This window comes from Aquabacterium sp. (assembly GCF_049274795.1).
GTDB lineage: Bacteria > Pseudomonadota > Gammaproteobacteria > Burkholderiales > Burkholderiaceae_C > Aquabacterium.
In genome coordinates this window covers 1-43,928 of sequence record NZ_JBASTH010000069.1, presented here as the reverse complement: position 1 = coordinate 43,928, position 43,928 = coordinate 1, and the positions used below count along the sequence as shown (strand labels likewise).

Sequence of the window (43,928 nt, the reverse complement as noted above, 5' to 3'; positions counted from 1 at the left end):
ACAAGACCAAAGCAGCTTCTGCAAAGTGGGCCAGCAGTGTCCAATGCTGTGAACCTGGACTGAAGGAGCTAGCCATGGTCACTGCGCACACGACGGATCAAGCTGTCCATCAACGCACACTGAAGGGTCAAAGGGCTGCTGCGATGCAGTCGCCCGAACTGGACGTTGAACACGCCAGACTGCTGCGGCTCTTCAATGGGTTCACACCCACCGAGTTCCTTGTGGAAAGAGCTGGGGAGTTCTCCCCTCAGGCGCAGCTAATCGCCGATGAGTTGGAGCGCAGTGGCTTGATTCAGCGGGTTCACTGACGGGCGATAACAGAGCCCCAGGATGGCCTGCATGGCTCACCAGTACAGCTTCTTGCGGTAGCAGCATCGGTGTGCCTACGCTGCTCGCTTCTGTTCTCGGGGCTTCGTAGTCAGAACGCCAGCCACAACAGGCGGCGGCGCCCAGCCCTCAGGCGGAAACACGCGCGGCAGCGTTAGTCCTTCATGGTGGACTGCTTCAGCCACGTCCAGGAGGTCGGCGGGTTCGGGATGGCTATAGGTCGTATCCGCATCCCCGCCTGTTTGTTTGTGGCCAGTGTAGGCATTGATGTTGAAGGGGTAGACCTTCTTGCGCTTCAGCATCGTCTCGATGGTGTGGCGGAACGAGTGGAAGGTGTTCTCTGGTCCCCACTTGTGGGCGGCCTTGAGCTTGGAGAACCAAGTAGCGAAGGGCCCGCCCGCATTGTTCAGCGCGGACACAGGCGCCATCGGGAATAGCCGTTGATGGCCTGCCTGCTGCATCCTCTCGGCGTACTCGGACAAGCCCAGGCGGACCAGCTCTTGATGCATGGGAATGACACGCTTGGACGGGCTGTTCTTTACGGACTGCCAGTCGTGCTCATCCATGATCGAGATGCACCACAGGTTCCCATCCTTGCGGATGTCGGAGACCAGGAGTTGAGCCAGTTCGGTAACCCGGGCACCTGTGTATGCCCCGAGGATGGGAATCCAGTACGCGGCGTCAAGGCCCGCTGTCCGCACGTTGGGCAGTTCGTAGGCCTGGAACAGCGGGGCAGCGAACAGCGCGTTCAGCTTGTCGGCCTTGATGGGCTTGCGCACGTTGACGCGCTCCCTTGAGCCTTCAATCTTGATGCTGGCCCATGGGTTGACCGTGATCCGCTGCTGCTCCTGCATCTCGAAGCGGATGAGGCGGGACACGTAGCCCAGTCGGTCGGCTGCAGTCTTCGGTGATTGGCCTTGAGCCAGTAGCCAGTCACGGAACTTCAAGCCGTCCAGGCGCGTTAGCTTCAATAGGGGAGGGTCCCCGCAGACCGTTTCAAACTGGCCCACGATGCGCTCGGCGGTGTCGATGGTCTTGGGGGTGGGGCGCTTGCCCTTGACCTTCCAAAGCTCCAGCACGTCCCGCAGCTTGAGGAGGTGCGCGGGCTTCTCGGCGGGGCTCAGGTTAGCGCCAGCGCTTTGCGTGATTGAGTCGGGTAGCTCGGGCTTGGCCGGGGTCTCTACCACTTCGCCCTGGTCACGCTTCTTGCGGCCTGCCAGTGTCTTTGCCATGGCCTGTCCCCAGGCATACAAGGCCCGGCGCTGTTCTGCTTCATCCTCGGGCAAGTCCAGGCCGTGAACGCTTAGGTTCTCCTCTATGCGTTCCTTGAGGCCCGCGAGGTTCCTGCCTGCCACTGCATCGGCAACCACGGTGCCAAAGGGCTGACCCATGCCGAACTCAGGGGACTCCTCCAGGTCACGCCACCATGGCAGACCCTCTATCCGCAGCTCCTCGTCTTCGTCCAGCATGCGGTGGGCGACTGCGGAGGCTACGGCCTTGACTTCGTCCAGGGTGGCGGTGCGGTAGGTCCTTGCGGTCTCGGGGGAGGGCGCTGGTGGACTCAGGGCTCGGCCTTGGCGGTGCCGCTCCTCCAGAAACTTGGCCTGCCAGTGCGCTCCAAGCTGGGCGACGCGGACATCGGCTTGCGCTCGGTTGATGTCCCCGAGGGCTTCCGTGTGTTCCTTCTTCCCGAAGGTCTGCTGAAGGTCGTCAGGGATGCGGAGGCGGAAGTAATGCCGTCCGTTCTTGATGACCAGATAGGGGGTTCTCTTTGGCACCGTAGACACGTCCCGATTGTCCCACAGGCCCGATTGAGAGGAGCCCATGTGGGAAGGATTGTGGGAAGGTCAATGGGAGAGAACCCATTAGGCATCGGTATCTAGGGCCGACGCCTGGGGAATTCCTGGTCGGGGTGAGAGGATTCGAACCTCCGGCCTCTACGTCCCGAACGTAGCGCTCTACCAGGCTAAGCTACACCCCGTTCTGTGCTGCTGGCTCAGGTCGAGCGCCGCACCGAATGAATCGACAATTGTAGCAGGGAATCCTTGTAGATCGACTCTGGCAGACAGGCGATCAGTGCCTGTGCCTGTGCGGCTTGGGCTTCGGCGGCCTCGCGCGTGGCGTCCAGCGCGCCGGTGGCCCGCACCACCTCCACGATCTCGGGCATGCGCTCGACCTCGCCGTGCTCGATGGCGTGGCGGATCATTTCGCGCTGTTCGGGCGTGCCGCGCTGCATGGCCAGCAGCAGGGGCAGGGTGGGCTTGCCTTCGCGCAGGTCGTCGCCGATGTTTTTGCCCAGCTCGGCGGTCGTGCCTTCGTAGTCCAGCAGATCGTCGATCAACTGGAAGGCGCTGCCCACCGCACGGCCAAATGCCGCGCAGGCGTTTTCGATGTCGGCCGGGGCATCGGACACCACGGCGCCCAGGCGCGCGCTGGCTTCGAACAGCTTGCCGGTCTTGTACTCGATCACGCGCATGTAGTCGTCCACCGTGATGTCGGGGGCGTGCATGTTCATGAGTTGCAGCACCTCGCCCTCGGCGATGATGTTGGTGGCATCGGCCAGCACTTCCATCACCTTGTAGCGGCCGGTCGACACCATCATCTGGAAGGAGCGCGAGTACAGGAAATCGCCCACCAGCACGCTGGCGGCGTTGCCGAACATCGCGTTGGCCGTCTTGCGTCCGCGCCGCAGCGACGATTCATCGACCACGTCGTCGTGCAGCAGCGTGGAGGTGTGGATGAACTCCACCACTGCTGCGAGTTCGTGGCGCTGGTTGCTATCGCAACCCAGCGCGCGGGCCACCAGCAGCAGCAGCAGCGGGCGCACGCGCTTGCCGCCAGCGTTGACGATGTAGTGCGAGATTTGGTTGACCAGAGCGACCTGCGAGCTCAACCGGCGGTGGATGACCGCGTCCACCTCGGCCATTTCTGGGGCCATCAGGCTGCGGTAGTCGACGGTGGTGGCGGTGGCGGATGAAGACACTCAGCGATCCCAGGGAAAGAGGGCAGAAAGAGGGCAATGACGCGGCGGATTATAGAAAGCCTTGGTGACCAGGGGGCTGTTCCCGACGCCAGGGCTGGTTGACACAGCGCATGGGGCAGCCGACATCAGTATCGGGGGACAATGGCCCTCCGCGCTCAAGACCGGATCTTTTGCCCATGAACGACCACGCCGCAGACCAGACGAGCCCCTCATCTTCCCCCCGCGTGGCCGGGCCGCTGCTGCGCCTGGCCGTGATCGGTGCGGGGCCTGCCGGCCTGGCGCTGGCCTTGCAGGCGGCGCGCCTGCTGCCGGAGGCGGCCATCACCGTGTTCGATGCCCGCCCGGCGGAGCGGGACGTGTCGGGTGACCCTCGCACGCTGGCGCTGTCTTTGGGCAGCGTGCAGTTCCTGTCGCAACTGGGGCTGTGGGGCCGCATCGAGGCCACCGGCAAGGTGGCCCCCATCCATGAGGTGCACGTGTCGCAGCAGCAGCCCACGGTGCTGTGGCCGGGGCGCGAGCAGCCCCGCGTGGGCATCACCTCGCGGGAGCAGGGCGTGGCGCAACTGGGCGCGGTATTGAGCTACGGCACCCTGGTGGCCCCCTTGCAAGCTGCGTGGGAAGCCGCCGTGGCAGCCCACCCCGCGCGCCTGACCATGCGTTTCGGCACCCCTGTGAAGGGGCTCAAGCCCGTGGAGGGCGGTGTGGAGGTGGATGCCGACATCGCCGACGTGTTCGACCTGGCCGTGGTGGCCGAGGGCGGGGTCTTCGCCGACCAGCCCTCGCTGAATTGGCCCGAAGGATTGAGCCGCGACTACGAGCAGACCGCCTGGGTGGGGCAGGTGTTGCTGGATCCGCAATCGCCCGCCGGTGTGGCCTATGAGCGCTTCACGCCCTCCGGGCCGGCGGCCTTGCTGCCCCTGCCGGATGGCGCGGTGAGCGCGGATGGCCCCTCGGGGCGCCGCGCTGCCCTGGTGTGGTGCGTGCAGCGTGCGGATGATCCGGTGCAGGCGCTGGACCCGGCGCAGCGCCTGGCCCTGCTCAACACGATCTTTCCGGAGAAGGTGGGACGCATCCGCCAGGTTTCGCCGCTCAAAGCCTTCCCGCTGGGGCTCAACGCCCATCGGCGCCTGGTGAGCGATGGCGTGGTCGCCCGCATCGGCAATGCGGCCCAGACGCTGCACCCCGTGGCCGGGCAGGGCCTGAACCTGGGCCTGCGTGATGTGCATTCCTTGCTGGAGGCCTTGCGCGATACCTTGCCTGCTCTCGCATCAGCCTCGCTGGTGGAGCGGCGGGCCCTGGTCAAGCGTGCGCTGGGCCGTTTTGAGCGCCGCCGCCAGCCTGATCGCCTGGCGCTGATCGCAGGCACGGATTTCCTGGCGCGCAGCTTCACCTACTCGGCGCCGGTGCTGGCCACCCTGCGCGGGCTGGGCTTGGGGCTGATGCAGATGGCGACACCGGCCCGCAATGGGCTGGCCCGTCTGATGATGTTCGGGCACCGCTGAAGTTGGCGCACCGGGCGGTGCGCTGGGGCTCAGTTCAGTGCGCCAGCGCGGTCAGCGTGCCTTGGGCACCGTAGGGGTGAGAGGGGGAGGGTATGTCCGCCAGGTGGGCTTGCACGCCATACAGGGCCCAGGCCGTCATCGCGGCAAACAGGGTGTTCTGGAGCAGCTTGCGCATCACGGTCTCCTCTTTCGCCGTTTGTGTGGTCCATCGTAGGCAAGTGCCTGGATTGCATGGTCTGAAAAACCCTCTGTCGTGGCGATTTCTCAACGGTTCAGGGCATGAACTGTTGGTTCTGGTTCGGGGCGGCCTCGATTTCCAGGCTGGCGTCGCAACCGCTGCCCGCCGAGATCCAGCGCGCGGCCCAGCGGTGCCAGGCCTTGCGCCACAGCCCCGCGCCCCGCTGGCCGGCCAGCATCAACCCGCAGCGGTAGCGGTGGTCTGCCTCCACCCACACCAGGGCTTTGCAAGCGCCGTGCCGCTTGCGGCTCACCAGCATGCCCACCGGGCAGGGCTCGACCAGGCAGCACACCCCGCAGCCATTGCAGGGCTGGCCGGCGGCCGGCTTGGCCGGTGCCTCGTGGTGAATGTGGATGACCTGGTGCATGAGCGCTTGCGGTTTGAGACAATGATGGGCATGAACACCGCCACCCAATCCCCTGAAAACACGGCCGAAGGCGTCGAGTCCGTGATGAACCGCCTGGGCCAGGCCGCGCGCGCGGCCGCCACCGTGATGGCGGCATCGTCCACGGCGGCTCGCAACGATGCCCTGCTGGCGCTGGCGGCGCGCATCCGATCCGAGGCTGACACGCTCAAGGCGCGCAACGCCATCGACATCCAGGCGACCGAGGCCAATGGCCTGTCGGCCCCCATGGTGGACCGTCTGCGCCTGACTGACAAGGTCATCGAGACCATGGCCCAAAGCTGCGAGCAGGTGGCGGCTTTGCCGGATCCCGTCGGCGAGATGATCAACCTGCGCCGCCGCCCAACCGGCATCACCGTGGGCCAGATGCGCGTGCCCATCGGCGTGTTCGGCATGATCTTTGAGAGCCGCCCCAACGTCACCATCGAGGCGGCCTCGCTGGCCATCAAGAGCGGCAACGGCTGCATCTTGCGCGGCGGCTCCGAGGCCATCGAATCGAACAAGGCACTGTGGGCGCTGGTGCAGGCTGCCCTGGCGGATGTGGGCCTGCCCAGCGACGGCGTGCAACTGGTGCCCACCACCGACCGCGCCGCCGTCGGCCGCCTGATCGCCATGCCCGAGTACGTGGACGTGATCATCCCGCGCGGCGGCAAGGGCCTGATCGAGCGCATCAGCAACGAGGCTCGCGTGCCCGTGATCAAGCACCTCGATGGCAACTGCCACACCTATGTCGATGCCGAGGTCGATCTGGCGCTGGCCGTGAAGGTGGCGGACAACGCCAAGACGCAGAAGTACAGCCCCTGCAACGCCACCGAATCGCTGCTGGTGCACGTGGCCCAGGCGGCTGCCTTCCTGCCGCTGATCGGCAAAGTGTTCGCAGGCAAAGGCGTGGAGATGCGCGCCGATGCCCGCGCCAAGGCCATCCTGGCCGATGTGCCGGGCGCCCAGGTAGTCGAGGCCACCGAGCAGGATTGGTACGAGGAGTACCTGGCCCCCGTGATCGCCGTGAAGGTGGTCGATTCGCTGGACGAGGCCATCGCGCACATCAACAAGTACGGCTCGCACCACACGGATTCGATCCTGACCACCAACCACCCCAACGGCATGCGCTTCATCCGCGAGGTGGATTCGGCCAGCGTGATGATCAACGCGTCCACGCGTTTCGCCGATGGCTTCGAGTACGGCCTGGGCGCCGAGATCGGCATCAGCACGGACAAGTTCCATGCGCGTGGCCCGGTGGGCCTGGAGGGCCTGACCTCGCTGAAGTTCGTGGTGCTGGGCCAGGGCGAGGTTCGCGGCTGACTCCCTTCGGCTGAGCTCTCATGCTTGATCTCACGGCCGGCAACGTCGGCCTGGCAATACGCCCGCAGGGCGCAGTTGCCCTCACGGCGCCTGATGGGTGCCATGGTGGCGGCGCTGCTGGGGGCCGCACTGGCCATGTTTATCCCGAACGGGCACGTAGTCTGGGCGCTGGCGCTGCCCATGGCCGTGGCCAATGTGCTGGGCAGCACGCTGGGCACCCGGCTGGCCCTGCCATGGCTCGGGTTTCGTGCGGGTGGTGTTCTTGGTCGTGGTGGGGGCCTTGATCCTCAAGACCGCGTGGGATGCCTGGGGCGCTTAGCCCCCAGGCTGGACAGGGCTCAGGGCGCTGCAGGCCCCTTGTAGGGCATCCACCCGATGCCATTGGCGTGCAGGCTCTGCACGTAGAGCTTGCCGTGCAGCTCGGTGGCCGCCGTGGTCTCGGGGTAGCCGCCGGCCGGATCCTGCAGATCGTCCACGATGCGGCCTTCTTCATCGAAGGCGACGATGTGGCCATAGGCCTTGGGCACGGGCCACAGAAAGCGCGGCAGCCGCAGCGTGAACGAGCGGATCCAGGGCTTGTCGGCTGCCATGTCCACGATGAGGCTGCGCGGCTTGGTCAGGCCGGTCCAGATGCGGCCGTTCTCGCCACGCGTGAGGTTGTCAGGGAAGCCCGGCAGGTTGTCGATCAGCACCTTGGCCGCACTCTGGTCCAGCGCGTTCTTGAGCGTGGGCACGTTGGTCATGCCGTCTGACGAGCGGGCCACCGACAGGCGCGCCAGGTCGATCTTGAGGATGCGGTAGCTGCCTGTCTCGGCCAGGAACAGCGATTTGCCATCCTTGGAGAAGGCCAGACCGTTGGGGAAGCACAGGCCGCTGAGCGCCACCCGGGCACGGGTGGACACCGGGTCATAGACCAGCAGGCGGCCGGTGCAGCTGTGCTCCAGGATGTCCAGTACGCTGGCCTCCAGGGTGCCGCCATCGGCCTTGGCGCTGAAGCGCCGCGAGGCGTCCGTCACCCACACGGCGCCACGGATGTCCACGGCCACCCCGTCGGCATAGCGGACGGGGTCATTGGGCATGGGCATGTCGATCGTGCTCAGCAGCGTCTTGACGGGGGGCTTGGCCTCGCCGCCCAGGGTGATCGACTGCAGGCCGTTGACGGCATCCGCGATGTAGAGCGTCTGCCCGTCGAGCGAGACATCCAGGCCCAGGGGGCGCCCGCCGGTGTTGGCCAGCACGGTGGCCTGCCCCTCGGGCGACATGCGCACGATGTCGCCGTTCTTGGTGGCGGTGTAGATCTGGCCGTTGTAGGCCAGGATGTGTTCAGGCCCTTCCTGGCCCGGCCCCAGCGGCCATTGCTGCAGGCCCGCCAGGCGGGTGTTGCTGGCATGGGCGCCGGTGTGGCCCTGGTCGGCCGGGGTGCTCCAGGGCACCGGCTGGACCGAAATAGGCCAGAAGAACAGGTAGGCCAGCACGGCCACCAGCGGTGTCAGCCAGGTCAGCACGAAGCGGCCGAGCAGGCGGGACACGCCCCGTTGCCGCCGCCGAGGGTTGTTCATAGGATTTTTATATTGCATCTATTTTTCTAATTGCATTGCTCAATAGATGCTGAAACTCCACAATGAGAACCATTCTCCCTGCGGCAACCCAGAACAAGGAGTCGGATCATGGCCAAAACAGCAACCTTCGGCGTCATGCACGTGATCACGGCGTTCTCTGTCACCTATGCCTTGACGGGCAGTGTCAGCATCGCGGGCATCGTGACCTTTGTCGAACCGCTGGTCAACACGGTGATGCACTACTTCTTCGACAAGTACTGGGATCACCCCAGGGTGAAAACCCTGCGCGGCATGGTGGCTGATTTGGTGGCGCGTCGCGCGCCGGTGGTTGCCGAGTCGGCCAGCCAGGTGGCCTGAGCGCCTTCCCAGGCGCGGCCACCGGCAGCGACGGGGCGCAGGCCCCGTCGTTCATGCGCTTACTTCTCGACGAAGGCGCGTTCGATCACGTAGTCGCCCGGCTCGCCCTGCGAGGGGGAGATGTGGAAGCCGCGTGCGTCCAGGATCTTGCACAGGTCCGTCAGCATGGACGGGCTGCCGCACATCATGGCGCGGTCGGTGGCGGGGTTCAGCGGGGGCAGGCCGATGTCTTCAGCCATCTTGCCGTTCTCGATCAGATCGGTCAGGCGGCCCTGGTTGCGGAACTCTTCGCGGGTGACCAGCGGGTAGTAGATCAGCTTGTCGCGCACCAGCTCGCCCAGCAGCTCGTGGTCGGGCAGATCCTGGCTGATGAAGTCGTGATAGGCCAGCTCGCTCTTGTAGCGCACGCCGTGCACCATCACCACCTTGTCGAACTTCTCGTAGGTGTACGGATCCTGGATGATGCTCATGAAGGGCGCCAGGCCGGTGCCCGTGCCGAACAGGTACAGGTTGACGGCGGGCTTGAGGTCGTCGACCACCAGCGTGCCCACGGCCTTGCGGCTGACCAGGATCTTGTCGCCCACCTGCAGGTGCTGCAGGCGCGAGGTGAGGGGGCCGTCCTGCACCTTGATGCTCAGGAACTCGAGGTTCTCTTCGTAGTTGGCGCTGGCCACGGAGTAGGCGCGCATCAGCGGCTTGCCGTTGACCTCCAGGCCGATCATCACGAAGTGGCCGCTGGCGAAGCGCAGGGCAGGGTCGCGCGTCGTCTTGAAACTGAACAGTGTGTCGTTCCAGTGGTGCACGTGGGTGACGGTTTCGTGATTGAACGCGGCCATGTTGGCGGTACCTCAGCTAATCCTGACGAAAACCCTAGATTCTCGCTCAGAACGCGAACTATTCAAAATGCTCAAGCTGCCGACCCCGTGTTTTCGGGGCTTTGCCCGGCATAAGGTATGTTGAAATTCGAATAAGGGCCGCATCTGCTGCCGGCCCATGATGTTTGTCCATGACCTCCCCTGTTGCTCCCTCCGCCGGCCCCTCGTCTGCGTCGCCCGCCGCCGATGCCGCGCAACTGACTGATCTTGACCCGCGCACCGCCCTGGTGGTGTTTTCCGGTGGGCAGGATTCCACCGCTTGCCTGGCCTGGGCGCTCGAGCGCTACACGCATGTGGAGACGGTTGGCTTCGACTATGGCCAGCGCCACCGCGTCGAGCTGCATTGCCGCGGCCGTGTGCGCTCCGAGATCTCGCGCGAGTTTCCCCACTGGGCGCCGCGCCTGGGCAGTGATCATCTACTTGACCTGCGCCTGCTGGGTCAGTTGTCCGACACGGCCCTGACCGAGGCCCGCGCCATCTCCATGCAGGCCAACGGCCTGCCCAACACCTTCGTGCCTGGGCGTAACCTGCTGTTCCTGAACTTCGCTGCTGCGCTGGCCTACCGCCGGGGCGCTTCGGTGCTGGTGGGCGGCATGTGCGAGACCGACTACTCCGGCTACCCGGATTGCCGCGACAACACGCTCAAGGCCTTGCAGGTCGCCATCAGCCTGGGCATGGACACGCCCATGACCATCGAGACGCCGCTGATGTGGCTGACCAAGGCGCAGACCTGGGCCCTGTCCGATGAGCTGGGCGGCGAGGCCTTGACCTGGATCGTCAAGGAGCACACCCACACCTGCTACCTGGGTGACCGTAGCGTGCGGCATGCCTGGGGTTATGGCTGCGGCCAGTGCCCCGCCTGCGTGTTGCGGCGCGAAGGCTTCGATGCCTGGGAGGCGTCGCGCATTGGGGCATGATGGAGCCCTCTCGACACCACAAGGGGATGCGGCCATGAGCCTCACGCAGATCATCACGCTGGCGGTGCTGGGCCTGTTGATCTTCTGGGCGGTCGGCGCCTACAACCGGCTGGTGCGCCTGCGCAATGCCATCACCAATGCCTTCGCGCAGATCGATGTGCAGCTCAAGCGCCGGCACGACCTGATCCCCAACCTGGTGGATGTGGCCCGCAAGTACCTCGAGCATGAGCGCGAGACGCTGGAGCGCGTCACCGCTGCCCGCAACCAGGCCATCGCGGCAGCGGATCTGGTGCGCGCCCGCCCGGGCCAGCCCGGGCCGGTCAAGAGCCTGGGCCTGGCCGAAGAGGTGCTGGCCACGGCCATGAGGGGCTTCAACGCCGTGGTCGAGTCCTACCCCGAGATCAAGGCCGACGAAACCCTGCAGCGCCTGAGCGAAGAGCTCACGCACACCGAGAACAAGGTGGCCTTCGCGCGCCAGTTGTTCAACGATGCCACGCTGGACTACAACAACGCGGCCCAGCAGTTCCCCGCCAATGTGGTGGCGGGCGTGTTCGGGTTTCGTGAGCTGCCGATGCTGCAGGCCACGGCCAGCGAGGCCGAGCGTGCGCCGGTCAAGGTCAGCCTCTGACCTGCTGATGCCCTTGCCCTGACGCAGGCCCTCCATGCGCTTTTGGCAACAACAGGCCCAGGCCCGTGACCAGACCTGGCGTCTGCTGCTGTGGTTCACCTTGCTGGTGCTGGTGCTGGTGGTGGCTGTCAACGCGGTGCTGGCGCTGGTCTACCGCCTGGTGATGCCTTTCAGCACCGGCTGGCCACAGCTGTTCTTCGAGACCAACACCGCCGTGGTGCTGATGTTCGTGGTCGGCGGTGCCTGGATGGAGGCCTGGCGCCTGCGCGATGGGGGCGGTGTGCGCGTGGCGCACTGGATGGGGGGTGTCGAGGTGCAGGATGATGGCGATGCCCTCAAGCGCCGCCTGCTCAACGTGATCGACGAGATGGCGCTGGCCTCCGGCCAGCCTTTGCCACGCGTGTTCATCCTGCCGCGGGAGAGCGCCATCAACGCCTTTGTTGCCGGTTGGTCACCTGATACGTCGGCGCTGTGCGTGACGCAGGGCGCGCTGGACCGCCTGACCCGGGCCGAGCTGCAGGGCCTGGTCGCGCACGAGTTCGGGCACCTGGCCGAAGGCGATGGCCGCCTGAGCATGCGCCTGCTGGCGCTGGTCTGGGGCCTGTCGTTGGTGCATGGCTGGGGGCGCCACCTCATGAGCGCCGATGAGAACGGCCGTGTGCACGCCTTGCCCTGGCTGGTGGGCTCGGTGGTGGCCGCCGTGGGCTGGCTGGGCTGGCTCTGCGGGCGCCTGCTGCAGGCTGCGGTGTCGCGCCAACGTGAGTTTTTGGCCGATGCCCGGGCGGTTCAGTTCACGCGCGCCAAGGACGGATTGGGACAGGTGTTGCGCAAGGTGCTGCATGAGCAGCAGACCCATGCCGATCGGCTCATCCACCCACAGGCCGATGCACTGGCTTTTCTGTGGCTGAGTGCGCCCGGGTGGGCGGCCCGGCTGGCATCGCACCCGCCGCTGCCCGAGCGCATCCGGCGCATCTACGGCACGGTGCGCGCCTCGCTGCCATCGATGCGGGATGCGGGGCACCAGGGCTTGTCCACCGAGCCCCGGCACGTGCCGGCCGGGGCCTTGGCGGCACATGGCGGTGGTGCGCTGTCACCCCATACCGCACCGGGCTCCTTGCCCTACAGTCTGCCGCCAAGCACCTTGCCGCCCCCGACCGCCTCGACAACGCCGCGCTTGTTGCCCGACGTGGCCACGCGGGACATCCTGGCGCGCATGCGCCTGCTGGCCGGGCCCACGCAGCAGCGGGTGGCCATCCTGGCCTTGCTGATGCGGCCCGACAACGAGGCCGAGCAACGTTTCTGGGGCCAATCCACGCGGGATTTGCATGGCGCGGCCCAGATCCTGGCCGATGTGCAGGCCTTGCCCGTGGCCTACCGCCTGCCCGAGTTCGAGCGCATGCTGGCGCAGATGGCCTATGAGCCGTTGGCCCGTCGGCGTGAACTGGTGGTGGCCTGCCGCGAGCTCCTGCGCGCTGATGGCAAGGTGTCACCCCGTGATCGTCTGTGGTGGCTGGCCTTGCGGCACCGCATGGGTGAGGTCAGCAGCACCACCGGGGCCTTCATGCGGCCGGTCACAGGGCAGGGGCGTGACCTGACCCAGCTCGAAGCCGATGAGCGTGATCACGTGGCCCGCTTCAGCGCCTACCTGGCGCGGATGCTGCCCGTGCAGTCCGAGGGAGGTGAGCCCACTGCAGCAGGTCTGGCCTGGTACCGCAGCGTGATGGCGCGTTGCCATCTGCCGGGCACACCCTGGCCGCCGTGCGAGCCGCCCGATGCGGATGCGCTCATGCACGCCCTGGCTGGGGTGCAGGAGCTGTCGTGGGTGATGCGCCCGCAACTGGTGCGTGCCTGGGTGGAAGAGGCCCTGAACCACAGTCCCGGAGGGCTGATGAGCATGGACACGGCCGATGCCTTGCGCCTGGCTGCGGGGTTGCTGGACACCCCCTTGCCGCCAGCGCTGGCGGCCCACTATCCCAAAGTGCCTTGAGAAGGGCGCTCAGGGCTCAGGGCTCAGGGCTTGGGTTGACGGTGCCGCCACCCACGCGGTTCATCTTGGTCAGGCCCAGCAGGCCATTGCGCAGTTCGGCCGGTGCGTGCTGGCCGATGTACATGCGCAAATAGATCTGGTAGGCCAGCTCGTTGTTGATGGCCATCGGGTCATTGGCATGGTCGCCGGTGAGCTGCTTGCCGTTGTGCGTGGCCATCCAGCCGCGTCCAGGCACCCAGTCCAGGTTGACCACATCGCCCTTGACCACGCGCTTGACGTTCGCGTAGGCCGAGCCGATCTGGCCGATCACGTCGATGAGCTTCTTGAACTCTTCGTCGGTGGCCACCTGCTTGAAGTCGGCGATGAATATGCGCGAGATGGTTGACGATGTGAACTCGCGCAGGATGTTGAGCTGGATGCGGCGCAGCCCGTCGAGCTTCATCACCGCTTCGGCCGTGGTGCGCTTTTCGGGCAGGTACAGGGCCGTCACGTCGGCCTTGAAGTAGCCCCGCTTGCGCAGGCCAATGCCATTGAGCACCAGCTTCTTGCCGTAGGCGGTGATGGATTCTTCGATCTCGATGCCCTCGAGCTCGACGGCGGCCTTGACCTCCGGCGTCCACAGCACGAAGGCGCTGGCCGCCGTGCCGGCCACGAAGGCGCGCCGTGAGATCAGCAACTGCTCAGCAGCATCCAGGCTGCTGTTGGTGAGGGCCGTATCGACCCTGTTGAGAGGATCCGACATGAGGCACCTCCGTGCTCACAGCCCAAAAGGCTTGGAGATGGTCAGCCAGTAGGCCGTGCCCTCGGTGCGGTTGCGCGAACCGAACTCGCGCAGCAGCTTGCCCTCGATCATCATCTCGCCGCCGTTCTTGATCCAGGCCAGGGCGGGGCCCAGGGCGTAGGTGCGCATGCGGCTGCCGTCTGCGGCATCGATGGCGGCTTGGGCTGCGGCATTGTCGCTGGAGTCATCCGAGATCTGTCGCACCACGTAGCCCTGCAGCCCCAGGCGCACGTCTTCGGTGACGAACTTCATCAGCTGGAAGTCCAGGTTGAACATGTTGCCGCTCTTGTAGTCGGTGTCCTTGTTGCGCGTGTTGAAGGACAGCACGGCACGCGCGCCCACGTCCCAGCCGTCACCGATGTAGCCGTACTGCACCGAGGGGCGGAAGGTGTAGAAGTTGCCGAAGCCCGCATTGACGGGTTCAGCCTTGTTGTAGTTGCCGGTGGGGAACACCACCGTGGGGGCGAAACTGATGGACTGGTTATCACCCAGTTCCCAGTGCAGCACAGGAGAGAGTTCGAGGTCACCGAAGCCGAAGGCGTCGTCGTTGGTCTGCGACTTGATGCGATCACTCACGGTATTGCGAATGCCCGTGGCCGTCGGCTCGGACACGGGTACGCCAAGCGCTACGCGCGGGTCGAAGGAGTTCTGCCGCTTGATGACGGGCAGCATGGCCGTGAAGCCGAGGTTGGCGCCAAAGACCTGGGTGGTGCTGAGGTAGGTGATCCGGTTCAGCGCGGCGTACACATCGGCACGCACGTGGTCGAACTTGGCCGTGTAAGGCACGTTGCCCACGGGGGTGGCGGTGGTGCCTGCCAGGGCGGCATCCTTGCCATCGTTGCCCTTGAGCTTGGTGGCGTGGTAATTAATGATGGCCACTTGCCCATACCAGCCCGGCACCAGCAGCGAGGTCATGTCGCTGCCACCCACGCCCGGCGAATAGCGCTGCCCGCGGCCTTCGGCGGCGATGGCGGACGATGAGGCGGCGGCCATGACGGCGGCAGCGACCAGCAGCGTGAGGGGCATGCTCTGGAGACGGGCGGACTTCGACTTCATGGGTTTCCTCTGCGTGGACGTAGATAAGGCGACATCGGCAGATGGCGCACTGAATTGAAGCGAAACGCTAGTTTGCGCCCGTAAATTCATGGAAAACCATGGGAAATCAGCCACCCGAGGGATAGCAGGGGGCGTTTTGTGGCAGCCGTGCAACGACCGGATGCAGGCCGTCAAATAGACGACGTGGTTTATTCGCCTTCGCCGAACTTGTCGTTGATCAGGGCCAGGATGGCCTTGGAGGCGTCTTCCTCGCGATCACCTTCGCATTCGAGTTCGATGGCGGTGCCCACGCCGGCGGCCAGCATCATCACGCCCATGATGCTCTTGGCATTGACGCGGCGGTCATTGCGGCTGAGGTGCACCTCGCAGGGAAAGCTGCTGGCCAGCTTGGTGAGCTTGGCCGAGGCGCGGGCATGCAGGCCCAGCTTATTGCTGATGGTGACGGTGGTCTTGATCATGGGTCGGATGGATGGCCTGGTTCTGGGGGCGCGAGGACGCGATCTGCATCACACCCTGGGTGCCGCCCGCCAGCGCCCGCGTGATCAGGGTTTCAAGGGGTTCGTGGGCGTAGTTCATGGCGCGCCACAGCATGGGCACGTTGGCGCCAGTGATCACCTTGACCTGCACGCCATCGGCCAGGCGCTGCACCACATTGCAGGGCGTGGCGCCGAACACGTCGGTCAGCACCAGGGCTTCGTGGCGGGGGTCGGTGTCCTGGGCGCGGGCCAGCAGCACGCGGGCCTGGGCTTCGATCTCTTCCAGTGTCAGGCCGGGCAGCACATCCAGGGTTTCGATGCGCTCGGCCGCTTCGGCAAAGGTGTGCCGTGCCGCCAGTTTCAGGGCGGACGCCAGCGGCGCGTGGGCGATGATCAACAAACCAGGCATACCGGGCGGATTATCTGCCTGTCAGCGCGGAAAGTTGAAGCCCTGTTCAAAGGCCTCAATGGCGGGGTCGTGAACTTGCAACGCCCCTTGTGCTTTGTCTTTCCAGACACTGGCCTGGAAGGCTGTCAATCCGCGGGCGAAGGACCAACTCATCACCTGCACGCTCTGCACCTGGTTCAAGGGGGTGGGGCGCGCACCGGCCAGCAGCCATTGGCGGGCGCCGGCATGGCTGTCCGCCCCCTGGATGCGGGCTGCGCCGAGGGCTTCCTGGCGTGCCTGGGCAGGCTGGGCCGTCGACAGATTGCGCCACAGCGCCTCGTCCAGCGCGGGCAGGGCCTGGGTGAGGCGCTGGGGGGAGCCGGCGTCCATGTGGCTCAGGGCCCAGCGCAGGCCCCCGGCTTCGCACGAGAGCACGTGCATGCGCACCGGGCCACCAGGCAGGCCGGGCACGGCCAGCTGGCGTGTGCTTTCATCGGGCTTGCAGGGGAACAGGGCGACCAGGCCCTGGGCGTCGGCCGGTTTGATCTCGCGCCAGTTCAGCGAAGGGGTGCACGCCAGCAGCCCCAGCAGCCCCAGCAGCCCAGGCAGGCCCAAGAGCAGGGCGTTCCACCTGCGGCGTATCAGGACATCGGGCATGGTCGGGGGCAGGTGGTGGGTGCGGGGCAGGACGGTGGATCGCTCCAAGGGATTTCACCCGGCCGTGGGATGGACACGCAGGGTAAAACCCGTAATATCACATGCAAAGGTTAGGGGTATTCAATGAACTATGTCACTTTGCCATCGTCGGCAGAGGGGCCCGCGTTCGCGCAGGCATCATCCGCGCCGGCAGAGGGCATGGTCGACGTCGTCACCTGGCAGCGCACCCAGGCCGATCTGATGCGCTTTCAGGAACTGGTGGCCCAGGTGGGGCGGGAACTGGCCGAGCCGCTCACCGCTGCGCTGGAGCGCGTCAACGCCCTCATGAGCACGGGCCGCATCGACCGGGCCGGGCTGAAATCCCTGCTGTCCGAGATGGACCGCGCCCGCCAGGCCGGTATCTGGTGTCAGCAGATCTCGCGCTTGTCGTCGGGCCGGGCCCGGCAATCGCACGAACGCGTGCACCTGACCAACACCGTGCAGAGCGTGCTGGCGCACCGCGCGCGCGAGCTGCAGGGCCGCGGCGTGCAGGTGGTGCAGACCATGGCGCCGGTGGAGGTGCTGGCCGATGCGCCGATGCTGTTCTCGCTGCTCAACGGCCTGGTGGATTGGTGGCTCGCCTGTGCGCACGGCACGATCGAGTTGCGCGTAGACATCAAGCCCTGGCCGGCACATGGCCAGCTTGATATCCGGTTGAACCACCGTCCTGCCGATCTGTCCGATGGCCTGCAGGGCGGCGAGGTGCCGTCGGCGGTCAATGGCCTCACGTGGCACCTGATTGACCAGATCGCCCAGTCCATGGGGCTCAAGCTGGAGCGGCAGGTGGAGGCGGTCAGCCTGAGCTTGTCGCTGGAGTTCCCGCACACGATCAACCCCTTGCTGGCGCCTGACCCGGTCGATGAGCCGGACCAGGGTTTCGCCACGTCGCTCAACTCCAAGCCGCTGGCGGGCAGCCACATCCTGGTGGTGGCTGCGCGGCGCGATCTGCGCCTGCTGGTGCGCGAGGCCGTCAAGTCCATGGGCCTGATCGTCGACTTCGTGTCGTCGGTGGGCGAGGCCACGCAGTTCTGCCGTGAGGCGTTGCCGCACGCCATCATCTTCGAATCGTCGCTGCGCGGGCAGCGGCTGGATCAACTGGTGGCCGGCATCCGCCAGGAAGTGCCTGATTTCGTGCTGCTGGAAGTGCTCGATGAAGGCAGCGCCTTCGACATCTCCACCATCAGCCCCACCGGGGTGGCGCGTGTAGGTCGCGAGGCCATCCTGACCTCGCTGCCGTCGGCGCTGGTTTATGAGTTGGCGCGGGTGATGTGATCCTCAGGGGGGATCACCCAGGGTGATCCAGGGCTGCGGTGGCGTTCAGGCCGCCAGCAGCTTCTCGATCAGGGCGTGCAGGGCCTTGAAATCGGGCTCGCCGATGTAGCGCTTGACCACCTGGCCATTCTTGTCCACCACGAAGGTGGTGGGCGTGAGCTGCACGGGGCCGAAGGCGTTGGCGATCTCGCCGGTGTGGTCCATGGCCACGCGGAAGGGCAGTTCGCGGCTCTGGGCGAACTGCATCACGTAGGCGGGTGGGTCGTACTGCATGGCCACGGCCACGGTCTCCAGGCCCTGGCCCTTGTAGCGCTGGTGCGTGGCCACGATCTCGGGCATTTCCTTGACGCAGGTGGTGCAGCTGGTGGCCCAGAAGTTGATCAGCGCCACCTTGCCCTTGAAGTCGGTGAAGCGGTGTTGGCTGCCGTCGAGCTGCGTGAAAGACACGTCCGGTACACTGGCCTGCCCCCCCTCGGAGCACCCCGCCAAGGCCCAGCCCAGGCCTGCCGTGGCCGTGGTCAGCAGCAGTTGCCGGCGGGAGAGCGGGGTGGCAAGGTCAGGGGTCATGGCTGGGTCGTGGTCCATAAAGCGGAGATCAAACATGCAGCGTCGTATCGTATTGTCGTCGGTCGTGGTCCTGGGGGGCGCAGGCCTCGCACCATGGGCCAGGGCGGCAGTCGGGTTCACATCCAGTGAGGGCACGCAGGCCCTGCGGGTGGCGCTCGAGAAGGGCGCCCAGGTCGCCGTGAGTGAGTTGGGCCGGGTCGATGGATTCCTGGGCAACGACAAAGTTCGCATTCCGCTGCCGTCAGTGCTGGAAAACGCCGCCCCCCTGCTCAAGACGCTGGGGCGAGGCAAGCAGCTCGAAGAACTGCAGACCACCATGAACCGCGCCGCCGAGCAGGCCGTGCCGCTGGCCCTGCCGCTGCTCAAGTCGGCGATCAAGTCCATGTCGGTGTCCGATGCGCAGCAGATCCTGTCCGGGGGCGATACCTCCGTGACCGAGTTCTTCGCGGGCAAGACGCGCGAGCCGCTGTCCGTGCAGTTCCTGCCCATCGTGAGCAAGGCCACGGAGCGCCTGTCGCTCACCAAGCGCTACAACGAGCTGGCCGGCAAGGCGGCGGGCATGGGGCTGCTCAAGGGCGATCAGGCCAATGTGCAGCAGTACGTCACGGGCAAGGCGCTCGACGGCCTGTTCCTGATGATCGGCGAGCAGGAAAAGAAGATCCGCCAGGATCCGGTGGGTACCGGCAGCGCCATCCTCAAGAAGGTGTTCGGCTCGCTTTGACGTCCTCGCCCGTGCCGGCCCCCTGGCGGGGCGCGGCAGGGGGATCTTCCGTGGCCAGGGCGGGCACGGTAGTGCGGGGCACGCGCTCGACCTGCGGATCAGCCCAGGTGCCGGTCACGGTGAACTCGCGCGTGGTGGCTTCCACCACCGTCTTGCGCAGTAGCACCTGCGCGATGAAGGTGCCCAGGCCGATGGCGGGGTTGATCGCGGCGTAGGCCAGCGAGGCCGCGCCTGCGTTGAGCTCCGGCACCACGAACACGCGCAGGTTCTGGGTCTCGTGGGCCAGATCAGCCTGGCCTTCCATCAGCACCAGGGCCTGCACGCCGCGCATGCGCAGGTTGCGTGTCTGGGCCACGCCATTGGTGATCTTGGCGTCGCCGTCGATGCGGTCAAAAGCGAAGCCCGACTGGAACACGTCGCGGAAATCCAGCGCCAGGCGCCGGGGCAGCGATTGCAGGCTCAGCACGCCCAGCAGCTTGGCCACGCCCGGTTCGGCTTTCAGGAACTGGCCTTCATTGATGGTCAGGTTGATGTCGCCGTTCATCGTGGCTGCATGCGGTTCGAGGGGCGAGCCCAACCAGGAAACCTGCCCTGTCAGCCGGCCCTTGCCGCCGCGCAGGGTCTGCGGCATGTCCAGCCGGTTGAGCAGCGCACCGGCGTTGTTCAGCTCCAGCGTGAAGTTGAAGGCGGCCCGCTGGCGCGTCTTGCGCGCGCTTCTGGCGTCTGGCTGCTGCTGTTGCTGCTGTGCGCCCAGGGCCGTCCAGTTGCCCGTGGCGTTGAACTGCGCATCGGCATTGCCCAGGCGGAACTTGGTCATGCGCCACTCGGGCAGGGAGGGTGATCCCGGCGTGCTGATCATGCGGTTGACGGCATCGACCTCCAGCTTGCCCAGCGCCATGCCGCGCCAGTCGAATTGGTCGATGACGATGTCCAGCGCGGGCACGCTGGTGGTGTCGCTGTCCAGCAGGTCGTTGCCGGCCTGGACTTCGATGGCGTCGGCTTCCGATTCGGGTATCTGCAGCCGGCTCAAGCGGGCGACGATGCGGTTGCTTGTCACCGGGCCCGCGGCCGTGCCGGGCGCATCAGGCCTGATCTCGACCTGGCCGGCCACTTGGGGTGCATCGATCTGCGCGCGCCACACGGCGGGTGCCGGATGGCTCAGCACCAGGGAGACATCCTTGAGGGTGCGCTTGCGCCACTGAAGGGCGCCAGTCTTGAGGGTGAGAGTGTCGGGCAGGTAGCTGTCCATCGGGTCGCTGCCGCGCACCGGCGGGCTCGATGCGCCAGTGGCAGGATCTCTGCGCAACTGTTCGCCCACGGCCTGCCAGGCGTCCAGGTCCAGTTGCGGCAGGGCCACGCGGGCAGTGATGCCGGATGCCGGTATGGGCAGGTTGGGCGGTGATGCGCCTTGCGTCACGCTGATCAGCCCGCGCTGTACTGTCGGGATGGCTTGGCCATCCAGGGCGCGTCGCAACTCGGCCTTGGCGGTCACGGGGCCGGCCAGGTCCAGCAGCAGGGTGTCGGTCTTGCCGTCGGGGTCGTCGGAGCGGTGCACCAGCTTGAGCGGCCAGGCGGCGTCGGCAGGCTTGGTGAGCGGGGCGGGCAGGTTCAGGGCCAGGCCCTGCAAGGTGCTGCTGACCTGCAGTTCCGGTCGAGCGGAGAAGCCCGATGCGTTGTTGGCGGAGCCTGCCCCGGCGGTACGGGTGCGGTTCAGGGCGATGGACACGGTGACCGGTGTCTGCCCGGACATGCGCTGAGCCGCGCGGGCCAGCGCGGGCCATTCGGTGGCGCCGCGCATGCCTTCGGCGCTGATCAGGCCGCTGGCCACGAAGCGTGGCACGCCCTGGGCGTCGCGCGAGCCGTTGATCTGGATCTCCTGCCCCCAGACCTTCGCGCGCCCGTCCACCTTGAGGGTGTCCTGCGTGAACTGCACGCGCCCGCGCACGCCGTGCATCCAGGGCGCTTGTGGGGCCAGGCGCAGCGAGGTCTGGTCCTGCTCGGTCATCTGCACATCGCCCTGCACGATGGTCTTGTCGACATCGTTGAGCGGGATGTCCAGCATCAGGCGCAGGCTGCCGCGCCCGCTGCTTTGCGCGTCTTCGAGCATCTGCCCTGTCCATTGGCCCAGCGGCGACACGGCCATGAAGCGCAGCAGATCGGCCATGGGGCCTTTGCCCTCGCCCTGGATGCTGAGCTTGGGGTGATCGCTGCCCAGGTCGTCAATGCGGCCGCTGACCTTGTGCAGCGCGAAGCTGCCGCTGCCGACGTCGGTGAGCGTGGCGGTGGCGTTCTCGATGCGCATGCCGTGGCCTTCGAACAGCAGGGTGCCGTTGAGCTGCTGGAAGGCGGGCCAGTAGGGGGCGGCCGCGGTGGCGCCTGGCGCGGGCCTGTTGCCAGGCACGTAATCCAGGGTGGCGTCCTTCACGGGCACGGCGATGCGGAACTTGCCGCCCTGGTTGTCCTTGAAGGGGAAATGCCACAGATCGCCGCGGACTTCGAACTGCACGTTCTCGCCGATGCCACCTTTCACGGCATCGCGCACGTAGTGCCGCGCATCGGTGTTGACGCTGGCTGGCAGGTAGCGCCACACGCGGTTGCCCTGGGCCTGTTGCAACGTACCCTTGAGGTCGAGGTTGCCTGGGTAGCGCCCCCCATCGCCCACGTCGTCACCGGCACCGGTGCGCCAGGTGGCGCGCAGGGTGCCGCGCACGTCGGCATTGGCAAAGCTGGCCTGGGGCACTTCCAGTGCCACGGCGGGGGGCTGGCCGGCCTTGCCGGGGGTGATGCGCCAGCTCACATCGGCCTGCAGGGTGTCCAGCGGGATGCGGGGCTCTTCGAAGGCGCCCGGGAACTCGGACCAGCCATCCTTGATGGCCAGCTTGGCTTCGCCACCGCCTTCGGTGGCTTTGAACTCGACATCCGCACCGCCGACACCGGGGTGCTGGCCCGAAGCCTGCCAGCTCAAGTCGCGCATCCGCCCTTGGGCCTGGTAGCGCAGGGGTGCATCGGCCGGGCCGTCCCAGCTCAGGGTGAGTTGTTCGGCGATGCCCTGGGGCGCCCATTCGTCAAGCTGTTGGCGCAGCGAGGCGGCCAGCGGGAGCCGGTCGGCCAGCCGGGCCAGCAGCGCCAGGTCCATGCGGTCGGTGTCGAACTGGCCCTTCAGGGTGCGCTTCCAGGCCTCGCCCTGCAGTTCTGGCAACAGAGGCTGCGGGGTGCCGGGGCGGGCCGCTGCGGCCGCGGCATGTTGCCACTGCAGGCGGGCCTGGCTGGCCGGCCAGGTTAGGCCATCGTCCATCGTGAAGCGCAGTGCCTGCCAGCTCAGTGTGGTCTGCGTGGGCTCATGCAGGGCGGTGACCTGCCCGGCGATCTGCTTGAACGCCAGGGGTTCAAGCCCGCGGGCCAGGCGCAGGGCCACGGCCTGCAGCTCCGCGTCGATCGCGACCTCGCGGGGCTGCCCTTGCTTGAACGCCGCCTTGACGGCCAGCCGGCCCCGGCCGCCTTGCACATCGAAGGGCAGGGTGGCGTGGCGCTTGAGGCTTTGCACGTCCACGTGCGGCAGGCTCACGGCCACCAGGCCGGACCAGTTGTGCCAGTCGCCCGCACGCGTGGGCTGGCCGAACCAGCGCACCCACCAGGGGGGCTCCGGCTCACCGGGCTGGCCCACCTGGCGTGACCAGCGGGGCTGGGTGATGTCGGCGCGGGCCTCGAAGCGCTGCCCGAAGGCCTGCGGCGGCGTGGCTGACAGGCGCCATTCGTGCACGCGGCGGGCCAGGCCGGGGCGGCTGTGCAGGCTCAGGTCCACCTGGCTCAATTGCAGGGGCTCGGCCTGGAGCAGTTCATCCGTCCAGGTGATGCTGCCCTGGTCGATGCGGATCAGGCGCTGATCCAGCAGCCAGTCGATGGCCTGGCTGCCTTCGGGCCCCGTGCGTTGCGGGTCGAGCGTGAGCCCCGCCACGTGCAGCAGGCCCTTGACGTCGCGGCGCACCGCCAGTTGCGGCTGGCTCAGCACCAGGCGGTCCACATGCAGTTCACGCCGCCACAGCGAGCTGGGCCACAGGCTGCTGGGTGACAGCCGTACGATCACGCGCGGCAGGCGCAAGGCATCCCGCCCTTGAGGGTCTATGAGGCGGATGTCTTCCAGTGTCAATTCGGGCCACCACCCCTGCGCCTGGCCGGAGACGCTGCCAATCTTCACGGGCACCCCCAGCGTCGACGTGGCCTGTTGTGCCAGTGGTTCACGCCACTGGTCGATTTTGGGCACAATTTGAGTCAGCAGGATCCACCAGGATGCCACTGCCAGGGCCACCAGGCCGGCCGATGCGATCAGGATCCACCGAAGCGCTCGAAGCCACCTGTTGCGCCGGGGCGCCTGGTCAGGCCGTTCAACGGAGATTTCGCGGTCAGCCGCAGGAATGTTATTGGTCATGGAACAGCGACATCATCGGTCAAGCCCGGACGCCGGCATGCAAGACAAGGCACTGGCCATGCGGGTTACAGCCCGTCGGTTCGACAGCCGATAACCCTAGCACAGAGCTGTTGCTGTCTTATGCATCTACGTAATGACATTGTTACCGCTGCCTCAGGTTCCCCAGGCGCCGAGGCAGGCCCCGTTCGCGCAGATCATGCCCGCTATGTGCAGCGGATCCGGCGCCGCTACGAGGCCGAACGTGCCATTTTCGCCTCCATTGAGCCCGGCGTCCCGCAAACACCGTCCATCCTGGCGCTCATCGAGCGTTTGATGGCCGATGGCCGGCCGCTGGTGTCGGCCCTGCGGGTGGCGCGGCAACTGGTGCTCGAACGCCTGGTCGTGCTCGATGTGGAGCGGCATGCAGTGCTGGGCGACATCACCTCCGCCATGACCCAGTTGGCCGAAGTTACGCTGGACCTGGCGCTGACTGCCGCGCTCGCCGAGCATGAAGTGCGTTACGGCGCCCCGCTCAACGCCCAGGGCCGCCGCATTGACCTGTGGGTGGTCGGCATGGGCAAGCTGGGCGGGCGCGAGCTCAATGTCTCGTCCGACATCGACCTGGTCTACGTGTACGAAGAAGACGGCCAGACCACCGGCGTGGACAACGGCCGGGGCGGGCTGTCCGGCCAGATCTCCGTGCACGAGTTCTTCAGCCTGGTGGCCCGCAGCCTGAGCATGACCATCGGCGACACCACCGAAGACGGCTTCGTCTTCCGGGTGGACCTGGCCCTGCGCCCCAACGGCAACTCCGGCCCCGCCGTGGTCAGCCTGTCGATGCTGGAGGATTACTTCCTGGTGCAGGGGCGCGAGTGGGAGCGTTTTGCCTGGCTCAAGAGCCGCATCGTGGCGCCCCGCGCTGCCATGCCCAAGGGCGATCGCCACGAGCACGCCCTGGCGCTGCGCGATGTCGTCATCCCCTTCGTGTTCCGGCGCTACCTGGATTACGGCATCTTCGAATCGCTGCGCCAGCTGCACCGCAAGATCCGCGACGAGGCCAACCGCCGCGCCGCCGGCCGCCCGGAGCGCGCCAATGATGTGAAGCTCTCTCGCGGCGGCATCCGCGAGATCGAGTTCACCGTGCAACTGCTGCAGGTGGTGCGCGGCGGCCAGTTCCCCGAGATCCGCACCCGCTCCACGCTCAAGGCTCTGCAGCGCCTGGCCGCGCGCAACCTGATCCCGGCCGAGACCGCCCAGCGCCTGGCCAACAGCTACATCCTGCTGCGCCGCATCGAGCACCGCATCCAGTACCTGGACGATCAGCAGACGCACCTGCTGCCCACGGAAGACGCCGACCTGGCCTGGATCGCCGCCAGCCTGGGCCTGGAGGATTGCATCGCCGAATGCGGCAGCAAGCCGGATGAGCGCAGCGGCCCCTGCGAACTGATGGGCGCGCTGTGCCAGGTGCGCGAGTTCGTCGCCACCGAGTTCGACGCGCTGCTGCACGATGGCCGCGCGCCCGCTGCCGGCAACTGCAAGCAGGGCGTCTGCGGCGGCCCGCCCGTGCCGGTGGACAGCGAGGATTTCCACGCCATGCTGCCCGCCAGCATCGGTGCGCGCGTGGTCAGCTTCTCCAAGCAGCCGCGCGTGGCCATCCTGTCCGATGCGGCCAAGCTGCGTCTGGCCAAGCTGATCGGCCGGGCCACGCGGCTGGCGCTGGCCCCGCCCGACGCGCCGGGCGAATCGCCGCTGGGCGAAGAGGCCGTGCTGCGCTTCATTGACTGGCTCAACCCGCTGCTGCGCCGCGACAGCTACCTGTCGATGCTGGCCGAGCGCCCCGAGGTGCTGCGCCGCCTGCTGCGCCTGCTGGGTCTGGCGCGCTGGTCCATGCGCTACCTGATGCTGCACCCGGGGGTGATCGATGAACTGGCCGATCCGCGCCTGATGGACGGCCGCTTTGAGCGCCAGGCTTATGTGAAGGACCTCACCGAGCGCCACCGCGCCTGGGGCCGCGCCGGCCAGGCCGATGAAGAATCCCTGCTCGACACCCTGCGCCGGGCCCACCACGCCGAGGTGTTCCGCACCCTGGTGCGTGACGTCGAAGGCCTGATCACCGTTGAGCAGGTGGCCGATGACCTGTCCGCCCTGGCCGATGTCACGCTCGACATGGCCCTGCGCTGGGCCTGGGCCCATCTGCAGCAGCGCCCCGGCAAGCAGGGTGCCTGGGCCGTGGGCCACCAGCCGCACTTCGCCGTCATCGCCTACGGCAAGCTGGGCGGCAAGGAGCTGGGCTATGGCAGTGACCTGGACCTGGTCTTCCTGTACGACGACAGCTTGGACGATGCCGATGACGCCAACGCCGGCCCCGACAGCCCCAGCCCCATCGACGCCTACCTGGCCTTCGCGCGCAAGCTGGTGAGCTGGCTCACGCTGCGTACCTCAGCCGGCGAGCTGTTCGACATCGACACGGCCCTGCGCCCCAATGGCAACTCGGGGCTGCTGGTCACCTCCTTCCATTCCTTTGACGATTACCAACGTCAGCGCGGCAGCAACACCGCCTGGACCTGGGAGCACCAAGCCCTCACGCGCGCCCGCTGGTGCGCGGGCGAAGCGGCCCTGGCCGAGCGTTTCGAGGACACGCGCCGTGGCGTGCTGTCCAACCACCGCGATCCGGTCGCGCTGCGTGGCGAGGTCGTCTCCATGCGGGATCGCCTGCGCGAGGCCCACCCGGCCGGCGAGGGCGAGTTCGACCTCAAGCACAGCCGTGGCGGCATGATCGATGTGGAGTTCGCCGTGCAGTACCTGGTGCTGGCCCACAGCTGCGAGCACCCCGCCCTGATGGACAACGTGGGCAACATCGCCTTGCTGCAGCGTGCCGAAGATGTCGGCCTGCTGCCTGATGGGCTGGGCGCGCGCGCCGGCACGGCCTACCGCGAACTGCGGCGCTTGCAGCACCGGGCGCGCCTCGACGAGGCCCCCACCAAGCTCAGTGGCGAGGCCCTGCAGGCGGCGGATGTGCATCGCCAGGCCGTGTTGGCCCTGTGGGGGCACGTCTTCCCCGGTTTGTGAGCGCGGCGCACTTCGCACGACGCCAGTTTGCGCGGCATTTGGCGCGCTACGAGGGGCTGGCCTGGGCCGCGGTGGCCACTGCATTGGCCTTGCCCGCCGGCCTGATCGGCGTCGTGGGCTTCGATTCCATCTTGGCCATGCACCCGGCGCAGGGCTGGGCGCACAACCCGCCTACCCGCTGGGTGTCGGCCGCCTGGGCTCACGCCAGCCCCCCTCATCTGCAGGCCAATCTGCTTGGTTGCGGCCTGCTGGCCGTGTTGGGCTGGTTGGCCCAGACGCGGGCGCGTGAGGCGCTGGCCTGGCTGCTGGCGTGGCCCCTGGCCAACGGACTGTTGTTGCTGGACCCCAGACTCCCCGCATTCATGGGGGCTTCCGGCGTGCTGCACGCGGGCATCGCCGTGCTGGCGGTGCACCTGCTGCTCAAAGGCCGCAAAGCGCTGGGCATGGCCGTGCTCGTGGGCCTGTTCATCAAGGTGGGATTCGATCTCAGCCACGGACTGCCGACCTATCCGCACCCCACCTTGGGCATCGATGTTTCACCCCTGTCACATCTGACCGGCACACTGGCCGGCCTGTTTTTTGCGGGAATCCTCGGGGCTCTCCGGCCTCAAAACGACTGAAATGCGGTTGACGCAACACGTACACTCGACATTTCTGTCATCAAAGGGATCACCCTCGGGAACCAGATCCGGGCGCCCTGATTCACACAACACGATTCACTGGCCCCCAGTTCTTCAACTTTTTGATCCACGTTCTATGCACTTCGATCTGTACAACAAGCAACGCTCGCTCTCGATGCCGCGCCTGGCCCTCGTGCCGGTGGTGGTCGCCGCTGCCCTGCTGACGGCCGCCTGCAGCAAGGATGGCAAGGAAGCCCCGAAGGCCAGCCAGGCTGCTGCCAGCGTCAACGGGCAAGAGCTCACCGTTCACCAGATCAACCTCGTGCTCGAACGTCAGCCCGGCCTGAAGCCCGAGCAGGTCGATGCCGCCAGCCGTCAGGTGCTCGAAGGCCTGATCGACCAGGAAATCGCCGTCCAGAAGGCCGAGGAAGAAAAGCTCGACCGCGATCCCAAGATCGTGCAACTGCTCGATGCCCAGCGTCGCAACATCCTGGCCCGCGCCTACCTCGAGAAGGCCTCCACCGCGGCCATCGGCACCCCGTCGGCCGACGACGTCAAGAAGTACTACGACACCAAGCCGGCCCTGTTCAGCAACCGTCGCATCTTCATGCTGCAGGAGTTCACCATCCAGGGCTCGGCTGAAGAGACCAAGGCCCTGCAGGCCAAGCTCGAAGCCGCCGCACCCGATGTGCCTGCCTTCGCGCAAGCCCTGAAGGATTCCGGCCTGAAGTTTGGCGTGAATCAGGTTACCCAGCCGGCCGAATCGCTGCCGCTGAACCTGGTTGATCGCATCGGTGCCCTCAAGGATGGCCAGGCCTTGTACGAACAAGGCAATGGCGGCATGAAGGCCGTACTGGTGGTCGCCAGCCGTCCGCAGCCGCTTACCTTCGATCAATCCAAGCCGCTGATCGAGCGCTTCCTGACTGAAACCAAGCGCCAGGAATGGCTGCAAAAGCGCGGCAAGGAACTGCGTGCCGAAGCCAAGGTGGAGTACATCGGCAAGTTCGCCGAGAAGCCCGCCGATGCCGCTTCTGGCGCGTCGGCTCCGGCCGTGGCGGCCACGCCGGCCCCTGCCGCGCCTGCGCCCGCGCCTACCGCTGCACCGGCCTCGTCTGGCCTGGACGCGGATGCGCTCAGCAAGGGGCTTTCCGGCCTGAAGTGATAGGCGCCTGGGCGCCTTGATCTTGTCAGAGCCAAGTAGTAATCAGGAAGGAGCCTTTCACCATGAAAGGTTCCTTTCAGTTTGTGCCCCATCGGCCGATGGAAGAATGCATGGGCACCTCCGGGAGTACGTCGGATGACGTTTGATCAGTTTCTCAGAATCGTCTGGGCCAGGTGGAAGCTGGTGGTGGGTGTGTTGGTGCTTGTGTTGATCAGCACCCTGCTGGTCAGCCTGATCATGCCCAAGAGCTACAAGGCCACCGCCACCGTGGTCATCGACTCTCGGCCGGACCCGATCTCCACCACCGTGGCGGCCCTTGGCGGCGCCTTGCCCAGCAGCATTCTGGCCACGCAGATCGACATCATCCAGAGCTCGCACGTTGCAGAGCGGGTGGTGCGCATGCTGCGCCTGGGCGACATCCCGTCGATGCGCAAGCGCTGGGAATCCGAGACCGACAGCCGCGGAAGCTACGAGGCCTGGATGGGCGGCATCATTTCCAAGGGCCTCGAAGTCCGTCCCGCCCGAGAATCCAACGTCATCGAGATCCAGTACGACGGCAATGATCCGGCATTCGCGGCCACGGTCGCCAATGCGTTTGCCCAGGCTTACATCGAAACCACGGTCCAGATGCGCAACGCCCCCGCGCGTCAGTACTCCGAATACTTCGAAGAGCGTGCTCGGCAAGCGCGCTCCAAGCTGGAAACTGCGCAGACCAAATTGGCCGAAGCGCAGCGTCAGCGCGGCATCATCGCCACCGAAGAGCGCCTTGACGTCGAAATGGCGCGCCTGGCGGAGCTGTCCAACCAGGTGCTGCAGCTCAAGGCTGTACAGGTCGAGGCAGGCACCCGCAGCAACCAGGCCCGGCGCAGCCCCGATCAGATCAACGATGTGCTGATCAACCCCTTGATCGGCGGCATCAAGTCCGACATTTCCCGTCAGGAAGCGCGCCTTGAGGAACTCAACGCGCGTTACGGCGAGAACCATCCCCTGGTCCAAGAGGCCAATGCCAACCTGAAGGCGTTGCACGCTCGCCTGCGCAACGAAACCGGCAAGATCACGGCCAGTGTCGGCATCACCGACACCATCGCCTCCACACGCCTGTCGGAAGCCCTCAAGGCCTACGACGATCAGCGCGCGAAGGTGCTCTCCATGAAGGATCAACGCACCGAGTTGACCCTGCTGGAGACCGAGGTGCTGAGCGCTCAACGCATTTACGACACCATCCAGCTGCGCCAGAGCCAGTCCAGCCTCGAGAGCAATGCCGGCCAGGCCGGTGTGGTGCTGCTCAATGCCGCCACCGAGCCGGCCAAGCACTCGTCGCCCCGCATGCTCCTCAACATGGCGGTTGCCTCGGTGATGGGGGCCTTGCTTGGCCTCATGGCCGCCTTCGGTGTCGAGCTGTTCGACCGTCGTGTCCGTAGCCCGTTCGACCTGATCCAGACACTGGATCTGCCGGTCATCGGCATCCTGCCAGACCCGAGTGCCAGCAAGAAGGGCATGTTCCGCCGCCTCAAGAAGGGGCCGGATCCGTCCCAGGGCAGTGGCGGCAATGCCGTCGTGCCAGTCAAACCCATGGCGTCGGCCTGAGGTGTTGTGGTCATGAACTCTTCGTATCAGCCGTCGTCCTATCCCTCGTCCTTCGGTGCACCCGATGACCGCAAGGACCCCGCCTTCCGAGATACCGAGCAAGGCGCTGCGCCCGATCGCTCCATCGGCGAGATCATCAGCCAGGCCAACAAGCTGTCGCCGGAGCAGATCGAGCAGATCCTGAACTACCAGCGCGAAAACGGCGTGCGCTTCGGCGAGGCCGCGGTGCAGCTGGGTTTTGCCAACAGCGATGATGTGCTGTGGGCATTGGCCCAGCAGTTCCACTACCCCTACGCCGCCGAAGGGCGCGGCGGGCTCAACGCTGAGCTGGTGGTGGGCGCGCGCCCGTTCTCGGATCAGGCCGAAACCTTCCGCACGATCCGCAGCCATCTGATCATGAAGATGTACAGCGGGGAAGGCCCTCGCCATGCCCTGGCGGTGCTGAGCCCCAATTCAGGCGATGGCAAGACCTACTTCGCGGCCAATCTGGCCGTGGCCTTCTCGCAGCTGCCTGGCCGCACCCTGTTGATCGATGCAGACATGCGCACGCCGCGCATCCACGAGTTGTTCAACCTGGAGCGTGGCGACGTGGGCTTGTCGAGCATCCTGTCGGGCCGGGTGGCCTCCAAGGTGATTCAGTCCGTGCGTGAGCTGCCCAGCTTGTTCGTGCTGCCCGTGGGAGTGACGCCCCCCAACCCGCTCGAACTCTTGGAGCGGCCAGCCTTCGGCATGCTCATCCGTGAGCTGCGCACCAAGTTTGACCGCATCATCGTCGACACACCGGCTTCATCGGTCGGTACCGATGGTGCCGTGACCGCGGCCAAGTGCGGGGCTGCCCTGGTGCTGGCCCGCCGCAACCGCACGTCGGTGCCCTCGCTGGAAAGCCTGGTGCGCACGGTCGGCATGGGCGACACGCAGATCGTCGGCACGATCCTCAACGAGTACTGACGCCATCGGGGCGGCCGAAATCACGGACCGCCTCGTTCAACCGTGTCACCACGGCCTGGTCCACCACCTGGCGGCCTTGCTCGTCCATGCGCATCATGCGCGTGAAGCTGCCACCTGGTCGGCACTTCGGATCGTTGTTCTCGTGGTCGAACGAGTACAGCGCCACCATCCACACACCCTTTTCACGGAAACTGCCCAAGCTCTGGTAGAGCGCATCGCCTGCTTCGGTCGATGGCATGCTGCCGAAGGGCTGCGGGTGTTGCCGGGTCGGTTGCGTGACGCAGCTTGAAACGCCGTATTCGGTCACGGCGACCGGTTTGTCCAGAACGCCATGGCGCTGGTTGATCTTGCGCAGCAGTTCCAGCGAATCATCGAGCCGCTGTGCGGCGTACCACCGGCCTTGGGTGTCGTGTCCAAGGCGGTTGTAGATGTGGGCGCCAACCACGTCGCAACGTGAGAGGATCGAATCTCCCTTGCTGGTGCGCGCCTCGTACACGAAGGCTGCGGTTTCGGGGCTGTCCGCCTGCGGGCATATCACGGGCAACTGAGGCGCCACGGCCTTGGCCCCGTCATGCACCAGCTGGCACAGGTCTGCCAGATCGGTCTGCGTGCCCGTGAAGAAGTCTGGGCTGTTGGGTTCGTTCCAGCATTCCACCGCGAGCAGTCGGTCCTTGTACCGGCTCACGGTGTCGCGCACCATCCGCTCGTAGGCTGCGAAGAGTTCACGCCGGGGGGGCGCGGCATTGCCAGGCTGGCCCATGGCAGCGGCCTGCTGGGGCGACTGGCTGGCCCAGCGTGGTGAGCCGGAGAAGGTGATCAGGAGGCGGCGTTGCCCCGTGCCGGCGTGAAAGTCGGCCCAGCGGTCTATGCCGCGCCAGTCGTAGTCACCATCGCCGGTCCACCATTGATTCAGGTAGGTCAGATCGTTCGCCAGACTCCGGGCAAATTGATAGCGCATGCTCAAGGGGCCGAAGAGCTTTTCGCTGGCGCCCGGGTATCGATGGAAAGCATGCCCGATGAACACGCCTGTTTGACCGCTCACCGAGACATCACCGATCTCGCGCTGCGATGAGCCTGTCTGCGCATAGAGCAGCTTGGAGGCTCCCGCAGGCCAGTCCGCAGGCACACGGACCTGCCAAGTGCTGAGGGCCTGGCCTTCATCGCTCACCATGATCACGGGGGCGTCAGAGGGGTAGGCCTGGGTGCGGCCGGAGGGCGCGCGCAAGGTCAACGTGGCTGCGGAGGCCCCGTCGGGTGTCCATTCCTGTGGTGTCAACGCAAAGCGCAGAGGCAGCATCTGGCCTGCAGCCACTGCCCAGGCATTGGCGGGCGGCGTGGCGGACTGCCGTGATGCCATCTCCACCTTGGCCTGGGCGGCTGCCGGGGTCTGCCAGCCCACGTTGGTCAGGCGAATCTCGCCCACGAAGCCTGGCGGGATGTTGTAGAGCGACAGCCGTGGCAACAGCGACGATGGCGCCTTGTCCTGCTGTTCATAGCGCGTGCCTCCGAGCCAGGAAGCCTGCACGGGCTGGTCTGCGCCCAGCACCCCCGTGAACATGGCGCTCGCCGGTGAGGTGTCACCCAGGTACTGACCGCCGGACTGGTAAAGCTGAAAACCCAGGCCCAGCATCAGGGGTGTCCGCACACTGTCGGTGGCAGACAACTGGGCCGAGATCCGGTACAGGCCGCCCTGCACGACATCGGTAGGGCTGGATGCCAGGAACAGGTTGTAGTTGGTGACTCGTCTGGATTTGTTGTCCAGCGCAATCACCAGCACGGCGTTGCCCTGTGCCGATGTCTCGCTGCGGTATCGCACCGTCAACGGCCCGTCTGCCTGGCCGTCGTCCATCAGTTGATGGAAATAGCCGGAAGGGGGCTGGGACGCATCGGTCACGGGCTGCACGCCCCGCACCATGTCAGCCTCCAGCCAGGAGGCGGATGTCCTCTGCAACATGGCCAGTGTCGCGGCCGACAGCACCACCACACAGGCACCGATCCACAACCAGGTCTTCAGGCGCATGGCGAACCCCTTCAGCGTTTGTGCTTGTTCAGTCCGTGGCGGATGGCGTCGGCCAGTCCGCGTGTCGCGTTGTCGAACGTGTAGGGCGCCACCAACTCTCGGCTGCGCCTGGACATGCGCTCGTACAGCGCATCATCGCTCAATAGCTGCGTCACTGCATCGATCCAGGCGGGCAGGTCCAGCGGGCGCACGAAGCCGTTGTCGCCATCGACCACCAACTCGCCGGCCACCCCGGCCATGGGCGTCACGACCACGGGCAGGCCGGAGGCGCACGCTTCGTTGGCCACCACGCCCCAGGCATCTCGCACGGTGGGAAACAGCAGTACGCGTGCGTGGGCGTAAAGCCCGGGCAACTGGGCCTGTTTGGCAAAGCCGGGGAAGCTCAAGCTCAGGTTGGGATAGCGTGCGGCCTCTGCCCGCAAGGCCTCGTCGAGCGGGCCGGAGCCCACCATCTTGATGGACACCTTGCGCCCCAGCCTCTGGGCCACACCGTCGGCCACCTGCAGTGCGAAGGAGGGGCTTTTCTCGGCGATGAAGCGCGCACAGAAGATCAGATCGTCCTGTTCGCTGCGTGCTACCTGCTCTTTGCCGAAGGCCTCGTTGTTGGCGCACAGATGGGATTTGAACATCGCGCTGCGATGGGCGCCATGGTGCTCGTACAACTGCAGGGTGGCCTCGCTGGGGCCGGCGAAGGTGTCGATATGGGGGTACATCCAGGCCCGCATCAGGCGGTGCCAGCGTGACAGCCGCTGTTCCGTCAGGATGGTGCCATCGATGATCAGGCCTATCGCTGCGCCGTGTGTGCGTGCGTACAGATAGGCCAATGCGTTGGTGGGATTGAAGCCGTTGAGGAACACGAGGTCCGGCTTCAGCTCGCGCAGCAGCTTCCAGATGTCGATGTTGAAGTGGATGTACGTGTCGCTGGACGGTACGTAGCGCTCGCGCAGATAGTGCGCCTTGAAGCGGATCGGGTCGAAGTCCCAGGCCCTGTCCGGCTCGCGAGCCACCGAGAAAATGAAATGAGCGTCCCACTCTGGGTGGTCGCCAATGGCGTTGAACACCGGAACCCGGTAGGGCGGTGGGTTGTTGGTCACCAGGGCCACGCGCGGGCGGTCTGGTGCTAGAGCAGGGGGGAGAGATCGGTTCACCATGATGGGTGGGCGGTCAGGAGTGTGCTGGGCCGACGGTGGCGGTCGGGCGCCATCGCCAGCGCAAGTGCAGGAAGACGATGACCATGATCAGCGAGACGGCCAGCAGGTTGCCCCATGCGACGGCGAGCAGGGAGTGAGGGATCGCGAAAGCCGTGAAGACCAGCTGTATGGCGTAAGTGAACATCGATGCCGCCAACCACACGCGCTGGCTGTCCAGGCAGAAGAACACGCGCTCGAACACGTAGTTGACACTGGACACGACAGTGGCCAGCCCATTGATCAGGATCAGGGCGATGAGCATGTGCCGATCGGCCTGGTAGAGATCGGCGATCCAGGGGGACAGGGCCGACACGCCGAGCCCCATCAGCACCGTCACGCCGACGCAGCGCCGCACCTGAAGCGCGGTTTCCTTCTTCAGGGCAGCTGGCCCCTGCTCGGCCGCCGTGCCCAGTGCATGCACGATCCGGCCGCCCCAACTGTTGACGGGCAGTTGCATGATCGCCGCCCATTGCAGCCCGATCGCCACCAGGCCCACGCCGGTGTGCCCATGGTGTTGCAACACCCAGTAGATGCAGCACAACCAGTTGGTGCCGTTGTTGATGAACGTGGAGCCGATGCTGGGCAAGGCGTGGGAGAACCGCGCCCAAGCGTCCTGGTAGCCCGCCCGGGCTTCGGCGGGAGAGGTGGCTGCAGATTGGCGCCTGGCGTGCAGCCACAGCAGCAAGCCAGGCGCTGCCATGACGAGGGCTGCTTGAACCAGCGCGCCCGTCAGGCCCCAGATCTGGATCACCGGCCAGCAACTGAGCAACCCGATCAGCATCACGGCGGTGACGACCCATGCCGACTGCCTTGAAAGATGGGTGCCATGCGCCAGCCCGAGCATGAACTGGGAGAGCAATTGCCCCAGGGCCAGGGCGGCAACCACCGTGTACCCCATGGCTGGCATCACCCCGAACGCGTTCTGCGTATCCGTTCGGGCGTACAGGAACCAGGGCCCCGCCACGGCCAGCAAGGCGCAAGCACCCAGAACCCAGGCATTGGCGGCCAGCACCTTGCGCCAGGAGGACACCCCCCCCGTCTCGCGGGCCGCCATCAAGGTTGCGCTGTTGGCCATGGCCTGCGAGATGGGGGTCGTCAGGCTGGCGGCGGAGATCAGCGTGCTGGAGTACATGCCCAGCGCTGCAACCCCCACCGTACGTGCAATCAACAGCGTCACGACGAAGCTCAGGCCCCGCGTGAGCAGGTTGGAGCCCAGCAGCCACAGGGAAGGGCTTTGCCACAGGACGGCGGCCTTGGCCTTCAGTGGGGCCAAGGTCAGGTGCTCCGGGCAGGTCTGGCGAAGGTGTAGCCCGGCTGGCTGTGTCTGAGGGGTTGAGGCTTGTTGAGCAACAGGTACACGCAGGTGGTGATGCACAAGCCCAACGACACAGTGGTGGGCGATGCCATGCCGGAGAAGGATCTCTCCACCATCGACTGGATCCAGAACATGCACAGGATCTGGAAGGCGCACAAGGCCATGGCGCGCTCCTGCAGATCCAGCCCGTAAGCCTTGGCCCCCGAGCCCACATAGCGCCACAGGCCGGCCGTCATCATGACCAGCATCACCACCAAAGGCAGTGTTCCGATCAGCCCGACGCTGATCATGCTTTCCAGCAGGAAGTTGTGCGCTGTTGCTGCGCTGTTGCCCCACTGGTCATAGAAGACCTTGGGCAGTTCGACGCGCACGCTGCCCAGGCCATAGCCCGCGAACGGCTTTTCCTTGATCAAGAGAAAGCAGGCGTCCCAGATGCTGCTGCGCCCCGTCAGCGATGTCAGTTCCTGCACGGAGCCGCTGCGCGAGAAAAGCTCCGCGAACACGCCCAGCACGCCGGCGAGCAGGTCGGGGTTGAGCATCATGGCCATGGCCATCGTGCCCACCATCAGCAGCAGCAGCACGCCGATGATGCCCATCTGATGGGTGATGAAGAAGGACATGGCCAGGGAGCCGGCCAAGCCGATGATGGTGGCCCGGCTGTTGGTGATGGCCAGCGCAGTGATCAGGGCCAGCGCAGAGAAGCGATGGATCCATTTCCAGCGGGGCGTGGGCGCGCACTTGATCATCAGCAGGCTGATGAGGAAGCCCACGGCCATCATGGGCCCCAGGCTGTTGGCGTTGCCGGTGATACCGCGCAGGCGGAACGCGCCAGGATCGGAGAAGTCCCGGGCCATGTTCGGGACGGCGGCCAGCAAACCCAGTGACAACACCGCTGCCAGCGCGGCCGCTGCGTAGATGTAGGTCCACAGGCGCATGACACCGGTCTTGTCTTCCGTGGCGGTCTTGGCGACCACGAAGACAATGCCCAGCAAGGTGAGCCCGGAGCCGACGGCCAGCGCCATGGTGCTGGAGTACGAGGCTGAAAACGCCGCGTAACCCGCGTAGATGAAGAACAGCCCCAGGATGGGGTGACGGAACACCCGCTGCAGCCCGTTGAATAAGCCGAACCCGAACAGGAAGATGCCGATCATCCCCTTGACGATGGATTGCGCGTCGGCACCCCCGCCCTGAACCAGGCCCTGGCGCAGCGTCAGGTCCAGGGTGAAGTAGATCACCGTCAGAAGCGCCGCGCCCATCTGCTTGGGTGGATTGATGATGTAGAGCAAGCCCGTCATCATCACCAGCATCAGCGAGAGCAGCACCAACGGTATCTGCAGCAGCGCGAGGTTCTGGCCGCTGAACAGCCAGAAGATGCTGCCGAACAGCAGCACCACAGACACCACCAGCAATCCACCAATGATGGATACCGAGCGGCGCTCGACGGAAAAAGAAGGGGCCGCAGCCGTCATTTACTCGTAGTGGTCGTAGGCCTTGAAGCCTGCGATCTTGACGAGGCTGTCACGCTTGGCCGAGGTGTAGTCACTCTTGACCATCTCTGCCACCAGTTCGGGCAACGAGATCTTGGGCGTCCAGCCCAGCTTCTCGCGCGCCTTGGTCGGATCGCCCAGCAGCGTCTCGACCTCGGTGGGGCGGTAGTAGCGCGGGTCCACCCGCACGATCACATCGCCCACCTTGCACTTGGCCAGCAGCTCGCCGTTGACGGGCTCGACCTTCACGACCTTGCCCACCTCTTGCTCGGCCTCGCCCTCGAAGGCCAGGGTGATGCCCAGCTCCTTGGCCGAGAACTCCACGAACTGGCGCACGCTGTATTGCACGCCCGTGGCGATCACGAAGTCTTCGGCCTTGTCCTGCTGCAGCATCAGCCACTGCATCTCGACATAGTCCTTGGCGTGGCCCCAATCGCGCAGGGCGCTCATGTTGCCCAGGTGCAGGCATTCCTGCAGGCCCAGCGCGATGCGGCTGATGGCCCGCGTGATCTTGCGCGTGACGAAGGTTTCGCCGCGCACCGGGCTCTCGTGGTTGAACAGCACGCCGTTGCAGGCGTACATGCCATAGGCCTCACGGTAGTTCACCGTGATCCAGTAGGCGTACATCTTGGCCACCGCGTAGGGGCTGCGCGGGTAGAAGGGGGTGGTTTCCTTCTGGGGGATCTCCTGCACCAGGCCGTACAGCTCGCTGGTGGAGGCCTGGTAGAACTTGGCCTTCTTCTCCAGGCCCAGGATGCGGATGGCTTCCAACAGGCGCAGCGCGCCGATGCCGTCGGCATTGGCGGTGTACTCGGGCTCTTCGAAGCTCACGGCCACGTGCGATTGGGCGGCCAGGTTGTAGATCTCGTCGGGCTGCACCTTCTGCACGATGCGCACCAGGCTGGTGGAATCCGTCAGGTCACCGTAGTGCAGGATGAAGTTGCGGTTGTCGACGTGCGGATCCTGGTACAGGTGATCGATTCGGTCGGTGTTGAACAGCGACGAGCGGCGCTTGATGCCGTGCACCTCGTAGCCCTTCTTGAGCAGGAACTCGGCCAGGTAGGCGCCATCCTGGCCGGTCACCCCGGTGATGAGGGCAACTTTGCGCGACATTGTCATAACGTTGGGGTAAATCTCAGGAACCGAAGAAGCGGGTCTTGTAGCCGCTCGGGATGGCGGCCTCCATGTCGGCCAGGAACCGATCATGCAGAGAATAATCGAATTGCTGGTGGCTATTGGTCAGAGAAGACACCCGCACCAGCATTCCATCGGCGATCAAGCCACGCAAGCCATATTGCAATTGCGTCAATTTGCGCTCAAACCCGGGCAGGATGGCCTTGTCGTCCAGGGTCACCCAATAAGTGATGGGCTCGATCCGGTTGTCCAGGTGGGCCAGCAGGCGCGCCACTTTCAATGGTTGGTGCCCCGGCAGGTTCAGGGTGTCAAAACCTCCATGCTGAAGGCTGAACCCCTGGGCCACGTAACAGAACTCGGGGCGGTGTGCCGCGGTGGACTGGGAGTTCTGGTTACGCCCGTACGCGATCGACAGCATGATGCGCTGCCCCTGGCTGTTGATGTAGGTGCGGTTGAAGGTTTCCGAGTAAAGCGCGTCGAGCTTGGCCGTCAAGGTTGGGTCGGGCGTGATCACCACGGAGTGCGGGTCGATGCGCCAGTCGGCGAAGCTGTCGGGCAGCAGTTGCGACACCACCAGCGGCGGGCGGTCGTCAGCCGTCATGTGTGTCGGCTTGAGCGCCACCGAGCCCGCGGCGCCGGCCACCATCACGGCGGCGGCCACAAAGAGGATGCGGGGTACTTGCTTAAGCGACGGCATGGCTGGGCTCCTTGTCGAAACGGGCTGCCAGAAGGCGGTCAAAACCGTAGGTCAGCACCAGGGCCACGGTGAACAGCACCATGCCCGCAAAATTGTGTGCGAAACCCTGTCCCACGGCATCGCCGTAGTAGTACGTGATCAGCACCAGCGTGATCACGCGCGTGACGTTGGACACGAAGGAGATCGGGATGATCATGATGGCCAGCACGATGTTGCGGGCCTTGGACTTGTAGTTCATGATGTTCATGTACAGCAGGCCCAGCGCCTCCAGGGTGAACAGCGAGTTCAGGCCTGAGCAGGCGTCTGCCACCAGCAACTGGTACTGGCCGATGGTGAGCATCACGCCGGTACGGCCGATCGGGTAGCCAGCCCAGTACAGCAGGTTTTCCGCCACGTAAGACACCATGGCCTTCAAGGGCAGCGTGAGCGCCTGCACGAAGGCGCCGGGCAGCGGCACCATGAACAGCAGGAAGAACAGCGGGAACCAGGCGGTACGCACGCCACGCCAGCCGCGCAGCAGCAGCAGGCAGCCGATCAGCACGGGGATCTGGGAGAAGCCCTCGATCTCGATCACCTGCTGGGAGCGGCTGATCACGTACAGCAATGTGCCGATCAGCAGGCAGATGAACCCGGCCAGGGGGGCAGGCTTGGCCGGACCCGCGAAAATCTTCTCGCGCAGCGTCCACAGCAGCCAGGCACTGGCGCCCAGGATCATGGGGCCGTGCCCTTGCTCCTCCGTCGACCAAGTGGTTTCCGCCAGTGTCACGTAGGTCGGGATATACAGCAGCAGAAAGCCGATGGCCAGCACTGCCATCGACCACCGCGGGTATTGAACCGAGGGGCTTGGCAGCACTTCTGTGTGAGCAGACGAAGATGACACGGTGGAAGACATGGCTGAACAACTGCCCGTCTTGCGTCGGGCCAAGAGTGGGCGCCCGAGATTGTTACCTATAGATTCACGAAGTTCCTGCGGATAACCCTTGGAACCTTCCCCCATCCGTATGATGTTCCGTGATCGCCTGCCTGTAAATAGACAGCAATTGTGCGTGGTTCACAGCCGGCACGTAGTGGCTTTCATAGCGGCGTCTTGCGGCCATGCCCATGGCCTGCATCTCGGCGGGGTGGGCCTGGGCCCACGCCAGCTTGGCGGCGATGTCCTGCACATCTCCGGGCGTGAAAAGCAGCCCGGTCACGCCGTCCTCGATCACCTCGGCCATGGTGCCCAGCCGGCTGGCGAGCACGGGCGTGCCGCAGGCAAAAGCTTCCACGATGGTGCGCGGAAAGCCCTCGTACCACAGGCTGGGGAGCACCATGAAGGAGGCCGAACGCATCAAGGCCATGACCTGGGCCAGGGGCTGGAAACCCAGGGCCAGGCTACCCAACTGCTGCTGTACCAGATCGGCCAGGGGGCCGCTGCCGGCCGCGCGCACGTTGTGGGAGGGCAGGGTTGACAGAGCCTTCAGCAAGGCCTCGATGCCTTTTTCAGGGCTCAGGCGCCCAACGAACAGGCCGCCGCTTCTGTCATCCTGCGGCGGAGCATCCTGCCATTCCAGGAAATTGGGTTTGACGCTGATGCGCTCTGGTGGCAACCCGGCCTGCGCCAATTTGGTGCGGCTGAACTCGCTGAGCGCGATGTAACGCGTTACTTTGCGGCGAAACGTGCCCATGGCGCGGTGCATCACCAACATGGAAGCCATGGCCCCCGACTGCAGCTTGGAGCCTCTGTAACAGGCGCGCATCACGCCACGCCATGGCACCTTGCCCAGGCAATCCTCGCAGATCAGGCCGTTGCGCATGAAGGTGGCATCCAGGCAGGCCAGGCGGTAGTTGTGCAGTGTCTGCACCACGGGGACATCCACCTTGCCTGCAGCCCAGAACACCGAGGGAGAGACCAGCGGCAGCGTGTTGTGCACGTGGATCACATCGGGCTTGAAGCGAAGGCTCCACTGTTCGATGTCGCGCACCGTCTGGGTGGACCACAGGGTCTGGGCCAGCAGTTCCGGGCGAGACATCGTCTCGATGTCGTCGTTGCTGCGCCGGTACAGGGCTACTTCATGGCCCTGCTGTTGCAGCAGGGTCATTTCCGATTCCAGTACGCTGTCTTCGCCGCCACGCTGCTGGTAAGCGTTGTGTACCAGCAGCACCCTGGGCAGAGTTGCCATGGGTTGCCGAAGGGTCAGGCGCTGGCCATGTTGGTCACCATCCAGGATTTCTTGAGAAACAGGAACTTCTCAGCCAGGATGGTGCTGCCTTCAAAAAGCCCTTGCAGCTCTTTGCGGGTCATGAGCCGGGTTTCCTCGCAATTGATCCGGGCCTGTACCCACGAGGCCTCCCTGGGCATGAACCCCAGGTGGAAATTGTGGTGCAGGTAGGTTCTCAGGCTTAGCGGCAGGATCGGGAAGAACGGGAAGTAGAAGTGCGGCTCGATCGGGAACAGGCGGCAAGGCGTCTGGATGAAGTGATAACGGGCCAGCTTGGCTACGTTGTCGGCAAACACCCGCTGGGCCGAGTAATTGCCCACATGCTCGATCACGGAGTTGCTGTGAACGATGTCGTAGGCGCTTGAGCGCAGGGAGGCAGCGTTCAGGGCATTGCCGGCATAGGCTTGCACCTTCAGGCCGTTGATCTCGCGGTATTCCTCATTCACGGGGGGCAGGTTCACCACCTCCACCAGCTCGATCTTGTCGACCGGCAGGTGGGCGGCATTCATCTCCCAGAACGCCACCGTGCCGCCAATGTCCAGGATGCGGATCTTCTTGTTGGAGAACGCGCTCTTGGCGTGCAGCTCATCGATGTAGCTGGCGAACAGCTTGACGCGGCGCGAGCGGGCACTCGATGAAAACGACTGAGGGTTACTGGGATCGCTCTTCACTGTGTTTTCTCCGCTTCACTTCCTGATCAAGCCCGAGATTGTTACCCATGCCGCTTCAAAGTTCTGTCGGCAAACCCTGGGGCGAACCCCAGGCCCCGTGCGCATGGTTGCCTTGTGTTCACGATGTGCCTGCCCTGGAGCCAAGGCATTTACACTTCAGACACCATGCAAAAAGACGCCAAAATCTTCGTTGCCGGCCACCGCGGCATGGTGGGCTCTGCCATCGTGCGCCGCCTGCAATCCGCCGGTTATACCAATGTCATCACCGCCGGCCGTGCCCAGCTTGATCTGCTTGATCAGCGTGCCGTGCATGATTTTGTCCAGGCCCAGCAGCCTGCCTACATCTTCATCGCGGCGGCCAAGGTGGGCGGCATCCAGGCCAACAACGTCTACCGCGCCGAATTTTTGTACCAGAACCTGGTGATCGAGGCCAACTTGATCAATGCCGCGCACCAGGCAGGTGTCCAGCGCCTGATGTTTCTGGGCAGCAGTTGCATCTACCCCAAACTGGCGCCGCAGCCGCTGAAGGAGGACTACCTGCTCACCGGCCCGCTGGAGCCAACCAACGAGCCCTACGCCATCGCCAAGATCGCCGGGATCAAGCTGTGCGATGCCTACAACGACCAGTATGGCCGGCAGTACATCAGCGTGATGCCGACCAACCTCTACGGCCCCAATGACAACTACGACCTGAACAACAGCCATGTGCTGCCTGCGCTGATCCGCAAGGCGCATGAGGCCAAGCAGCGCGGTGATGCCGAACTGGTGGTGTGGGGCACAGGCACGCCCTTGCGTGAGTTCTTGTATGCCGACGATCTGGCCGATGCCTGCGCGTACCTGATGGAGCAGGGCTACAGCGGCCCGCTGCTCAACATTGGCACGGGCACGGACATTTCCATCCGTGAACTGGCTGAAACCGTGGTGCAGGTGGTGGGCTTTGAAGGCCAGCTCACGTTCGATACCAGTAAGCCCGACGGCACGCCGCGCAAGTTGATGGATGTGTCGCGCCTGCATGGCCTGGGCTGGCAGGCCAAGACCGGGTTGACGGAAGGCATTGCGCTGGCCTACAAGGATTTCCTGGCCCGGCAGGGCTGACCCTGCCCCCTCTCGGCGCCCCACTATAAAGGGCCCTCTGAGCCTGATCTCCCGCCGAGAATTTGCCCCCAGATCATTCACTCTGGGAGCCCGCCATGCCTTGGCGCACTTGTGCCATCTCACGCAAGGCCCTGCTGTGTCTTGTGCCTGCCGTGCTGCTTACCGGCTGCGCGGGCCTTCGGCCCTACAGCGAAAACCGCCACCAGCAGGCCATGGCCGCTCAAACCGCCTGGAAGGCGGTGGATCTGCCCGCCCTGGTGGTCACCGAGCGCGGCAACCTTGACCGCCTGCTGGCCACCGAACTGGCCACCAGCATCCGTGACCACCGCCTGCGGTACATGCTGGGAGCGAGCCTCTGGGCGACACCTTGCTGGCGCCCATCCAGGCCGATTTGAAGCGCCTGGTGGGCGATCCGGCTGTCTTTGCCCAATCACGCACTGCGCTGCAGCAACACCGCGTGCAGGCTGAGCAGCGCCTGGCCGTGCTCAAGGACGAGTTCAATGCCAAGTGCCTGCCTATGCCCCGCTGCTCGGAAGTGGCTGGCACGGCCTTGCCGGCCAGGCCACCCAGAGTGACATCGCAACCCAGCAGGCCGAACTGTGCCTGAGCCGTGAACTGCTCGATGCCCTGTACCAGGCCCACCAACTGTGGCTGGCCGAGCGCGAACTACAGCAGGATGGCACCGGCCCCGGTGCGCCGCCCGATCTGCGCAAGCTGCACACCATGCCCCTGGCCGATGCCCTGGCTGACAGCAAGACCACGCCCACCCAGAAGGAAGCCCTGTACAGCGCCGCCGGCTGTTACCTGGACAGCCTCAAGCGCCTGGAAGCGCGGTGCCACCAACTGGAGCTGCGCCGCATTGCCCAGGCCCATGAACGCCGCCTGGCCTATGCCGAGATCAACGCCCTGCAATGGAGGGCCCTGATCGACGTGTCTGTGAATCAGGTGGCCAATGCGAGCGCTGGGGGCATCCAGGCTGGCCATGTGGTGGCCTTGCTTAATCTTACTTACCGTGTCACAAAAGTAGTTTTACGCTTGTGCGTCCGCAGCAAGGGCACTGCCCCAGACGAGCGATGAGCGCATAGCTGAGCCGATGGCGCAAAGTTGTCATTGAGTTATCCACGTGCCTCTGCGCGCGCAGGACTGCCACGAGGGATGTAATCGCGGGGAAGGGCAGGCACTTGGCGTTCGAGGAAGTTTTTTTTGCCGCCGACTGGTTTGTCAGCAATCAGTCTTTCAGCCATGAGGAACCCGTATGCCGCGATGCTCAGACTGGCGTGGTGATGGAATCC

Annotated in this window: 39 protein-coding genes, 1 tRNA gene and 2 pseudogenes; 18 read left to right on the top strand and 24 right to left on the bottom strand. The window is 65.5% G+C overall.

Annotated elements, in window-relative coordinates:
• A partial coding sequence (locus tag WAQ08_RS10075) for a hypothetical protein (RefSeq protein WP_422191438.1) occupies positions 1–308 on the top strand: 308 nt, incomplete at its 5' end.
• Between the two features lie 75 nt (positions 309–383).
• On the opposite strand, the gene WAQ08_RS10070 is transcribed toward WAQ08_RS10075, so the two are convergent.
• The 3 genes from WAQ08_RS10070 to WAQ08_RS10060 all read right to left on the bottom strand — a co-directional run bounded on the left by WAQ08_RS10070 (position 384) and on the right by WAQ08_RS10060 (position 3,265).
• Positions 384–2,153, bottom strand: coding sequence for a DUF6538 domain-containing protein (locus tag WAQ08_RS10070; protein ID WP_422191437.1), 1,770 nt, complete (start codon positions 2,151–2,153; stop codon positions 384–386).
• 78 nt (positions 2,154–2,231) lie between these two features.
• Positions 2,232–2,308: transfer RNA gene (locus WAQ08_RS10065), tRNA-Pro, on the bottom strand.
• Positions 2,309–2,323: 15 nt separating this feature from the next.
• Positions 2,324–3,265 carry a polyprenyl synthetase family protein gene (locus WAQ08_RS10060; protein WP_422191440.1) on the bottom strand — a complete coding sequence of 314 codons (942 nt, stop codon included), beginning with the start codon at positions 3,263–3,265 and terminating at the stop codon, positions 2,324–2,326.
• Positions 3,266–3,486: 221 nt separating this feature from the next.
• On the opposite strand from WAQ08_RS10060, the gene WAQ08_RS10055 reads away from it, so the two are divergent.
• Complete coding sequence (locus tag WAQ08_RS10055; RefSeq protein WP_422191436.1) at positions 3,487–4,812, top strand: FAD-dependent monooxygenase; 1,326 nt, start codon at positions 3,487–3,489, stop codon at positions 4,810–4,812.
• 34 nt (positions 4,813–4,846) lie between these two features.
• Here the strand turns inward: WAQ08_RS10055 and WAQ08_RS10050 are convergent, their stop codons facing one another.
• A complete protein-coding gene (locus WAQ08_RS10050; protein ID WP_422191435.1) occupies positions 4,847–4,987 on the bottom strand; it encodes a hypothetical protein in 141 nt (46 codons plus the stop codon).
• A 97-nt stretch (positions 4,988–5,084) separates the two neighbouring features.
• Positions 5,085–5,417 carry a hypothetical protein gene (locus WAQ08_RS10045; RefSeq protein WP_422191434.1) on the bottom strand — a complete coding sequence of 111 codons (333 nt, stop codon included), beginning with the start codon at positions 5,415–5,417 and terminating at the stop codon, positions 5,085–5,087.
• An 84-nt stretch (positions 5,418–5,501) separates the two neighbouring features.
• Here WAQ08_RS10045 and WAQ08_RS10040 point away from each other — a divergent pair, with 84 nt between their 5' ends.
• Together WAQ08_RS10040 and WAQ08_RS10035 are read left to right on the top strand one after the other, a co-directional pair.
• Positions 5,502–6,755 carry a glutamate-5-semialdehyde dehydrogenase gene (locus WAQ08_RS10040; protein WP_422191439.1) on the top strand — a complete coding sequence of 418 codons (1,254 nt, stop codon included), beginning with the start codon at positions 5,502–5,504 and terminating at the stop codon, positions 6,753–6,755.
• A 123-nt stretch (positions 6,756–6,878) separates the two neighbouring features.
• Positions 6,879–7,074 (top strand): annotated as a pseudogene (locus WAQ08_RS10035) (sulfite exporter TauE/SafE family protein); the annotation flags it as partial.
• A 19-nt stretch (positions 7,075–7,093) separates the two neighbouring features.
• Here the strand turns inward: WAQ08_RS10035 and WAQ08_RS10030 are convergent.
• Positions 7,094–8,284: an SMP-30/gluconolactonase/LRE family protein gene (locus tag WAQ08_RS10030; RefSeq protein ID WP_422191433.1), complete on the bottom strand. Its 1,191-nt coding sequence runs from the start codon at positions 8,282–8,284 to the stop codon at positions 7,094–7,096.
• A gap of 138 nt (positions 8,285–8,422) precedes the next feature.
• Between WAQ08_RS10030 and WAQ08_RS10025 the strand changes: the two genes are divergently transcribed.
• Positions 8,423–8,671, top strand: a complete 249-nt coding sequence (locus tag WAQ08_RS10025) for a DUF2061 domain-containing protein (RefSeq protein ID WP_422191432.1) — start codon at positions 8,423–8,425, stop codon at positions 8,669–8,671.
• A gap of 59 nt (positions 8,672–8,730) precedes the next feature.
• Here WAQ08_RS10025 and WAQ08_RS10020 read toward each other — a convergent pair whose 3' ends face one another.
• Positions 8,731–9,507, bottom strand: a complete 777-nt coding sequence (locus WAQ08_RS10020; protein WP_422191431.1) for a ferredoxin--NADP reductase — start codon at positions 9,505–9,507, stop codon at positions 8,731–8,733.
• Between the two features lie 170 nt (positions 9,508–9,677).
• On the opposite strand from WAQ08_RS10020, the gene queC reads away from it, so the two are divergent.
• From queC to WAQ08_RS10005, 3 genes are read left to right on the top strand one after another with little or no spacing between them, the layout of a single operon-like run.
• Complete coding sequence (gene queC, locus WAQ08_RS10015; RefSeq protein WP_422191430.1) at positions 9,678–10,463, top strand: 7-cyano-7-deazaguanine synthase QueC; 786 nt, start codon at positions 9,678–9,680, stop codon at positions 10,461–10,463.
• 34 nt (positions 10,464–10,497) lie between these two features.
• Complete coding sequence (locus WAQ08_RS10010) at positions 10,498–11,091, top strand: LemA family protein (protein ID WP_422191429.1); 594 nt, start codon at positions 10,498–10,500, stop codon at positions 11,089–11,091.
• Positions 11,092–11,125: 34 nt separating this feature from the next.
• Complete coding sequence (locus WAQ08_RS10005) at positions 11,126–13,078, top strand: M48 family metalloprotease (protein WP_422191428.1); 1,953 nt, start codon at positions 11,126–11,128, stop codon at positions 13,076–13,078.
• A 16-nt stretch (positions 13,079–13,094) separates the two neighbouring features.
• On the opposite strand, the gene WAQ08_RS10000 is transcribed toward WAQ08_RS10005, so the two are convergent.
• From WAQ08_RS10000 to WAQ08_RS09980, 5 genes are all read right to left on the bottom strand, one after another.
• Entirely contained in the window at positions 13,095–13,820 is a 726-nt protein-coding gene (locus tag WAQ08_RS10000) for a chalcone isomerase family protein (RefSeq protein ID WP_422191427.1), read from the bottom strand.
• Between the two features lie 15 nt (positions 13,821–13,835).
• On the bottom strand, positions 13,836–14,915 hold the full coding sequence (locus WAQ08_RS09995) for a SphA family protein (RefSeq protein ID WP_422191426.1): 1,080 nt from the start codon (positions 14,913–14,915) through the stop codon (positions 13,836–13,838).
• 188 nt (positions 14,916–15,103) lie between these two features.
• Complete coding sequence (locus WAQ08_RS09990; protein WP_125245392.1) at positions 15,104–15,373, bottom strand: HPr family phosphocarrier protein; 270 nt, start codon at positions 15,371–15,373, stop codon at positions 15,104–15,106.
• Positions 15,342–15,800 carry a PTS sugar transporter subunit IIA gene (locus WAQ08_RS09985; RefSeq protein ID WP_422191425.1) on the bottom strand — a complete coding sequence of 153 codons (459 nt, stop codon included), beginning with the start codon at positions 15,798–15,800 and terminating at the stop codon, positions 15,342–15,344. Before WAQ08_RS09985 ends, WAQ08_RS09990 begins: the two co-directional genes overlap by 32 nt.
• Positions 15,801–15,821: 21 nt before the next feature.
• Complete coding sequence (locus WAQ08_RS09980) at positions 15,822–16,436, bottom strand: hypothetical protein (protein WP_422191424.1); 615 nt, start codon at positions 16,434–16,436, stop codon at positions 15,822–15,824.
• Between the two features lie 198 nt (positions 16,437–16,634).
• On the opposite strand from WAQ08_RS09980, the gene WAQ08_RS09975 reads away from it, so the two are divergent.
• Complete coding sequence (locus WAQ08_RS09975; RefSeq protein ID WP_422191423.1) at positions 16,635–17,747, top strand: hypothetical protein; 1,113 nt, start codon at positions 16,635–16,637, stop codon at positions 17,745–17,747.
• A 45-nt stretch (positions 17,748–17,792) separates the two neighbouring features.
• Here WAQ08_RS09975 and WAQ08_RS09970 read toward each other — a convergent pair whose 3' ends face one another.
• Positions 17,793–18,314, bottom strand: a complete 522-nt coding sequence (locus WAQ08_RS09970) for a TlpA disulfide reductase family protein (RefSeq protein WP_422191422.1) — start codon at positions 18,312–18,314, stop codon at positions 17,793–17,795.
• Between the two features lie 34 nt (positions 18,315–18,348).
• Here WAQ08_RS09970 and WAQ08_RS09965 point away from each other — a divergent pair, with 34 nt between their 5' ends.
• Positions 18,349–19,035: a DUF4197 domain-containing protein gene (locus tag WAQ08_RS09965; RefSeq protein WP_422191421.1), complete on the top strand. Its 687-nt coding sequence runs from the start codon at positions 18,349–18,351 to the stop codon at positions 19,033–19,035.
• On the opposite strand, the gene WAQ08_RS09960 is transcribed toward WAQ08_RS09965, so the two are convergent.
• Complete coding sequence (locus WAQ08_RS09960; RefSeq protein WP_422191420.1) at positions 19,010–23,461, bottom strand: YhdP family protein; 4,452 nt, start codon at positions 23,459–23,461, stop codon at positions 19,010–19,012. The genes WAQ08_RS09965 and WAQ08_RS09960 overlap by 26 nt on opposite strands.
• 207 nt (positions 23,462–23,668) lie before the next feature.
• Here WAQ08_RS09960 and glnE point away from each other — a divergent pair, with 207 nt between their 5' ends.
• From glnE to WAQ08_RS09935, 5 genes are all read left to right on the top strand, one after another.
• A complete protein-coding gene (gene glnE / locus WAQ08_RS09955; RefSeq protein WP_422191419.1) occupies positions 23,669–26,509 on the top strand; it encodes a bifunctional [glutamate--ammonia ligase]-adenylyl-L-tyrosine phosphorylase/[glutamate--ammonia-ligase] adenylyltransferase in 2,841 nt (946 codons plus the stop codon).
• Positions 26,506–27,129, top strand: a complete 624-nt coding sequence (locus WAQ08_RS09950) for a rhomboid family intramembrane serine protease (RefSeq protein WP_422191418.1) — start codon at positions 26,506–26,508, stop codon at positions 27,127–27,129. The genes glnE and WAQ08_RS09950 overlap by 4 nt, the downstream gene beginning before the upstream one ends.
• Positions 27,130–27,265: 136 nt before the next feature.
• Entirely contained in the window at positions 27,266–28,291 is a 1,026-nt protein-coding gene (locus tag WAQ08_RS09945) for an EpsD family peptidyl-prolyl cis-trans isomerase (RefSeq protein WP_422191417.1), read from the top strand.
• Between the two features lie 135 nt (positions 28,292–28,426).
• Complete coding sequence (gene epsF, locus WAQ08_RS09940; protein ID WP_422191416.1) at positions 28,427–29,878, top strand: chain length determinant protein EpsF; 1,452 nt, start codon at positions 28,427–28,429, stop codon at positions 29,876–29,878.
• A gap of 12 nt (positions 29,879–29,890) precedes the next feature.
• Entirely contained in the window at positions 29,891–30,826 is a 936-nt protein-coding gene (locus tag WAQ08_RS09935) for a polysaccharide biosynthesis tyrosine autokinase (RefSeq protein ID WP_422191415.1), read from the top strand.
• On the opposite strand, the gene WAQ08_RS09930 is transcribed toward WAQ08_RS09935, so the two are convergent.
• The 9 genes from WAQ08_RS09930 to WAQ08_RS09890 all read right to left on the bottom strand — a co-directional run bounded on the left by WAQ08_RS09930 (position 30,813) and on the right by WAQ08_RS09890 (position 41,541).
• A complete protein-coding gene (locus WAQ08_RS09930; RefSeq protein WP_422191414.1) occupies positions 30,813–32,846 on the bottom strand; it encodes a hypothetical protein in 2,034 nt (677 codons plus the stop codon). The two genes, WAQ08_RS09935 and WAQ08_RS09930, sit on opposite strands and share 14 nt — an antisense overlap.
• 11 nt (positions 32,847–32,857) lie before the next feature.
• Positions 32,858–33,949 carry a glycosyltransferase family 4 protein gene (locus WAQ08_RS09925; RefSeq protein WP_422191413.1) on the bottom strand — a complete coding sequence of 364 codons (1,092 nt, stop codon included), beginning with the start codon at positions 33,947–33,949 and terminating at the stop codon, positions 32,858–32,860.
• A gap of 61 nt (positions 33,950–34,010) precedes the next feature.
• Positions 34,011–35,309: a hypothetical protein gene (locus WAQ08_RS09920; protein ID WP_422191412.1), complete on the bottom strand. Its 1,299-nt coding sequence runs from the start codon at positions 35,307–35,309 to the stop codon at positions 34,011–34,013.
• A gap of 2 nt (positions 35,310–35,311) precedes the next feature.
• Positions 35,312–36,820: an O-antigen ligase family protein gene (locus WAQ08_RS09915; RefSeq protein WP_422191411.1), complete on the bottom strand. Its 1,509-nt coding sequence runs from the start codon at positions 36,818–36,820 to the stop codon at positions 35,312–35,314.
• Positions 36,821–37,951, bottom strand: coding sequence for a GDP-mannose 4,6-dehydratase (gene gmd / locus WAQ08_RS09910; RefSeq protein WP_422191410.1), 1,131 nt, complete (start codon positions 37,949–37,951; stop codon positions 36,821–36,823).
• A 22-nt stretch (positions 37,952–37,973) separates the two neighbouring features.
• The gene (gene epsI / locus WAQ08_RS09905; RefSeq protein WP_422191409.1) at positions 37,974–38,669 is read right to left on the bottom strand and encodes an exosortase-associated protein EpsI, B-type; all 696 of its coding nucleotides are present in this window, start codon (positions 38,667–38,669) and stop codon (positions 37,974–37,976) included.
• The gene (gene xrtB, locus WAQ08_RS09900; protein WP_422191408.1) at positions 38,656–39,483 is read right to left on the bottom strand and encodes an exosortase B; all 828 of its coding nucleotides are present in this window, start codon (positions 39,481–39,483) and stop codon (positions 38,656–38,658) included. Before xrtB ends, epsI begins: the two co-directional genes overlap by 14 nt.
• A gap of 142 nt (positions 39,484–39,625) precedes the next feature.
• On the bottom strand, positions 39,626–40,831 hold the full coding sequence (locus WAQ08_RS09895; RefSeq protein WP_422191407.1) for a glycosyltransferase: 1,206 nt from the start codon (positions 40,829–40,831) through the stop codon (positions 39,626–39,628).
• Positions 40,832–40,845: 14 nt separating this feature from the next.
• Positions 40,846–41,541, bottom strand: a complete 696-nt coding sequence (locus WAQ08_RS09890) for a hypothetical protein (RefSeq protein ID WP_422191406.1) — start codon at positions 41,539–41,541, stop codon at positions 40,846–40,848.
• 165 nt (positions 41,542–41,706) lie between these two features.
• Between WAQ08_RS09890 and fcl the strand changes: the two genes are divergently transcribed.
• The 3 genes from fcl to WAQ08_RS09875 all read left to right on the top strand — a co-directional run bounded on the left by fcl (position 41,707) and on the right by WAQ08_RS09875 (position 43,713).
• On the top strand, positions 41,707–42,636 hold the full coding sequence (gene fcl, locus WAQ08_RS09885; RefSeq protein ID WP_422191405.1) for a GDP-L-fucose synthase: 930 nt from the start codon (positions 41,707–41,709) through the stop codon (positions 42,634–42,636).
• A 95-nt stretch (positions 42,637–42,731) separates the two neighbouring features.
• Complete coding sequence (locus WAQ08_RS09880) at positions 42,732–43,031, top strand: hypothetical protein (RefSeq protein WP_422191404.1); 300 nt, start codon at positions 42,732–42,734, stop codon at positions 43,029–43,031.
• 112 nt (positions 43,032–43,143) lie between these two features.
• Complete coding sequence (locus WAQ08_RS09875; protein WP_422191403.1) at positions 43,144–43,713, top strand: hypothetical protein; 570 nt, start codon at positions 43,144–43,146, stop codon at positions 43,711–43,713.
• A 38-nt stretch (positions 43,714–43,751) separates the two neighbouring features.
• Here WAQ08_RS09875 and WAQ08_RS09870 read toward each other — a convergent pair.
• A pseudogene (locus tag WAQ08_RS09870) lies at positions 43,752–43,928 on the bottom strand (IS701 family transposase); the annotation flags it as partial.

What these genes read in the sequence shown, in the direction of transcription:
- WAQ08_RS09895 (WP_422191407.1), bottom strand. Translation starts at nt 40,831, where the DNA reads ATGGCAACTCTGCCCAGGGTGCTGCTGGTACACAACGCTTACCAGCAG.
- xrtB (WP_422191408.1), bottom strand. Translation starts at nt 39,483, where the DNA reads ATGGCAGTGCTGGCCATCGGCTTTCTGCTGCTGTATATCCCGACCTAC.
- WAQ08_RS10025 (WP_422191432.1), top strand. Translation starts at nt 8,423, where the DNA reads ATGGCCAAAACAGCAACCTTCGGCGTCATGCACGTGATCACGGCGTTC.
- WAQ08_RS10020 (WP_422191431.1), bottom strand. Translation starts at nt 9,507, where the DNA reads ATGGCCGCGTTCAATCACGAAACCGTCACCCACGTGCACCACTGGAAC.
- WAQ08_RS09945 (WP_422191417.1), top strand. Translation starts at nt 27,266, where the DNA reads ATGCACTTCGATCTGTACAACAAGCAACGCTCGCTCTCGATGCCGCGC.
- WAQ08_RS10045 (WP_422191434.1), bottom strand. Translation starts at nt 5,417, where the DNA reads ATGCACCAGGTCATCCACATTCACCACGAGGCACCGGCCAAGCCGGCC.
- WAQ08_RS10070 (WP_422191437.1), bottom strand. Translation starts at nt 2,153, where the DNA reads ATGGGCTCCTCTCAATCGGGCCTGTGGGACAATCGGGACGTGTCTACG.
- WAQ08_RS10050 (WP_422191435.1), bottom strand. Translation starts at nt 4,987, where the DNA reads ATGCGCAAGCTGCTCCAGAACACCCTGTTTGCCGCGATGACGGCCTGG.
- WAQ08_RS09990 (WP_125245392.1), bottom strand. Translation starts at nt 15,373, where the DNA reads ATGATCAAGACCACCGTCACCATCAGCAATAAGCTGGGCCTGCATGCC.
- WAQ08_RS09935 (WP_422191415.1), top strand. Translation starts at nt 29,891, where the DNA reads ATGAACTCTTCGTATCAGCCGTCGTCCTATCCCTCGTCCTTCGGTGCA.
- WAQ08_RS09930 (WP_422191414.1), bottom strand. Translation starts at nt 32,846, where the DNA reads ATGCGCCTGAAGACCTGGTTGTGGATCGGTGCCTGTGTGGTGGTGCTG.
- WAQ08_RS09880 (WP_422191404.1), top strand. Translation starts at nt 42,732, where the DNA reads ATGCCTTGGCGCACTTGTGCCATCTCACGCAAGGCCCTGCTGTGTCTT.
- WAQ08_RS10005 (WP_422191428.1), top strand. Translation starts at nt 11,126, where the DNA reads ATGCGCTTTTGGCAACAACAGGCCCAGGCCCGTGACCAGACCTGGCGT.
- fcl (WP_422191405.1), top strand. Translation starts at nt 41,707, where the DNA reads ATGCAAAAAGACGCCAAAATCTTCGTTGCCGGCCACCGCGGCATGGTG.
- WAQ08_RS10010 (WP_422191429.1), top strand. Translation starts at nt 10,498, where the DNA reads ATGAGCCTCACGCAGATCATCACGCTGGCGGTGCTGGGCCTGTTGATC.
- WAQ08_RS09985 (WP_422191425.1), bottom strand. Translation starts at nt 15,800, where the DNA reads ATGCCTGGTTTGTTGATCATCGCCCACGCGCCGCTGGCGTCCGCCCTG.
- WAQ08_RS09915 (WP_422191411.1), bottom strand. Translation starts at nt 36,820, where the DNA reads ATGACGGCTGCGGCCCCTTCTTTTTCCGTCGAGCGCCGCTCGGTATCC.
- queC (WP_422191430.1), top strand. Translation starts at nt 9,678, where the DNA reads ATGACCTCCCCTGTTGCTCCCTCCGCCGGCCCCTCGTCTGCGTCGCCC.
- WAQ08_RS09960 (WP_422191420.1), bottom strand. Translation starts at nt 23,461, where the DNA reads ATGACCAATAACATTCCTGCGGCTGACCGCGAAATCTCCGTTGAACGG.
- WAQ08_RS09970 (WP_422191422.1), bottom strand. Translation starts at nt 18,314, where the DNA reads ATGACCCCTGACCTTGCCACCCCGCTCTCCCGCCGGCAACTGCTGCTG.
- epsI (WP_422191409.1), bottom strand. Translation starts at nt 38,669, where the DNA reads ATGCCGTCGCTTAAGCAAGTACCCCGCATCCTCTTTGTGGCCGCCGCC.
- WAQ08_RS10060 (WP_422191440.1), bottom strand. Translation starts at nt 3,265, where the DNA reads ATGGCCCCAGAAATGGCCGAGGTGGACGCGGTCATCCACCGCCGGTTG.
- WAQ08_RS10055 (WP_422191436.1), top strand. Translation starts at nt 3,487, where the DNA reads ATGAACGACCACGCCGCAGACCAGACGAGCCCCTCATCTTCCCCCCGC.
- WAQ08_RS09975 (WP_422191423.1), top strand. Translation starts at nt 16,635, where the DNA reads ATGGTCGACGTCGTCACCTGGCAGCGCACCCAGGCCGATCTGATGCGC.
- gmd (WP_422191410.1), bottom strand. Translation starts at nt 37,951, where the DNA reads ATGTCGCGCAAAGTTGCCCTCATCACCGGGGTGACCGGCCAGGATGGC.
- WAQ08_RS09980 (WP_422191424.1), bottom strand. Translation starts at nt 16,436, where the DNA reads ATGCCCGATGTCCTGATACGCCGCAGGTGGAACGCCCTGCTCTTGGGC.
- WAQ08_RS10000 (WP_422191427.1), bottom strand. Translation starts at nt 13,820, where the DNA reads ATGTCGGATCCTCTCAACAGGGTCGATACGGCCCTCACCAACAGCAGC.
- WAQ08_RS09995 (WP_422191426.1), bottom strand. Translation starts at nt 14,915, where the DNA reads ATGAAGTCGAAGTCCGCCCGTCTCCAGAGCATGCCCCTCACGCTGCTG.
- epsF (WP_422191416.1), top strand. Translation starts at nt 28,427, where the DNA reads ATGACGTTTGATCAGTTTCTCAGAATCGTCTGGGCCAGGTGGAAGCTG.
- WAQ08_RS10040 (WP_422191439.1), top strand. Translation starts at nt 5,502, where the DNA reads ATGAACCGCCTGGGCCAGGCCGCGCGCGCGGCCGCCACCGTGATGGCG.
- WAQ08_RS09965 (WP_422191421.1), top strand. Translation starts at nt 18,349, where the DNA reads ATGCAGCGTCGTATCGTATTGTCGTCGGTCGTGGTCCTGGGGGGCGCA.